The organism is Paenibacillus sp. sgz302191 (assembly GCF_057749925.1).
The window spans coordinates 1-57671 of record NZ_JBYLHY010000020.1 but is presented as its reverse complement, the minus strand read 5'-3'; the positions used below and the strand labels follow the sequence as shown (position 1 = coordinate 57671).

49 protein-coding genes and 2 pseudogenes (1 of these 51 running past the window's edge) are annotated in these 57671 nt (G+C 46.7%); 9 read left to right on the top strand and 42 right to left on the bottom strand.

Annotation, left to right across the window (positions count from 1 at the left end; genetic code table 11):
- The 11 genes from AC3G2T_RS24920 to AC3G2T_RS24870 form a co-directional block, all read right to left on the bottom strand.
- Positions 1 to 479, bottom strand: partial view of an NAD(P)H-binding protein gene (locus tag AC3G2T_RS24920; protein WP_488437274.1) — the 5' portion only. It extends 166 nt beyond the left edge of the window; 479 of the gene's 645 nt are visible here — the first part of the coding sequence; the start codon lies at positions 477 to 479; the stop codon falls past the left edge of the window.
- A gap of 56 nt (positions 480 to 535) precedes the next feature.
- Positions 536 to 1717: an MFS transporter gene (locus tag AC3G2T_RS24915; RefSeq protein ID WP_488437273.1), complete on the bottom strand. Its 1182-nt coding sequence runs from the start codon at positions 1715 to 1717 to the stop codon at positions 536 to 538.
- A 73-nt stretch (positions 1718 to 1790) separates the two neighbouring features.
- The gene (locus AC3G2T_RS24910; RefSeq protein ID WP_488437272.1) at positions 1791 to 2642 is read right to left on the bottom strand and encodes an aldo/keto reductase; all 852 of its coding nucleotides are present in this window, start codon (positions 2640 to 2642) and stop codon (positions 1791 to 1793) included.
- A gap of 275 nt (positions 2643 to 2917) precedes the next feature.
- A complete protein-coding gene (locus tag AC3G2T_RS24905; RefSeq protein WP_474679250.1) occupies positions 2918 to 3121 on the bottom strand; it encodes a fibronectin type III-like domain-contianing protein in 204 nt (67 codons plus the stop codon).
- A gap of 60 nt (positions 3122 to 3181) precedes the next feature.
- The gene (locus tag AC3G2T_RS24900) at positions 3182 to 4390 is read right to left on the bottom strand and encodes an MFS transporter (RefSeq protein WP_488437271.1); all 1209 of its coding nucleotides are present in this window, start codon (positions 4388 to 4390) and stop codon (positions 3182 to 3184) included.
- A 157-nt stretch (positions 4391 to 4547) separates the two neighbouring features.
- Positions 4548 to 7232 (bottom strand): glycosylhydrolase-like jelly roll fold domain-containing protein, encoded by a 2685-nt coding sequence (locus AC3G2T_RS24895; protein WP_488437270.1) that lies wholly within the window; start codon positions 7230 to 7232, stop codon positions 4548 to 4550.
- Between the two features lie 96 nt (positions 7233 to 7328).
- Positions 7329 to 8909, bottom strand: a complete 1581-nt coding sequence (locus tag AC3G2T_RS24890) for a type 2 periplasmic-binding domain-containing protein (RefSeq protein ID WP_488437269.1) — start codon at positions 8907 to 8909, stop codon at positions 7329 to 7331.
- A gap of 68 nt (positions 8910 to 8977) precedes the next feature.
- Positions 8978 to 9847, bottom strand: coding sequence for a carbohydrate ABC transporter permease (locus AC3G2T_RS24885; RefSeq protein ID WP_488437268.1), 870 nt, complete (start codon positions 9845 to 9847; stop codon positions 8978 to 8980).
- A gap of 2 nt (positions 9848 to 9849) precedes the next feature.
- Positions 9850 to 10755, bottom strand: a complete 906-nt coding sequence (locus AC3G2T_RS24880; RefSeq protein WP_488437267.1) for an ABC transporter permease — start codon at positions 10753 to 10755, stop codon at positions 9850 to 9852.
- A 151-nt stretch (positions 10756 to 10906) separates the two neighbouring features.
- Positions 10907 to 12490, bottom strand: coding sequence for a response regulator (locus AC3G2T_RS24875; protein WP_488437266.1), 1584 nt, complete (start codon positions 12488 to 12490; stop codon positions 10907 to 10909).
- Positions 12491 to 12532: 42 nt separating this feature from the next.
- Positions 12533 to 14350 (bottom strand): cache domain-containing sensor histidine kinase, encoded by a 1818-nt coding sequence (locus AC3G2T_RS24870; protein ID WP_488437265.1) that lies wholly within the window; start codon positions 14348 to 14350, stop codon positions 12533 to 12535.
- Between the two features lie 695 nt (positions 14351 to 15045).
- Between AC3G2T_RS24870 and AC3G2T_RS24865 the strand changes: the two genes are divergently transcribed.
- On the top strand, positions 15046 to 15600 hold the full coding sequence (locus AC3G2T_RS24865) for a hypothetical protein (protein WP_488437264.1): 555 nt from the start codon (positions 15046 to 15048) through the stop codon (positions 15598 to 15600).
- A 131-nt stretch (positions 15601 to 15731) separates the two neighbouring features.
- On the opposite strand, the gene AC3G2T_RS24860 is transcribed toward AC3G2T_RS24865, so the two are convergent.
- The 3 genes from AC3G2T_RS24860 to AC3G2T_RS24850 form a co-directional block, all read right to left on the bottom strand.
- Positions 15732 to 18800, bottom strand: coding sequence for a peptidase domain-containing ABC transporter (locus AC3G2T_RS24860; RefSeq protein ID WP_488437263.1), 3069 nt, complete (start codon positions 18798 to 18800; stop codon positions 15732 to 15734).
- A 24-nt stretch (positions 18801 to 18824) separates the two neighbouring features.
- Positions 18825 to 19601 carry a peptidylprolyl isomerase gene (locus AC3G2T_RS24855; protein ID WP_474679258.1) on the bottom strand — a complete coding sequence of 259 codons (777 nt, stop codon included), beginning with the start codon at positions 19599 to 19601 and terminating at the stop codon, positions 18825 to 18827.
- A 90-nt stretch (positions 19602 to 19691) separates the two neighbouring features.
- The gene (locus AC3G2T_RS24850; RefSeq protein WP_474679259.1) at positions 19692 to 20027 is read right to left on the bottom strand and encodes a hypothetical protein; all 336 of its coding nucleotides are present in this window, start codon (positions 20025 to 20027) and stop codon (positions 19692 to 19694) included.
- 483 nt (positions 20028 to 20510) lie between these two features.
- On the opposite strand from AC3G2T_RS24850, the gene AC3G2T_RS24845 reads away from it, so the two are divergent.
- Positions 20511 to 21020 (top strand): hypothetical protein, encoded by a 510-nt coding sequence (locus tag AC3G2T_RS24845; RefSeq protein WP_474679260.1) that lies wholly within the window; start codon positions 20511 to 20513, stop codon positions 21018 to 21020.
- Positions 21021 to 21542: 522 nt separating this feature from the next.
- On the opposite strand, the gene AC3G2T_RS24840 is transcribed toward AC3G2T_RS24845, so the two are convergent.
- The 15 genes and pseudogenes from AC3G2T_RS24840 to AC3G2T_RS24770 all read right to left on the bottom strand — a co-directional run bounded on the left by AC3G2T_RS24840 (position 21543) and on the right by AC3G2T_RS24770 (position 42237).
- The gene (locus tag AC3G2T_RS24840) at positions 21543 to 22706 is read right to left on the bottom strand and encodes a DUF4317 domain-containing protein (RefSeq protein ID WP_474679261.1); all 1164 of its coding nucleotides are present in this window, start codon (positions 22704 to 22706) and stop codon (positions 21543 to 21545) included.
- 631 nt (positions 22707 to 23337) lie between these two features.
- Positions 23338 to 24660, bottom strand: coding sequence for an MATE family efflux transporter (locus AC3G2T_RS24835; protein WP_474679262.1), 1323 nt, complete (start codon positions 24658 to 24660; stop codon positions 23338 to 23340).
- A 484-nt stretch (positions 24661 to 25144) separates the two neighbouring features.
- Positions 25145 to 25468, bottom strand: a pseudogene (locus tag AC3G2T_RS24830) (cupin domain-containing protein); the annotation flags it as partial.
- Entirely contained in the window at positions 25445 to 25690 is a 246-nt protein-coding gene (locus tag AC3G2T_RS24825) for a hypothetical protein (protein ID WP_474679862.1), read from the bottom strand. The pseudogene AC3G2T_RS24830 and the gene AC3G2T_RS24825, both read right to left, overlap by 24 nt.
- A gap of 53 nt (positions 25691 to 25743) precedes the next feature.
- Positions 25744 to 27381 (bottom strand): sulfatase family protein, encoded by a 1638-nt coding sequence (locus AC3G2T_RS24820; protein WP_488437262.1) that lies wholly within the window; start codon positions 27379 to 27381, stop codon positions 25744 to 25746.
- A gap of 16 nt (positions 27382 to 27397) precedes the next feature.
- Positions 27398 to 28945 carry a sulfatase family protein gene (locus AC3G2T_RS24815; RefSeq protein ID WP_488437261.1) on the bottom strand — a complete coding sequence of 516 codons (1548 nt, stop codon included), beginning with the start codon at positions 28943 to 28945 and terminating at the stop codon, positions 27398 to 27400.
- Between the two features lie 170 nt (positions 28946 to 29115).
- The gene (locus tag AC3G2T_RS24810) at positions 29116 to 30636 is read right to left on the bottom strand and encodes an extracellular solute-binding protein (RefSeq protein ID WP_488437260.1); all 1521 of its coding nucleotides are present in this window, start codon (positions 30634 to 30636) and stop codon (positions 29116 to 29118) included.
- Between the two features lie 141 nt (positions 30637 to 30777).
- The gene (locus tag AC3G2T_RS24805) at positions 30778 to 32214 is read right to left on the bottom strand and encodes a sulfatase family protein (protein ID WP_488437259.1); all 1437 of its coding nucleotides are present in this window, start codon (positions 32212 to 32214) and stop codon (positions 30778 to 30780) included.
- 23 nt (positions 32215 to 32237) lie between these two features.
- Positions 32238 to 34511 (bottom strand): glycoside hydrolase family 3 protein, encoded by a 2274-nt coding sequence (locus tag AC3G2T_RS24800; protein ID WP_488437258.1) that lies wholly within the window; start codon positions 34509 to 34511, stop codon positions 32238 to 32240.
- 24 nt (positions 34512 to 34535) lie between these two features.
- On the bottom strand, positions 34536 to 35405 hold the full coding sequence (locus AC3G2T_RS24795; RefSeq protein ID WP_474679268.1) for a carbohydrate ABC transporter permease: 870 nt from the start codon (positions 35403 to 35405) through the stop codon (positions 34536 to 34538).
- A 1-nt stretch (position 35406) separates the two neighbouring features.
- Entirely contained in the window at positions 35407 to 36363 is a 957-nt protein-coding gene (locus AC3G2T_RS24790; protein WP_488437257.1) for an ABC transporter permease, read from the bottom strand.
- A gap of 182 nt (positions 36364 to 36545) precedes the next feature.
- Positions 36546 to 38354: a cache domain-containing sensor histidine kinase gene (locus AC3G2T_RS24785; RefSeq protein WP_488437256.1), complete on the bottom strand. Its 1809-nt coding sequence runs from the start codon at positions 38352 to 38354 to the stop codon at positions 36546 to 36548.
- A gap of 144 nt (positions 38355 to 38498) precedes the next feature.
- Positions 38499 to 39818, bottom strand: a complete 1320-nt coding sequence (locus AC3G2T_RS24780; RefSeq protein WP_488437255.1) for a sulfatase family protein — start codon at positions 39816 to 39818, stop codon at positions 38499 to 38501.
- A 227-nt stretch (positions 39819 to 40045) separates the two neighbouring features.
- Positions 40046 to 41065 (bottom strand): response regulator transcription factor, encoded by a 1020-nt coding sequence (locus AC3G2T_RS24775; RefSeq protein WP_488437254.1) that lies wholly within the window; start codon positions 41063 to 41065, stop codon positions 40046 to 40048.
- A 410-nt stretch (positions 41066 to 41475) separates the two neighbouring features.
- Positions 41476 to 42237, bottom strand: coding sequence for an isochorismatase family protein (locus AC3G2T_RS24770; protein WP_488437253.1), 762 nt, complete (start codon positions 42235 to 42237; stop codon positions 41476 to 41478).
- Between the two features lie 326 nt (positions 42238 to 42563).
- Here AC3G2T_RS24770 and AC3G2T_RS24765 point away from each other — a divergent pair, with 326 nt between their 5' ends.
- Positions 42564 to 42923, top strand: coding sequence for a winged helix-turn-helix transcriptional regulator (locus tag AC3G2T_RS24765; protein WP_474679274.1), 360 nt, complete (start codon positions 42564 to 42566; stop codon positions 42921 to 42923).
- A gap of 141 nt (positions 42924 to 43064) precedes the next feature.
- Here AC3G2T_RS24765 and AC3G2T_RS24760 read toward each other — a convergent pair whose 3' ends face one another.
- Complete coding sequence (locus tag AC3G2T_RS24760; RefSeq protein WP_488437252.1) at positions 43065 to 43283, bottom strand: hypothetical protein; 219 nt, start codon at positions 43281 to 43283, stop codon at positions 43065 to 43067.
- 260 nt (positions 43284 to 43543) lie between these two features.
- On the opposite strand from AC3G2T_RS24760, the gene AC3G2T_RS24755 reads away from it, so the two are divergent.
- Positions 43544 to 43675 (top strand): hypothetical protein, encoded by a 132-nt coding sequence (locus tag AC3G2T_RS24755; protein WP_474679863.1) that lies wholly within the window; start codon positions 43544 to 43546, stop codon positions 43673 to 43675.
- 222 nt (positions 43676 to 43897) lie between these two features.
- Here the strand turns inward: AC3G2T_RS24755 and AC3G2T_RS24750 are convergent, their stop codons facing one another.
- The 4 genes from AC3G2T_RS24750 to AC3G2T_RS24735 are packed head-to-tail and all read right to left on the bottom strand — an operon-like array spanning position 43898 to position 46599.
- Entirely contained in the window at positions 43898 to 44224 is a 327-nt protein-coding gene (locus AC3G2T_RS24750; RefSeq protein ID WP_474679276.1) for a hypothetical protein, read from the bottom strand.
- Positions 44225 to 44244: 20 nt separating this feature from the next.
- Positions 44245 to 44943: a pirin family protein gene (locus AC3G2T_RS24745; protein ID WP_488437251.1), complete on the bottom strand. Its 699-nt coding sequence runs from the start codon at positions 44941 to 44943 to the stop codon at positions 44245 to 44247.
- A gap of 20 nt (positions 44944 to 44963) precedes the next feature.
- On the bottom strand, positions 44964 to 45593 hold the full coding sequence (locus tag AC3G2T_RS24740; protein ID WP_474679826.1) for a nitroreductase family protein: 630 nt from the start codon (positions 45591 to 45593) through the stop codon (positions 44964 to 44966).
- A 49-nt stretch (positions 45594 to 45642) separates the two neighbouring features.
- Positions 45643 to 46599 carry a ring-cleaving dioxygenase gene (locus AC3G2T_RS24735; protein WP_474679278.1) on the bottom strand — a complete coding sequence of 319 codons (957 nt, stop codon included), beginning with the start codon at positions 46597 to 46599 and terminating at the stop codon, positions 45643 to 45645.
- A gap of 294 nt (positions 46600 to 46893) precedes the next feature.
- Here AC3G2T_RS24735 and AC3G2T_RS24730 point away from each other — a divergent pair, with 294 nt between their 5' ends.
- The 3 genes from AC3G2T_RS24730 to katA all read left to right on the top strand — a co-directional run bounded on the left by AC3G2T_RS24730 (position 46894) and on the right by katA (position 50216).
- Positions 46894 to 47304 carry a hypothetical protein gene (locus AC3G2T_RS24730; protein WP_474679279.1) on the top strand — a complete coding sequence of 137 codons (411 nt, stop codon included), beginning with the start codon at positions 46894 to 46896 and terminating at the stop codon, positions 47302 to 47304.
- A gap of 146 nt (positions 47305 to 47450) precedes the next feature.
- Positions 47451 to 48683 (top strand): MFS transporter, encoded by a 1233-nt coding sequence (locus AC3G2T_RS24725; RefSeq protein WP_488437250.1) that lies wholly within the window; start codon positions 47451 to 47453, stop codon positions 48681 to 48683.
- Between the two features lie 75 nt (positions 48684 to 48758).
- The gene (gene katA, locus AC3G2T_RS24720; protein WP_474679281.1) at positions 48759 to 50216 is read left to right on the top strand and encodes a catalase KatA; all 1458 of its coding nucleotides are present in this window, start codon (positions 48759 to 48761) and stop codon (positions 50214 to 50216) included.
- 95 nt (positions 50217 to 50311) lie between these two features.
- On the opposite strand, the gene AC3G2T_RS24715 is transcribed toward katA, so the two are convergent.
- The 5 genes from AC3G2T_RS24715 to AC3G2T_RS24695 form a co-directional block, all read right to left on the bottom strand.
- Complete coding sequence (locus AC3G2T_RS24715; protein WP_474679282.1) at positions 50312 to 50536, bottom strand: DUF896 domain-containing protein; 225 nt, start codon at positions 50534 to 50536, stop codon at positions 50312 to 50314.
- Between the two features lie 131 nt (positions 50537 to 50667).
- The gene (locus AC3G2T_RS24710) at positions 50668 to 51105 is read right to left on the bottom strand and encodes a Dps family protein (protein ID WP_474679283.1); all 438 of its coding nucleotides are present in this window, start codon (positions 51103 to 51105) and stop codon (positions 50668 to 50670) included.
- 87 nt (positions 51106 to 51192) lie between these two features.
- On the bottom strand, positions 51193 to 51387 hold the full coding sequence (locus AC3G2T_RS24705) for a CDGSH iron-sulfur domain-containing protein (protein WP_057305706.1): 195 nt from the start codon (positions 51385 to 51387) through the stop codon (positions 51193 to 51195).
- Between the two features lie 40 nt (positions 51388 to 51427).
- Entirely contained in the window at positions 51428 to 53260 is a 1833-nt protein-coding gene (locus AC3G2T_RS24700) for an amidohydrolase (RefSeq protein WP_488437249.1), read from the bottom strand.
- 31 nt (positions 53261 to 53291) lie between these two features.
- Positions 53292 to 53465, bottom strand: a complete 174-nt coding sequence (locus tag AC3G2T_RS24695) for a DUF1427 family protein (protein WP_488437248.1) — start codon at positions 53463 to 53465, stop codon at positions 53292 to 53294.
- 296 nt (positions 53466 to 53761) lie between these two features.
- Here AC3G2T_RS24695 and AC3G2T_RS24690 point away from each other — a divergent pair, with 296 nt between their 5' ends.
- Together AC3G2T_RS24690 and AC3G2T_RS24685 are read left to right on the top strand one after the other, a co-directional pair.
- Positions 53762 to 54400: a hydrolase gene (locus AC3G2T_RS24690; RefSeq protein WP_474679286.1), complete on the top strand. Its 639-nt coding sequence runs from the start codon at positions 53762 to 53764 to the stop codon at positions 54398 to 54400.
- Between the two features lie 79 nt (positions 54401 to 54479).
- Positions 54480 to 55316, top strand: coding sequence for an alpha/beta fold hydrolase (locus tag AC3G2T_RS24685; RefSeq protein ID WP_474679287.1), 837 nt, complete (start codon positions 54480 to 54482; stop codon positions 55314 to 55316).
- 103 nt (positions 55317 to 55419) lie between these two features.
- Here AC3G2T_RS24685 and AC3G2T_RS24680 read toward each other — a convergent pair.
- From AC3G2T_RS24680 to AC3G2T_RS24670, 3 genes and pseudogenes are all read right to left on the bottom strand, one after another.
- Positions 55420 to 55557: pseudogene (locus AC3G2T_RS24680) on the bottom strand (transposase); the annotation flags it as partial.
- 146 nt (positions 55558 to 55703) lie between these two features.
- On the bottom strand, positions 55704 to 55994 hold the full coding sequence (locus AC3G2T_RS24675) for a GGDEF domain-containing protein (protein WP_488437247.1): 291 nt from the start codon (positions 55992 to 55994) through the stop codon (positions 55704 to 55706).
- 194 nt (positions 55995 to 56188) lie between these two features.
- Positions 56189 to 57671: response regulator (locus AC3G2T_RS24670; RefSeq protein WP_488437246.1), on the bottom strand; the 1483-nt coding region annotated here is incomplete at its 5' end.

Genomic DNA, 57671 nt, shown 5'->3' with positions numbered 1-57671 from the left:
TAATTCGTATTACCCTCTTGGTTGTAAAGCCATGTAAGGCGTAAAAGTGTATAATCTAGATTTGAATTTTCAAGCAACCGTGCGGATTCAGTCTGAGAACGCATTCTACTGCCTCCACCAATCATTTTCTTATTCCATTGGCCAAAAGCTCCAGGCACTTCATCATAAATACCCAAAACGGAAGCAGCGATTACCCTTTTCACTCCAGCAAAATTCATTGCATCAATAATGGTTTTCGTGGATTTTTCATCGCCCATGTCATTAATATAAACGAGGTCGATATCTTGCATAGCCTTGATCAGTTTATCTTTGTCTTTAAAATCACCGTCAAAAATAGTTTCTCGACGATCATCAGTGATAGTTAACCGCTTATGGCCATTTTTTGCATAAAGAATGATGAGATTGTCCGTGTTATTGAGCAATTTATTTGTTAACATACGAGCTATTTGGCCTGCTGCACCTAAAATCAAAATTTTCATAATATCATTCCTCTTTATTAATTAATGCTACATAAATATCAAAATCTGTTTTCCCGTCAGCCTGCATTTCCCTTCAATAACGAACCGACACGGCCGGTAGATACGAACGCGATGCCCGCCGCGATCACGACCGAAACAGCACTGATCCAAGTGATCGATAGGATGGACAAGCTGCCAACGGTAATTCCCCCAATGCCGGCTCCTGCAGCAAAACCCAGTTGTACAAAAGAACTGTTCAGACTAAGGACGATACCGGAAGCTTCCGGAGCAAGCGAGACCAAGTTAAAGTTCTGGGTTGGCCCAAATACCCAGCAAGCGATCTCCCAGATCATGAGTAATAGAATCGTCATTACGACGGAACCGGAGCCGAAGCCGGAAACAGAGGATAGCACGACTAAGGCAAGGATTTGGATAGCCATTGATCCGAAGATCGTGCGGGGTATGCCGATCCGATCTGCCAAGAAGCCGCCAAGTCTGGAGCCGATCAAGCTCCCGACGCCTAATGCCAAGAGAATACCGCTCATATGCCGTTCCATCGTCGGCATGGCGGCGGACAGAAACGGAGTGATATACGTATCGACTATCGAAAAGCCGATAAATACGAAGAACGTTATGCCAAGGGTGAGTGTGATCCTCGGCTGCTTCAAGAAAGCAAGCCGCTTGCCCAATGAGACGGACGCTTCGCCTTCCAAGGCAGGGATCGACCGTACGATGGCAGCAAAAGCCAGCAGGCTCAAAACGCCGATGGCCCAGAAGATCGTCTTCCAATCATAGACCGCAGAGACCATGCGACCGATGGGAACGCCGAATACGAGAGAGGAGCTAAAGCCCATAGCGACAGTGGACATTGCTCCCCCCTGGCGGCCGGGAGAAGCCAGCTTGGACGCTATAGAATAAGCCGTGACGACGAAGACGCCGGTTCCGACTCCAAGCACAATGCGGGAAGCCATCAGAAAGCCGAAGCCCGAAAGGGCCAGCATGGAGACGATACCAAGCAAGATGAGGGAGAGAGCCAGGAGCAGTTGATTGCGTTGATTCATCTTTGCCGCCGCCAGCACGACAAAGGGTGCACCAAGCGCGTTGCCAAGCGCGAATACTGTTATGAGCTGCCCGGCTGTCGATATCGATACACCGACGGAAGCGGCAATTTTGTCCAACATACCAACGATGCCAAATTGTGAAGTGCCAACTAAGAAACAGATCAAAGCAAGCATATAGATTTTCCAAGTATTATTCATGTTATCCTAACCACCTAAATTCCATGTAGTCTTTAAAGAGAGAGATGGACCACTGTTTGCAGTGGCCCTTCAATCAAATATCAAGTTTGCGGGTACCGATCCTTTTCACAATTTCAGGGTCATTATGTGAAAAGAATAAGCTCTTGTTCGTATCCAATGCAGCAATCGTCTCCATATCCTCTTGCTTTAATTCAAAATCAAAGATATTGAAGTTTTCGATCATTCTGTCTTTCCGAACAGACTTTGGAATCACAACGACTTCTCTTTGTGCCAACCAGCGTAAAATCACTTGTGCGACGGATTTATTATACTTTTCGGCGATTGATACCAAAACTTCATTATTGAACATGTTATTTCTTCCTTCACCAAAAGGCGCCCAAGACTCGATCTGCACATTGTTTTCTTTCATGAATGTTGCACTTTCTATTTGCTGGCAAAAAGGATTCGTTTCAACTTGGTTTACTGCCGGAATTACTTCATTATGGATAATCAAATCGATCAGACGGTCCATTTGGAAATTGCTAACTCCAATAGACCGGACCTTTCCCTCTCGATACAGCTCCTCCATCGCACGCCAAGAGCCATAAACATCGCCAAACGGCTGATGAATTAAATATAGATCCAAATAATCCAATTGCAATCTTCTCAGTGATTTTTCAAATGCTTTCTTTGTGGGCTCATACCCAGTGTCTTGAACCCAGAGTTTTGTCGTAATGAACAATTCATCTCTTGAAACGCCGCTTCGTTGGATTGCTCTGCCCACCGCTTCTTCATTTAAATAAGATGCAGCCGTATCAATCAGACGATAACCCGCCGTTATGGCATTATAAACGCTTTGTTCACATTCATTTGCATCTGGAATCTGATAAACCCCAAAGCCGAGTATGGGCATCTTAACACCATTGTTCAAAGTCACAGTTTGCATGACAAAATCCTCCTGTCAATATTTATCGTTATTTTCCTGCTCTTTTTGCAAAATCTGAACCTGCCGGGTACCAATGGCCGCAACCACGCCCATGACCTTATTATGAAACATCCGACAAAAAACAGTTATCTCATTTGTCGCAAATGTTTGCCTAATTCTATCATTTCCATAGAGATCTTAAACAAAGCCCATTGACCAATAAAGTCAATGGGCTTGTTATTGTACGATCTTGGCTGCTTGTTAACCTGCCAGGAGTCCGCACGACGGAGCTTCTCTTACAACAGCTCGAAATCCACTTCTTGCAGATCCCGCGAATTGGAACCGATATACAGTTTGAAGCCGCCCGGTTCCGCTTCGTGCCTCAAATCCGCCGTCCAGAAAGCAAGATCGGAGACTGTGACGGTAAAGCTGACTTCCCGGCTTTCGCCGGCGGCCAGCACCGCCTTGCGAAACCCTTTCAGTTCCTTCACCGGACGCACGACGCTGCCGTGCTTAGAAACAGACTGCCGCGTCGGTCTGTTTTATTATTCGGGGGAGCATCACAATTCTCGGGCGGTTTGTCGGTAGCGGTTTTGCCGAATCGCCAGTACCGCAAAACAGCCCAAGAAAGTGATGCCTGCAACAAGGTACGGAAGGGACAAGGATAGGTCGTACAATGCTCCGGCAGCCGTCGAACCTGCAATCGTCCCGAGACTCGTGAAAGTGGAGTTCAATCCTGCAACATAACCTTGATCGTTGCCGGCCGATTTGGACAAATACGCGCTGGCCGCCGGCCGAAGAAGATCGCAAGCGGCGAAAATAATAATGGTAACGAGCAAGACCGCCCAATAACGATGGGCCAACAAAATGGCCAGAATCGACACGCCTGCCAAAGCGAGGCTTATATATATCACTTTGATTTCGCCAACCTTTTTCACGAGAACGTCCAACAGACCAATCTGAATGACGACTCCGACAATGGCGCCAATCGTCATGATCAAGGCGATATCCCGCGGACCGAATTGATGCTCGGCATCCAAATACAGGCCAAAAACCGTCTCAAAGTTCGAAAGGCCAAACCCGAGAATGAGCAGCACAAGAAGCGCAAAAAAGTAAGGCGCTTTTCTGGAGTTTATCAATTGATAGATCAGGCTTTGTTTGGCAGCGGTGCCGGCTGCCGGATATGCGGTGCCGGTATTCGCCATTTTCAAGGATTCAGGCAGCACCAGTAAGGTTAACACCGCCGAAAATGCAACGACGATAGCGGCTGTATAGAACGGCACGCGTATACCGTATTCCGCCAGGAATCCTCCTAACCCCGGGCCGATAATGAATCCTGTCGACATCGCCGCGGATACAAAGCCCATTCCTTTGGCCCGTTCATCCTCCGTGGTGACGTCGGCCGTAAAGGCCATAATACCCGGAAAAATAAAGGCAACTCCAATTCCGCTTAGCAGCCTGGAGATGAATAACAGGTAAAGGGAAGAAGCAAACCCAAATATGGCCTCGGAAATGGCAAGCAAAGCAAGACCGGCGACGATGACCTTTTTCCTGCCGACAGTATCGCAAAGTCTTCCTGCCAGAGGGGAAAATAGCAACTGCGTAACCGCGAAAGCGGCTGTCAATAAACCTACCGCAGCTCCGGTTAATCCCAACTCTTTCATCAACGTGGGCATAACGGGAACCACAAGCCCGTATGCCGCCATCGCAAGGAAAAGATTGGCCATCAATAAGGTGAGCGCTCCATTGTTTTTCAATAACAAAGACATATCGTTTTCTCTCCTCTGTCAAACTTATATATAGTAATATAGAACGAATGTTCAGTATAAATCAAGTTTTTCGGGGAAAGAGGTTTTCAACAAAACTTCATTCGAAAAAAATAAGAGTTAGATTTAAAAAGTCCGTGCCATAAGGCACGGACTCACATCAATTAAATTCAAACGAAACTGATGCCGGGTACCCAGCTGCCGCCGCAAACCGGACCGGACCGATGAGTCCGCTTGGTTCCTGCTGTGCAAACGATGACAAGAAGTCGCGCTGATCTTTCACTAACGTATTCGTAACTTCAATGACAAGCTTGTTTTTGCCCTTTTTTATCAGACCGTTGATTTCCAAGCTGTAAGGTGGACATATGCGTACCCCCGCTTGTTCGTCATTTAACCATACTTCTGCCGTTTCATAGACCTCACCCAAATCTAACAGAGCTTGTCTCGCGGATTCGTTCCACTCAAATTCCGTTTCATAACGAAAAGTACCGGTAAATCGCGGTAAATAATCAGGCCCGCTCATATTCGCCAATGCCGTCAGTTTTCCCCATTCCTTGAAATGAGGATAATGTTCGGCATCAGCGGTGGAAACAGTCCATTCGCCTTTAAGCTCAAGATCCGCCCCAACAGCATGTCTTGGAAGGGCGGCATAACCTTCAAGATCAGATCCATGGAGCAGAATGATGGATTCATACGGATGAAGGACAAGCTGAACCGCCGTTGTGCCGTTCTCCCTTTCTGCATGTAAACTGATCAACTGATTCCGGAAGGCATCGTAAGCAAATACATCACCTTGGATGGGCAAAACAATCTTCGTATGAATGGTTTGATTCGGGTGTTCGTTAAAGAACATAAAAACATCCAAATTTTGCTGAAGATAGTGATAGTTCCGAAGATACGGTTCGTATTGGCCGGCTCTAATCTCGTAATGTTCGTCTGCAATAAGGTCTTGCGCCAGCTTTTCTAAAGCTGCAAGCTTCACATTCCGGTGATCGGCCAGACAAGACAGTTCGGCAGAAACATCACTGCCCTCGCTCGATCGTAAAGGCAGCCCGTCAATAAAGCGAACGGCTAGTCCTTGTTCGGCAAACTCGGCCAAGTTCCGAATCATCGCCGCCGGAAGCGCTTCTGCATAGGGGACGATCAGGCACTCGTAATCCTCGTGATGTACGTACAGTTTGCTGTCTTGCACGCTCGCCGCTTCCAAAAGAACGTCGACAGGAAGAACGTCGCAGTCGATCTGATGCTGCATCAATTCCTTCACAGGCTTATGAAAATACATCGATGCTCCGGACCATTCGGCTTCAGCATGATAAACGACGGCTGCGGTCGCCACGTGTCTTCCGCCTGTAATCAGGTGACTAATCCGATTCATATATCGATTTAAGTGCTTATAATATCGGTACTGCGGATTTTTCCCGCTCGCATACATATGCGGCGGGCAATCCGGATCCGGAAAAGCTTTTTGAGTAAAGGCATGCGGGACAAAATAGTTAACGCCTCGAACGAGCATATGATCTGTGAGCCACTTCATCAGCTTCAGGCCCTCCGTCCAGCCATATGCCCCATACAATTCACACATCGTACGGCCTTGTTTTTTCGGATCCATGTGTCCAAGCGACACGCCAAGCTTAGCGAGGCCATAGTGGAAGAATTCACTATCCGTTTCCCCCGAAACGCAGCGGAAACTCAATTCATCGAAGCCAGGGACGATCTGCCACAGCACCACATCGAGGCCTGACATATCTTGTCCCCATAGCGCGCGAAAAAAGTGTCCGGCGCCGGATCCGAGCCTTGCATGAACGTTGTTGTCTTCGAGTACATGTCCGATGTATTCTACCCCGTGGGCTCTACACCATACTCCGATTTGGCTGCAGAAGTTTTCGGCGTAGAGCTTACTGACGATATTCATATAATGGTACCGTACAATATTCGACTGTTCTCCTGCATCGTGCCAGAGGAGATGCAGCAGCTTCCGATAGTCGGGCCCCAAAGCTTCCTCCAGCAGGGCCGGCATTTCCCGGCTCCAGGGGAGCGGTACTCCCTGCTTTCCAGGCTTCGAATTGAAATCAAACGTTTTCTCATCATTGTAAAATCCGGGTTCATCTGAAAAGAAGCCAACAAATGTCTTTCCGAAATCCGCTTTATACCGATCGTAAAAAGCCTCGTATACCGTGTCGAGCAAAATGCGAACTGAATCCCGGTCCAGCGGGTTCAAATAATCTGCCTGCTCCTTGCTTCCGCCATCCTTATTTTCTGAAATAATAAATACACGCCAATACCCTTCAGGGATATCCCAGTAAAGGATACCATCTTGTACAAGTTCTGTTATGTCAACCGTGTCACCGGTTAATGATCCGTTAGATGGATTGCGACGGACCGCGACAACTGAAATCAGCTTATTTTTACCGCTCGCGTTTTGGCTGTGCGAGATGGTCGGCCGAAGCCCACGCATCAGCAAAGTATCCAGAAGCAGAGATGTTCCTTGGGCAGGACCGACGGTATCGATATACCGTTCACCCAAAAACATGCGATGAAGCTCTTCCGGAGCCTCTTTCACCTTGCCTGCCGCATGACCCGTCGGAAAATGGTCGTCATCGAGCATCCATACCTTCATGCCGCGCTTTCGAGCTTCATCCATAATGATGTCCATGTCCTTCCACCATTTCGGTCCGAGAAAATCCGGATGCGGCCGCGCCTCCACGCAAACGGCCCCGATTCCGGATTCATGAACACGGGCAATCTCTTCCCGAATCACCTCCTCTTCCTCACCATGCTGCCAGAGAAAAGGAAGGATATAATTATGCTCTTGACCCTCAAGCACTTCCCTAAGACGATTGCTCATAATAGCCCCCTGCTTCAACTTAGTTTCAACCATCCGATGTTCGCAGCTTGGATGGAAATATCCGCCCGCCTTCAAATCGAAGCCGGGCGGATACAATTATTTTTTCACTTTTGCATACCATTCTCTGGCACGCTTCGTAACCTCTTCACCACCCGATTTGTTCCACTTGTCTACGAATTCATCAAATTTGCTGATCGGGTATTGCCCGAGGATAATCTTGGTGGCGTATTCCACGTACAGCGTACGATTGTTAATGTCCGGGAAGCCGTCGTACACACTGGCCGGCATACCGTCGCCGGCAATGATCTTGACATACTTCTGGGCTTCCTGCATATTTCGGTTAACCTGATTAATCGCCCACATTCTGTCTTCTGAAGCTGTACTCTTGTTTAGATTGATCATGAAATCAAGGGTAGATATTTTTGCATATGGATCAAGAATCAGGTTCTCTTGTGTACTCTTGTCATCCGGAAGTCTAGCTGGCTTGCCGTCCTTCATCGCATAGTGCATTCCTTCCACGCCAAGGTACAGAGGGATCCAATTCTTCTTATCGTACATGTTGTTCAGCAGCTTCAAGGTAGCCATCAACTTCTTCTGATCCTTGTTACTCTTGACCACCCAGGCCGGAGGGGTAAATCTCTTCCAAGTGTAGAAGCCCTTATAGCCCGCGACTTCCGGTATGGGGAGTACCGAGAATTCAGCCTTTACACCAGTGTTCTTATATAGATTTTCTAAAGGCAAATAGCCGCTTTCCACCCAATGGAAATAGTTTCCTGCCTTATTCGACTCAATCTTGCCATCCCACTTGGCCTTGTCGTTGAGGAGCGTTTCCTTATCCAATAACCCGTCCTTATACAGCTTGGCGATGAACTCCAAGGCGGCTTTCATATTCGGTGTAACCGCAGAATAAGTCAGTTTGCCGTCGTACAGGTCCCAATCCGGATACCCTTCGAACATGGCCACTCCGTACATGGCGAACAGATGATCCATCCAACGCGCCTCCTGACGGCCACCCGTCGGAAGCTCATCCTTCTGGCCGTTGCCGTTAGGATCTTTGTCCCGGAACGCCTCCAGCACCTTCACGTATTCGTCTTGGGTTTTCGGCATCGACAGGCCCAATTTGTCAAGCCAATCCTTGCGGATCATGCCGGCGTATCTCCCGTAGTCCACCACACCGGGGATATAATAAATTCTCCCCTGACCGGTAGGATCGTTGGCTTTGACCACATCCCACATTTCTTTCGGAATGGCTTCCCATAAATTCGGTGCATACTTGGGCAGCAGCTCAGTCAGGTCGGCAATTGCGCCGTTTTTAGCCAAGCTGTCTTCGATGCCCTGCTGGGGTAAGAACAGGTCCGGCATTTCGTTAGCGGCGATCTTCAGGTTCAATTGATTCAGGTAGTTGGTGCCTCCGTTCCATTCCACATAGGGATGGATGACGCCGACGCCCAGTTTTTCCTTATACAATTCATACAGCTTGCTGCCTTTGGTGATCGGTTTATAGCCGATGTTAGTGCCCCATACTTCAATATCGACTATTTCATCTGCATTGGAGGCCTGGTTCTGGGCAGAAGTTGAAGAACCTTCGGAAGAGTTCGTGTTTCCGCTGCAGCCGGTGACAGCAGTAATCGCAAGGACACCTGCCGCTACTAATAACCCCATCTTTTTGAAATTCATATGGTATTCCCCCTCTGAATCGTAATGATATGTTTAAGGCTGCTTGCCCATAAACCGGAAAGGGTCGTTTACCCTTTTACGGAGCCGATCATGGCTCCTTTGACAAAATATTTCTGCAAGAAAGGATACACCAAAATGATCGGGATGATCGCAAAAATAACTGTCGCTGCCCTTAGAGTCCGCTCATTATAGTTAAGATCAGCCTTTGAAACGGCACCCGCCATAATCACGTTATCGTCGGTAATGAACTGTCGAATCTTGATCTGCAGCGGAAACCAGTCCGGATCTTGCAGAAAAAAGAGCGGATGCTGGAACTGATTCCACAGCATTACACCGTAGAATAAAGCAAGTGTCGCCAATACTGCTTTGGACAGCGGAAGCACGAATTGGAACAGCATCCGGAAATATCCGCAGCCCTCAATGAAGGCGGCTTCCTCCAATTCCTTGGAAAATTGTTTGAAAAAGGTTCTCATGATAATCAGATTGAACGGATTCAGGATATGCGGTATGACCAGGACCAGCGGATTGTTATAAAGGCCGATGCCGCGAACCGTTAGGAAGTAAGGCACGATAGGCGCCTTGAAGATCATCGCAATCACGACGCCGACCATAATGACAGGTCCCCAGCGAAACTCCGGCTTTGACAGCGGGTACGCAAGCAGCGCGGTCACTAGCAGGGCCAAAACCGTGCCAATCACCGTCGAGCTCAAGGTCAAGAAGAACGATTTCCACAGGTCGGGACGGTCGATCATATGTCCCCAGGAGTCTAACGTAAATTGCTTCGGCCATATCGTTACCAGGTTCATATCCACGGCACTTTTGGAGCTAAGCGAGGTGGAGATCACGGACAGGAGCGGTACGAGCGCTATGACGGACAACAGTATGAGAAAGACCGTAATTGTCGTTACGAATACTTTTTCTCCTCTCGATTCAAACATGCCTACCAGAGCCCCCCATCCGAAACTTTCTTCGACAGCCTATTGAATATAAACACCAGTATAAATCCAATCACCGACTGGAATAAACCGACTGCCGTCGCAAAGCTGTACTGCGCTTGCTGAATGCCTGTCCGGAACACGTACGTATCCAGGATGTCTCCTACACTATACGTCATCGGAGTGATCAGATTATACACTTGATCAAAACCGAGATCCAAGAAGTTGCCGATTTCAAGCAGGAACAGCACCAGCACGGTAGGTAAAAGAAGCGGAAACGTAATGTGGCGGATTTGCTTAAACTTGGATGCGCCGTCGATCATCGCCGATTCGTACAGCTGAGGATCGATTGAGCTGATGGCCGCTATATACACCACGGTTCCCCAACCGGCATCTCTCCATATGGATGCGATCACGTAAACAGGCCGAAAGTATACGCTTTCCTGCATAGCCAGCAGGGGTTCAAAACCAAACCACCCGCTTACAATGTTGAACAACCCGCTTAATGAAAAGAAATCGAAGACGATACCGGCAACAATAACCCAAGACAAAAAGTGCGGAATGTACAGAGCGGTCTGGATCCCTTTCTTCAGCGCCGATTTTCGAATCTCGTTAATCATCAGCGCCAGCAGAACGGGCACCGGGAAGACCAGTACAAGCTTGAGAAATCCCAGCATTAGCGTATTCCCAAACACTCGGACGAAGTCAGGATAATGAATCAGGGTCTTAAAATGCTTGAGACCTACCCAAGGACTATCGATGAATCCTTTGAAAACCGAATAGTCCTTGAAGGCGATTACAGAACCGGCCAGCGGAATGTATTTAAATACAATGAGAAAAATAATTCCCGGAATCGCCATCACATACAGCGGCCAAAACACCTTCATTCGATGAAATGCAACTGCTTTCAACTTGTTCCCTCCAGTTTCTAGTTGTTGAATTCGCTTACACAGATACTATACAACTAGTGGAAGCATCGCTCAATCGGGTATTTTTAAGTTTAAACAAGGGTATTTTTAAGAATATATATAGAAACCACTCCTGCCTGGAGTGGCTAAACGTTTAAACGCTCGGCAATTTCTTGCGATAATCCCTGGGTTTGCACCCTGTCAGTTTCTCGAATAACCGCGCAAAATGCTGCGAATCCGAGTATCCTACCATTTGGCAGATCTCGTACACTTTCAAATCTGTCTTCTCCAGTAGCTCTTTCGCTTTGCCGATTCGGATCTGGGTCAAAAAATTCACATAAGTATCCCCCGTCTTTTGTTTGAAAAACTGGCTTAAATAATAGGGACTGATGAAAAAACGGGCAGCCAGATCTGCAAGGGTGATCGGTTCATTGTAATGTGTAGATACGTATTCCTTGACCTCGGAGATAATGTCCTTCTTCTTGGGAATATTATGCTCCAGTTTGAACGCAATAATTGTTCTGATGACTTGAACCATCCATTCCTCCAGACTCTCCAGCGTCCGAAACCGCGAAATGCCCTCTAGCGACAAAATATGACGGCCCAAAAAATCGTTTTGCTGCAGCTGCTGAAAGGACATCTTCCGAACACTCGATAAAAGGATGTTCAAGCACTGCAACTGGAGATCTGCCGGACTCATGCTTGATTCAGCTTGCATCCCTCGAAAGATCTCACGGATAATGCCAACACATTCCATCTCGTCCATGTTGTCCAGACCGGCTTCCAATTTAGCGATCATCGCTTCTGGAACAGGCTGACTCCGTTCTGTCAGATTCATGATCTCAGGAAAAGGGATCACGGCGCCCGCCCTTTTAACGACTTTATAGCTTAATGCGTAACGGGCTTCCTCAAAAGATTGGCTGATTCCGGCGGCCCGTTTTTGAACCGTACCGATGCCGACGGTCATGGACAGCTCCAATTGCCGGTATACCTTTTCTTTAAGACGTTGTACCGAACGAACCAGATCTGCATACCCGATGGAACCGCCATGGGTAACCACCACTGCAACCTGGGCGCCCGAATAACGAAACCGATACACTCCACGGTACTGCCCCAGGCCCAGATCGATTTGACGGAACACCTGCTGAAGACTAAATTCCTTCAAAGCTTCGGCGCCGCCGTCGAATTCAAGCAGGATACAAACGAACCAAGCACCCTCTGTCGGAATTCGCGCAATCCGAAGCAGCTCTTCCATAAGCTCCGTATTTTCGCCGCCGACATCAAGGATATCCCGCAAGGCGCTCTCTTGCATACGGCTATGAACCTCCTGCTTCAATTCGTCCACTTCCTGCAGCTTGGCCGTGTCCGCACGGACCGCCTCTATGACCTGGTAAACGCAGTCGCGCAGTTCCTCTTCCTCAACCGGCTTATTGATGTAGAACTGCACTCCCAGTTGCATGCCTCTTCGAGCGTATTCGAAGTCGGCATATCCGCTTAACAGAATGAATTTTGTCCGACTGCCCGCGTCTTTCAGCATTCTGATCATGTCGAGGCCGTCCGCTTGCGGCATCCGAATATCCGTAATGACGATGTCCGGCTGCAGCTTTTGAATGAATTTGAACCCTTCTAAACCATTATAAGCTGTGCCTATAACCTCACATTCCGGGATATAGCGGCTTATCATTTTTTTGAGACCGTCCACAATGCCTTTCTCGTCATCCACCAAGATCAACCTCATCCCAAAAGCCCCTCTCCTTCTATTCTCGCACCTGACATCCGCCTAAAGCTTAGGGATTAAAAATTCGACTGTCGTTCCATGATCAACTCCAGGGCGAATTGTCAGATAATACCGATCGCCATAATGGAGTTTTATGCGTTCAGCGATATTTTTGAGGCCTAACCCGTTACTCTCCGGTATATCGGTTTCTTCCAGTTTATATTTATCCGATTTGGCATCCTCCAGCAATGCAATCAGTTCCGCTTGTTTCCCCAAAGACATACCGACCCCGTCGTCCGTTATCCGGATTAAAATCCCCCCTTCTTCCGTCCAGACGCCTTCAATCCCGATATTCATGATCCGGCTGTAGTCCTCAAATCCATGGTTGATACTGTTTTCCACTATAGGCTGAAATACTAGAGGGATGATGCTGCAATGCAGTATCTCGTCGGGGATTCTGATATCCAGTCTGAACATATTATCAAACCGAATGTTCTGAAGCTGCAAATAATTGACCGTATACTCCAATTCATGCTTCACCGAATGGTGTCTGCCTTCTTTACCTAACGTTAACCGAAACATACGAGCCAAAATTTTAATCATGCCGGCGGTCTCCTCGTCATCTTTTACCAGCGCCTTCATGCGGATGGATTCCAAGGTATTGTATAGCATGTGCGGGTTGATCTGATTTTGAAGCGCGATGAATTTGGCTTGTCGCTGCTTTATCTCGGCGATATACACGTCTTCAATTAAGGTTCGGATCGTTATAATCATTTTGTTGTAACTGTTTACCAGACTTCCGATCTCGTCATTTGCCTGTTCTTTCTCTATGGGCAGGTATTGGCCTACTTCCGCCTGCTTCATGCTCCTGCGGAGAGCCTTGATAGGTTTGGTGATCGTATAACTTAAACCAAACGAAATGAGCGTGATGATCAGACAGCTTGTCAGGATAACGATTACCGTCATTCCTTTGATCTGATTGATTTTCTGCAGCAGCTTCGAGCGCGGAATCTCGGTTTTGATAAACAAATTCCCTTGCGAGGTGTTTCCCGATAAAATAATCCGGTCATGGCTGTCGTTATCCTTGATGTACTCCGCTCCGGATTCAAGCACCTGCTGCCAGGATAACCGGCCGCTGGCCGCATCGGAATGGTAGACGATTTCTTTTTGTCGATTGCTTATGATGACACTTATGCCGTATTTGTCCCGAGCCAATACGAAATCATGATCAAGCTGCAGCAGTGTAAACGGATCCAGATCGATGAGAAGTATACCTGCGTATGCCCCGTTGGAACTGAACAGCACTCTTCCTACCGTCACTACGGCTCCTGCCCCTTTATCCTCGTAATAGGAACGGTCATGCAACCCGGTAATAAAAAAAGTATCATCCGAACTGCGGAGCCTCTTGAACCACTCCTGCGATAGCAACATGTTCTCATTCACTCTACTTGTCGTAGTCGTATACTGATACACGTTTTTATCGCGGCTGATCAACATCACGGTACTGATCTCCGGTTTGAGCAATGCGACCCGCATCAGCAGCCGCTGGACGGCAACTCTTTGGACAATCAACTCGTCCATGGACATATTTCCCTCTTCACCTAGCTTGTAGATCAGTTCGTTGTCAACCAGCACCGACTTCGTGACCTTGTCATATTCTTTCATGAATTCGTTCAAAGTAGTCCTGATTTGAGACGTATACAGAGCGGCGAATTCCTGAGAGGAATCCTCGAGCGCCGCAGCCGATTGATGAAAGATGATGGCGCTTACACCGAGTAACGGAATGACACAAGCCAGAAGGTAGCCTGCCATTAATTTATTTTGGAATCTCATGTTTCTTATTATGAAAATAGCCCTTCGCATCCAACTTTTGCGCTCCATACCCAGCCCTTCCTTTGTCAAACGTCTTCTCTAACTATTGTACATGCTGTGATGCATCGACGCTACCGAAGTATCTTAGGCAGAAGATGGCGATTTTTACCTCCAAAGTTACAACGTCTTGACACGGCTCCATTTTGTATCCGTTTACAAGGAATATACTTTAAGAATATTCATTTATCAAAGGGGCATTTTTAAGTTTATACAAGGGTATTTTTGTGCTTTTTTAGGACTTGTGCTTGTATATGACCTTAAAAATGACCATGATTAAACTTAAAAATGACCTGTTGAGTAATTTTTTCCCAAATTATATATTATTTTTGTAAGCGGATACAAATTCAGACATGCCTTGGAATTTAAGCTGGTGGGAGGTGAAATGGGATAAGTTAATATTGGATTGATTTGAATTTTGAGCTAAATGTTAATTATTAAGTTGGAGGCGAGCATGATGAAAAATGAGTACAAGGTTCTCGGAACATACGGACCCGGCCATATTTGGACTCATGCCTAGACCCTACGGTATATATACCTTTACGGATATGATGTGGCCGCTGTACACGTATGCGATAACCGGGGTACGCAATTTCAGGGAAGGTAACATCGGTCCCGTATTGATCGACGTTCATCGTTCTATAAACCAAACAGGGTATAAAGGAGTACAGCTCACTACGGATAAGAATTGGGTGTATTGTTCACCGATGTCCTGGCACCCGAACGGCAAACGTGCGATGTGGCTGGAAGTATTTCGAGGCAGCGGCGGTTCGCAAATGCGGATCCAGAAAGTAAACCTGCTTGATTATAAGCCTAAACAAACTGTACCGATTAAACCAACTACAGATAACATCCCGTATGGTATAAAAGGCTTGACCGTACTAAATACCGTTAATCCGAACGTGAATGGGAAAATTGCAGGAAAAACATCCGGATACATCTCCTATATCAGAAATGCTTCCTCCATTTTCTCAGGACAAACGGAAGTACAGTATGTGAACTTTAGCGATGACGGTGTGAAATTCTATAATGGATATGAGAAAATAAATATGAATGCCGGCGGTGAAAGCCGTTATGAAGCTAACGTTCAATTGACCGGTTCAAAGCAGGGTGAAATGAAATTTAGAGCCACTTTTTCCGCACTTGGAGGAGCTGCGCCTGCTAAGCTGTTGTTTGACACAGATGCAGACGGTAAACCCAAAAGTTATGGATATGCAACCTATAACGGTATCACACTAAATATCGAGGATCTTCTAGAATAATAGACAATCCTGCACTTTTCATCAGGCACGCAAAAGCACCCCGAAAATAAGTTCGCGGTGCTTCTTTGCTAATCGCTCTTTTACTAATGGACCACAACACGAACACGACCCACGGTGAAAAGTATTCCGCATTAATCCAACGGTTGACTGACCAGCATGTGGTAAAGACCTTTCGCAGCCATTAACTGCTCATGAGTACCCGACTCTGCAAGTACCCCTTGATCAAGTACGAGAATGCGGTCCGCATGCCGGATGGTGCTCAGTCGATGCGCGATGATGAGGGTCGTTCGATCTTTGAGTATCGTGCTCATATTCCGCTGTATCGTCCTCTCGGATTCATTGTCGAGCGCGCTCGTCGCTTCGTCGAATATCAGAACTCGCGGATTGCCGATCAGTGCCCGCGCAATGGCGATACGCTGGCGCTGCCCTCCGGATAAGCTCGCCCCCCGCTCCCCAACCTGTGTATCGTAGCCATTCGGAAATGTCATAATGAATTCATGCGCTCCCGCAAGCATAGATGCGGCTATCACCTCATCCATCGAAGCATCGGGAATTTGATAAGCTATATTTTCACGAATCGTTCCGCTAAAAAGTCCCGCTTCCTGCTGCACAACTCCAATTTGCTTACGGAGCGTAGCGGCCTGCACCTGCTTCAGGTCGTACCCGTCGATCCGAACTGTCCCACTGCTTGGCGCATATAGCTTAAGCAGCAAATTCGCCAGGGTTGATTTCCCTGACCCGCTTCGACCGACGATGGCCATCGTCTGACCCGCAGCCATGTCGAAGGAAATATTCTGCAGCACATTCTTCCCGTCGGAATGGTAACGAAACGATACGCGTTCGAATTCAATCACTCCCTGCAGCTTCGGCAGCGCTGTCAATCGGGTCGGATCGGATTCCTCCTCCTCCGTCTCGAACACATCGTCGAGCCGTTCCAAAGCAATCCGCACGCCTTGAAACTGGTCCCAGATGCCGATTAGGCCCAGTGCCGCATTTGTAACGAGTGCATACACCGCGCTAAAAGCCATCAGTTCCCCTACGCTCAGCTTCTCCCCGATAATAAACCCGGCCCCTGTATACAGCACGGTTACACTGCTTAAGGTTTGCAGCACTGAGGCGACAGAGCCGGAGAAGAAGCCGATTTTCCAACCCTTCATTTGTACGAGAGTCGATTGACGGAACTTGCCCTCCACTTTTTTCCTTACCTCATCTTCGGCCGCGAGAGCTTTCACGGTACGCATGGAACCAATAGTCTCCACTAATGCATTCTGCAAGTCGACATCGGTTTGGAATTGCTTCCTGCTGTTGCGTTTCATAAGCGGAGTCACAACCAGCGTAAGTACAATAAAGCATGGAATGAACGCCAGCGCGATCCAGGCCAGAGTAACGTTATATGTAAACATAATGCCTATGTATACGACAATCGTCATCACGTTCAGCACCGCATTCATACTGTTCGTTACAAGAAAATGACGGATGACCTGATTTTCCCCGGCGCGCGTCAAGATGTCGCCCACTTTCCGTGTGGCGAAGTAGCGCATAGGCAAGCGAAACACATGTCGATAAAAACTCATGATCATATCGATGTCAATTTTAATGAACGTACCCATAATGACCCATTCCCTGATCGATTGAACGAGCATGGTTAGCAACGAGACGCCTAGCATGACGATCAGCATAAAGTTCAGGTCATCATAATTCCCGCCAACAAGCACCCTGTCAATCACCTGCTGCGTAAACAGCGGCAGCGCCAGGTTAATGACCTGCAATAGAAGTGTCATCCAGATAAGATGGAACAGAGCCTGCTTGTGGGAGGCAAAAAACGCCCAGTAGCGCCTGAATGATGGCTTCGACTCTTCTTGCGAGAAGAAAGCTTCAACAGGCTTCAAAAACACTGTGTTCAGCGTCCACCCTTTCAGAAAATCGTCATGCGAATACGTCAGTAAACCGATACCCGGATCGGCCACGGTCACATATCGTTCGTCCACGTTTACGACCACGACATAATGATTGCCTTTCCAATGGGCAATAGCAGGCAGCGTCTGCTCGGCCAGCCCCTTCAAGCTGCTGCGGACCGCCTCCGCTTGAAAGCCAATCAACTCCGCGGTTTTGCAGAGATCGAACAGCGTGCTTCCTTCCAGGCCTACTTGCGCCAGCTCTCTTAACCGATGGATGCTCAATCGCTTGCCGTAGTGCTGGGCGATCATAGAGAGACAGGTTGGGCCGCAGTCCAACTCGCTTTGCTGGATGCGCACCGGGAACCGGCTCCATAAGCGCCAAGTTCTCCGACCTCCCTCGTGCTGCCGCTGCTCTTGCTCGGCATCTTCCGCAATGCTTTCGGTTGCGTAACTTGCGCTATCCTCCGCGGTAACGTTCGTTTCCGTATTTCGGGGCATATCCGCATTTTGTAAATAAGCAGAAGCAATCCCGATAATCGTCTCCCTGACTTTCGGAAATTTCATAATTAGCTTGTCAAAATCTTCCTTGGTCAGACTGAACACGGAAACCGCTTCGTCTGCTACAACGCTGGCCTTCCGGGGATCCCCCGTCAACAGCGCCAGCTCCCCGAAAAACTCCCCTGCCTTTACCGTATTAAGCTTCCGGCCTCCCTCGCTATCCTTTAGTATGGAAGCACTGCCGGAACGAAGGATATAGAAAGCGTCTCCTGCCTCCCCTTCTCTGACGATCGCTTGGCCGGGGACATACTCCTTCATGACCATAATGTCAAGCAGCGAGCGCAGCTCCTGATGATGCAGCGGGGCAAACAGCGCCGTCCGCTTCAAAAATTTGCGCATCGCATCATCGGCCAACTGCTCAAGCAAGTACCCCCTCAATTCAGGGTGCGCGTCGATCATTTGCATAAACATGGTTCGGGACAATCTTAGCAGCTCCAGCTTCGTCGACGCCCTCAGCGTATGTTCTTGAAATTCTTCATTCAACAGCGCTTCCTGTCCGAAATGCGAGCCTGATTCCATTACACCTAAATTGAGCTCCTTGCCATCCAGATCCTTTCCGATGATGCGCACTTTGCCTGTCAAAATGAGATGGAACGAATCTCCTCGTTCTCCTGCCCGAATAATCGTGTCTCCCATATGGAAAGAAATCTTCTCAAAGGAGGCAAATACCTCCTCTTTCTCCTGTGGCGACAGCACTTGAAAAATAGGGATCGTATCCAAAATCATAGCATGTAAATCCAGCATCCCCGAGCCTCCTGAATGATCAGCCTAATTCCCCGCCAAATAGTCCCATAGTTTAACATCGATATTCGATCTTTTTACAGCTTCGTTCAGCCACTCTTCAAAAAGGAGATCGGCAAGCTTTACCCGAACCTCCGCGGTCAGTACGGCTGGAGACACTTCCCAAACATGGAGCAACCGATAGGAAGTGTCGAATGGAAAAGGCCCCACCGTCTGTCCGGCTTCCGAACCGAAAACGGCCGCTTCCTCTTCACCGCTCAATTCCGCTCGACCGACCCACCCGACGTACCCGCCGTCATACTTGCTGCTGCCGTTCAAACAATAGCTTTGCGCCAGCTTGTAGAACGGCTCACCCTCCTCAAGCTGAAATAGCAGCTCTTGCGCCTGCTCCCTGCTGCCGATAACCAATTGAGAAACATTAGCTTTATCAAAGGAAAGCCGATTTTCCAGAAAATAAGTATCCATACGATCTTGCGATACGATTTGCTTCACCTTCTCCGTTAAAAGACGGGCTTTGGCCGTCTCGAACAGATCGGACGTCGCCAATCCTCGCCTGCGAAGCCACTCCAAAGTTTCAACTGCGCTGTATAACCCCAATTGCTGCCGGATCTCATTGGCTTTCGCTTTCCACTCTTGCTCATCGATCGATATATGGTGCTGTTCCGCAAATTCCAGCGTAACGGCTCTTCGAACGCTATCCTCGACAGCGTTAAAACCGCCCTCCATGCACGCAAGCTTGAGTACATCGCGCAGTCGCCATTCCGTACCGTTCACGCTGAACGTTACAAGTTCCATAGCATCCATATAAAGCCCCCCTTCACGTTGAAATGGAAAAAACCTAACTGTCGTTAGGCTTTTTCCATTTCAACAATTTGTTTTACAAGAATCCATCTATCACGGGTTTCCAAGTTTGTCTCTTAGTTCTTTCGGGACAAAATCAGGAATTTTTCCTGACCCATTACTTTTTGGAGTTGGGAGTATAGGGGTTACGGTTGGTTCTGTGGTTTGAAGTGTTGGTTGGGTATGGATAGCAAAAGATGGAGGTGGTGGTGACGGGCAGGGATTGACAGGGACATGTATTTCCGGCGGTTTTGCAGGCATTTGAGGCGGTTGGAAAAATAGGCCTGGAACGTTATTGCCCCCACCGGTTGTTTCTTTCATTTCCTGCTCCGTCAACGGCTTCTCCAAATCTTCAAGCTCAAAATCTTTTGATGTTTTATCATTGGACATTGCTAATTCCTCCCGTTTATGATGATTGCAGCATTAAAGCTTTAATTTAAGTATAGTTCAGCTCAATAAAAGAATAATGAAAGATTCTGCCTATAAATAGCAAGAAACCGCGCAGTATCAAGCCTTCGCGGTTTTTTAAAAATGACAGACTTTTTTTGACTGAACAGCCTCGATGCTGCCAAATCATTATTTCAAGTCATTCCGCTATCGGAACACTGCTCAAGAAAAGTAAAACAAATGTGATATTCCAGAATTCTTTAGAAAAATTCATGTGTACTTTTTCATAATATTCATTAATATTTAAGTAATATGGAGTTTAATTAAAATGTACACTACTACTCATTGGATAATTCAACATAAACTATCATATGTACTCTGTCCATTACTGGTGACAAGAAGGGGAACTTTGTACTAATGCTCACTTAACAAAACAATGTGGATGCTGGGCTATCGATTTTGTATAATTAGAAATGGAGCTTATTTATGAATAATGAAATCATTAAGATTAATGGTTATCTTGAAGCTTTGAGTAACATGAACACTTTTCTGGGGAATTGTTATGGTCATCGATATAAGTTTGTTGAACTGAATGTAAACATCAAGGAAGCAGTACGTGAGTTTAATAAAAATAGCGATCTTTCAGACCATAAGTACGTTGAGCTTATCGGTTTAGAGGAATTGGAATCATGGGAAGAAAGCTTATTTACTGTAAGCACATATTGGTTTTTTTCAATGTTTAAGATGAGGGACATTTATTTAGGAGAAATATACTATACAGATGATAATGTTGTATCCATGGAAAATGACAAGGAGTATAACAAGGTTTCACAACAACTAATAACAATGCTTAAGGCATTTTTTTTAGGATCAAATGTCAGGGTATATAAACTAACAACGAATCCACCTCAAGGTGAAGATGAATTTGAATGGGCACAGGTTTATTTTGATGTTGGATCTAAAGTTTTTGTTTTAGATTTTTATCAATGGGGATAACTTACCTTAAATTGTCTTTTCTCGTTCAACTAATGGACAAAAGTTCAATAACAACACGATGAGGTTGCTGTGGCTTATGAAACTGTAGCCTTATTACTATCACAAGTCGGAGGAATGGCATGATGGAGGCTACGGTTTTGATTCACTTGAAGGGGTTAAAGACATAAACTTGATTGAAATAGCCGTATCTTGGAAACTTGATGATTTTATGCAGTAAAACGCATAAACAATTGATTCTAACGAATTCTGAAACAATTCTAATTAATTCTGGAATTTCTCAAAAATGTAATATTGCAGAATTAATTAAAAAACGGAGCCCGCAAACCCGCGTGACTCCGTTTTTATTGTTTCAGAATTGATTGGAATTTTAAGTCCGCCGCGGCGGAAAAGCATATTTGCTGCTGAATTCATTAGAAAAAATATGTTAGCCTTTCAACTGCACTTGCATGAATATACATTCATTTCAAACGAATTTAGTATTACATATTGTTTGAGAAACCATCTGTGTGAACTTTCCCTACTCTACAATGTCTCCGTACTGAGCGTAAATCCTTCGATCACGACGTCTTCGTCGACCTCGATCAAGATACATCGTTTTCCTTGATAATTCACCTGTCTCACGTACTTTAAATCTTGCGGACTGACCGAAATCGTGGCTATCTTCGTATCAATTTTAATCGATTTCGAAGTGAACTTCGGAATGACGCTGCTTGCTTTGATTTCATAGTTTTTGTCATCGATGACCGTTTGGAACGCTCTTTCCACCTTTTCCATCGTCACGTTCTCTACGCCGCTCACCGTTAGCATGCGTTCCACATCTTTATAGTCCAACTTCGGAGGTTCCTCCTCCTCGTTAGTCTCGATGACCCGATGAATTTCCTCGTACACGTGAGCGATCGTTGAAGCGTCGAGCTGATCTCCCGCCACTTCCTTCACGATTTCCTCAAAAATGGCTCTCTCTTCTTGCGCCGTGACGGTCTTCTCGGCATTCAAAACTTGCTCGATGAAATGCACATTCGGTTCATTAGCTTTCCCCGTGCAGTACAGAATGCGATTCATGTCGGAATAGTTGTCCGTCACACTAGGGTAGAAAAAACCTTGCTCCGGCGAGTTCAATTTAATGATCGGATCTACGAAGACAATATACTTGAATTCCCGCTCGACGTAATCAAACATGAGGGTTTTCCGCTGTTGCTCTGTGGAATTCACACTACACAGAATGAACGGATTCGCGAACATCTCGTCCTTTTCGCTCTCCTCGGCTTCTTCATTCCTGATTTTGGTAGGCTTAAAATATTGTCCATGTACGAAAGTAATGACCGTATCCCGTTCATATTTGGTATCCGCCAACATTTTATCCACCAACAGGAGCATCAGATCTTGCCATTCTTCCGGATTACCGGTCACTAAACCTTGATGGAGAAGCACCTGTGAAGGCGTCTCCGCTTCCTCCTGAAACTTTAACTCGAACATCTTCTGATCCAATTCGCCGGTGAGCAATTTTTTGAAATTGGCCATATATAGTTCCTGCTTCTCCCTGTCCAATAGGGCAAACGGCTGACGCTCATAATGATAGATCTCGTTACTTTCCTTCATGATATATACGTTAAGAATATTGAAAATTTCAAGCATGTGGTGATCCAACTTAAACTGCTTTCGAATATGTGCAAGTTCTTTCTTTATCATGGTACCTCAGACGCTCCTATGAAGTGAAATGGCCTTACCAGTAGTAACGATTGAATTAGAAATTTGTAACGGATGATCTGCCTTCCTAAGCGTTCACATCAAAACAAAAGCCCTTCATGAGAAGGGCATCCACGGCTACTTCCCTTTATTTTCGTTCTAAATTAAGAGTGAACATCACACTTTCTTATCACTTGGATAAACTACTTCCTGTATGTTAATGCATAATTAAAGATTTCTCAACAATATTGAGAATCTATCCTCACTAATAATGACACACCTCATTATCGTCATTCATATAATGCTGTCAGTCCCCAATAAATAATATTTTTCCAAGTATATCGATCTGCTCGTTCAATACGTAAAATAATTTCAGGAGAGTTACAGGAAATCTTGAGATGGCAGATTTTTCGCCAATGCCTTCCAAGAAGGCTTCTTCTCTAAAGTCAAAAAGGTTTAAGTAAATCAGGGATTAATGGTATGTCGATGACTTTATTTGTTTTAGTTGCCCAAGTCCTTAACCAGGAAGCTAGTGTGTATTCAGCATCAACGTTTGTATCTAAAGATTCTTTTATAATTCAAGTCCGCCCCATTAAACGTCTCCATTAGCGGATCACGAATCTTAAGAAACTCGTTAGTTACGCAACACTATACCTTGCCTTTTTCGGTACCTTGCAAACAAAACAGCCCTCAGCGTGTTATCGGCCGCAATGCTGGCCCAGACGGCAGGTAATCCCCATCCCATGTTCCAAGCAAAAACATATACACCGAGCGTTCGGATCCCCCAAATGCCGATTGTTGTCACAATCATCGGATATTTGCTGTTCCCGCCTGCTTGGATTGCAGAGGTATCCACGAGCGTGGAGGCCAGAAACGGCTGTGAGACGGTGTCGATGGCCAGCACGATGAGCAACAATTGAATAACCTGTTGGTTATCCGTAAACAGCAGCCCGATCCAAGGCGCGAGGATGCAAATGAGCGCGGTGATGACGGTCATCGAGGCAGCCGACAGAATATAGCTCCATCGTCGATACGACTGCACGGCAGCCAGGTCCTTGCTGCCGATGGCCTGCCCGATAGTAACGCTTGCGGCCGTGGCAAACCCCGCCCCGACGGTCGAGGCAAATACTGTGAGCGTTCCAGCGATCGTATGTGCCGCATAGACGTTAATTCCCATTCGCACGATAAGACCAAAGTAGATGACCTGCCCAAGCCGCATGGAAAGCCGCTCAGCTGCAGCGGGTACGGCAAATTTAATCATTTCGGTCAAAAGCGGCAGCCGCCATGTAAAATCCTCTTTTTGCAGGCGGATCGCTTCCACACCTCTGGACTTCCACCACAATCGAAGCAGCGCGTACAGCCGTGATATGACCATGGCCCACGCCGCTCCACCCAAGCCGAATCCTTGGACTGATCCGATGCCAAAGATTAGAACATAATCTAGTACGACGTGAAACACGTTCATTTCAAGAGCCACTTTGAGAGGTGTTTTGGTATCCCCCGTAGCACGAAACGCCGCTGCTTGAGCGGTAAACAATGCGATGAGCGGGAAGATGCCGAGCACAACTTGAAAGTAAGGCAAAGCGGCTTCTTCAAGCTCTCCGTACGCCCCCATGATGTGAAGCAAGGGCGATGCAAGAAAGACGGAAACGGCCGAGAGGATGAACCCTAGCGCCAAGGCGACCACATAGCCGTGCCAAACGGCAGAACGTCCTCGTTTGAAATCCCTGGCCCCTACGGCCCGCGAGAGAAACACGGACAAAGCAGTGGAAACCGCAGTGAAAACACCGATGTATGTAAGACTGTAAATATTTGCCACGCCGACCGCGTTCACGGCGACAAGTCCGATACTAGCGATAAACCAGGCGTCAACAACGCCGAGCAGGCTCTGTAAGTAGGCTTCGCAGATTGCAGGAATGGCGATAGATGCGACGCGATTTGCGGGGGCAGGTAACATATATGATGCACTCTCCTCATTAACTACTTCCTATCTTACGCCTTGTTCATTACTTTGAAAATAAGTAACGCTAATGCGACATTACTGCCATTTAGCTCAAAAAGGCTTCCAATCCAGCCGCGGCATCGTTCGTGCCGATTTGTCCTTCTTAGCGTTGAATTGAGTGGATTCCTATTGCCGTCTCCGCGGGTCTTTTACAGTCATCATCCAGTATGACTTCATGTAACGTCAGTCGGTCTCCATGGGCGATTTAGGAAACATTGCGTCACCACACAAACTATCGAATTGAAATCCTGCCTTTTTCGATGTCTGCCCGAATGGTATAAAGTTCCTCTCACTGAAGTTTTGACAATAACTTTGTCCAATAAAACAAGAAAGCCGCGATTTACGCGGCAATTGTTCTTGACATCCGACATGAGTCGTCTATTTTTAAGTTGATGCATATAATTAACCACACACTTTGGGAATCGCGCACGTCGCGAATTTAAGGCAGTAACGGTTTAAATTCTTCCGTTATGGTTTGATGCCCTTCGTTAGCCTCATAACCCTCTTCACGTTGAAGCTCGAACTTCTCCATAATCGGCAGGTCGCTTGCAGAGAACAGGTATGCCTCTTCAGCCGCAACATGCTCATGCCATGCCCAGTTCGGCACTACAAAGAAATCGCCTTGTGACCAATCATATCGAACTCCATTTATAATGGAATACCCGCTTCCTTTAAACACCTGATAAATGGTCGAGCTGGTATGGCGGTGCGCCTTCGAATGGAATCCTGCCGGAAGCTTCTACATCCAAGCGGCAATATTCGGTACGCTATGGAACACCTTATATTTCACGGCATCTCCATGCTTTTGGACATAGTCTATCGCCTTCTTGACCAATTCTATGCTTTGCTCGCCGCCCTGCAGGAACTCCAACATATTTGCCGGAACGAAGGCTTCAGCGACTTGTACCGAGCGAATGACCCCCTCTGCCTCCAGCATCGAGCGATATGCATAGTTCAGGTCTATTACTTGCTCCCCGCTAATCATGCCGATCCGAGTGTTACCTTCGTAACTAAAGCTTGCCTATTGTTTGGTGCAGTCTAAACTCTCTTAAATGTTGCCGCCGCTTCCTCACTATCTTTGTAGCCGATACGAACCGCCTTAGCGCGAATATTCATCGTGCCTTCCGTGAGGATTAACGGTTTGGTATACAGCTTCCAAGACGGATTGTCTCCGTCTTCTATTGTGTAAGCAATGGATGCTCCTTGCGTAGCCGAATGCAGCAGGAACGCAGTCGTTTCCCCATACTCGCCGCGGGTCACGGCTTCCCTTCCGGGCAGCATGCTGTTTAGGGGGATGAAAATCAGTGCGGCGGTTTGCGGCTGTACCCCGCCGGGCCACATTTGCGCTACCATCTGCTCCTCCGGCACGTCACCCCACACATCGTATTTGCTGCGCCAATCATCGACGACCGAACGAAACCTCCCCAGCTCCTTACTATAGGCCGGATCGGCCGCCAGATTCCTGATTTCGTAAGGATCCTCCAAGCAGTCATATAGCTCCTCAGCGGGACGCTTGTGCTGCATCAATAACCGCTGGTCTCCTTCCAACTGGCCGGAAAGCTCCAGTCTCCACAGCTCCTGAAACGCCGGATGCTGATGGCTGAACTGAACCCATTGCAGATAAGGCTTTTCCGGATAATAATTCCGGATATATTTATACCGCTTATCCCGTGCAGCGCGGATCATGTCATAAGACTCATCGTACCGGTCACGAGTCGCGAACACATAGTCCCTCGGCTTTGCCTTGCTCCCCAGAAAAGGCTGACCTTGCATATGGTTAGGCACGGTTACCCCGGCTAACGACAGCACGGTAGGACCGAGATCAATCAAGCTGACGAGGGTATCGTTCACTTGTCCCGGCTCCATCATGCCTGGCCAGCGGACGATCAGAGGTACCCGGATTCCTGCGTCGTATGGCCAACGTTTGGCACGGGGCAGGCCTTCGCCATGGTCGCTCCATAGAAACACAATCGTGTTCTCCGCGAGACCGTCTTCCTCCAATTGCTGCAATTGGGAACCGACGAACTCGTCCGCTTCGGCAAGCAGATCGTAATACCTGGCGATAGATTCACGGGTTTTAGGAGTATCCGGCAAGTATGGCGGTACCTTCACCTGATTCGGATCGGTAACTAGCGGCCGATCCATATTATGATCAGGATAATAATTTCCGCGGATCATATTTCCCCACATGCTGCTCTCATGCGTCAGAATGTGGTTAAATACCGCAAAGAACGGTTGATCCGAGTCCCGTTTGCGCCAATGCGCGTCCCGGCTATCTTCATCCCACGCGGTCAATGGCGAAGCGAACTGATAGTCCGTTTTCCAGTTGTTCGTACAATAGTAGCCCTCTGCCCGCAAATATTCTGTAAACGTCTTAACATAAGCCGGAGGAACTGCAAAATAAGGCGTCGGAAGCTCCGGCATAAACCTGTTAACATGCTCCGTACGCATGTGGTGAGCACCTATTGCAGTTGGATACATGCTCGTAATGATTGCAGAACGGCTCGGGGAGCAGACGCCTGCCGTTGCAAACGCGTTAGGGTACATCGTACCCGCAGCCGCTAGCTCATCGATATGAGGAGTCCGCGCCAGCGCATCACCGTAACAGCCGAACCTCGGACTCGTATCCTCTAATGAAATCCACAGGATATTCGGTCTCGTAGTCTTGGCACTCATTTCTCTCATCCCCTTCTTATTTGCCCGCCATTTTTGAGCTTATCTTCGCCTGAAAGCCTGCTAGGATGCTGCTTCGTTCCTGTGGAAACTCTGCAGGGTGTCTCCGCTTGAGCTTATCTGCAAGGTGCGCTCTTCCCGTTTCCTGCAACCGCTCCATGTAATTTCTTAGATAGCCCTTGGCATGGAACGGTCCGCCTTCCTTCATCACGGTCCATAAAGGATCGACATCATCGCTGTTGCGCCGCATCATATCGTCATGCCACTGGTTTAAATAATAAACAGCTTCGTAACAGAGCTCTCGATGCTCAGCTGCAACGTTAAACTGCTCCTTCGGGTCCTCGGCCAAATTGTACAGCATATCTTCATCAAACAAATGGAGACCGTCATGATAGGTACGAATATAAATCCAGTCCCTGAAGCGAACCGCACGCTGGGCTACATGAGCGCATTGGGAGACAACCAAGTAGTCACGCCCGCACTCAGCACCTTCCTTGAGTGCCGGAGCGAAGCTCTGTCCGTGCCAATCCGGGATTGGCTGGCTGCCCAGCATCTCCGCCAAGGTCGGCAGCAAATCGAGGTGATAATGCAGTCCGTCATCCACGATTCCCTGCTTCATTTCCGGCCAGCGGATAATCATTGGAATGCGGCATGTCCCTTGATCTGCGGTGGCATGCTCTCCATAGATACCGAGCTGCCCCATGTTCTCGCCATGGTCGGCAGAGATAATAATGATCAACTCTTCCATGACGCCTTGCTCTTCCAGAGCTTTGAATAATGTGCCTAGATGGTCATCCATATAACGGATCCCACAATCGTAGCCGTCTATCATCTTCCGCATATCATCCATGTTCAGAATCTCACCCGGGTGACGCGGGAATTGAGGGCTCGTTTCGTTGGTATATTTCTTATTTCGGAAATCAATGTTCAGCTCATGCACACAGTGGGAGCCGACCATTTCCTTATGCCGCTCCAAAACCTCTTCGGTAATCCACTCTGGCAGAGGCTCATGTTCGAACGGATTGCCGAACTCTCGAGGTGCACGGTATGGCGTATGCGGATCCCAGTAGTTAATGTACAGGAACCAGTTATCTTTACTCCCATTGCGCTGAATCCAATCCAACGCCACCGGCGTCACATGCTCGGCCGATTCGTTGCCATATCTTCCTGTGTTCAAGATTTCATTAAAACCGGCATAAAACTGAAAGGTCGAGTGTCTTTGAGCAAATGGACTAATCAAAGCCGTATTCATATCGGCCGCCAGTCCAAGATACGAAGGAAGCGAGCCTCCCCGCGTCAGCTTCCCCATCAACTCCCGCTCCGTTCCCTCAAGCTTCATATCGCCTGCAGTTCCGCCATGTCCGACAAGGCCGTTGACGATCCCAAATTTGCCGCTCATCAGCGCTGTGCGAGACGGAGCACAAGGGGCGTCCGATGTATAGTAGTTAGTAAAGCGAACACCTTCCGTAGCAATGCGGTCGATATTCGGCGAAGTATTCCGTTGATACCCATAACATCCTAGGTGATCCGGACTTGTCGAATCCAAATCCAAAAACAAAATTCTCATATTGATCAGCTCCATTCCTTTAAGCTAGCGTGTGGCACACTTTTATCATAAACACTCGCCCACGATAAGTCGTTATCCGATTCTCTGAATAGTGATACTCTCAAGCTACAAAAAAATCCCTGAGAGGCCTCATACTTTCGTAAGTGACTCCTCAGGGATCGTACCAACCGTTATTCCTTATATGAAGCGTTCAGTTCTTCAATGATTTTGTTGCCACCGCCTGCCAGCCAGTCAGCCGATGCTTTCTCGATAGCGGATACCGGCTCGCGGCCCATGATGATTTTGGAGACTGTCTCCCACCATTTCAGGTTCAAGTTCGCCCCGGACTTCGTCAACGTCTCGGATTCGAGTCCAGCGGCTTTATTTTTCCAAGTATACTTTTCATTCTGGGTAAACATGTCTTTTATCACCTGGTGATAGGTAGGATCCTCCCATTTGTACATCTGAATACTCGGATCGAATGGACGGAACACCCAGTTGTTAAACAGATTTTGACGGTCTTTGTCCGCTGCTTCCAATTTCTCGAATTTGCCTTCGGCTACCTTCTTGTAATGTACGCCTTCAATCCCGTTTTTGATAAAATCAGAGCCTTCCGGAGACAGGAAGTAGTCGAGGATTTTCAGGATCCGCTGCTGCTTCTTAGGATCAATCTTGGCGTTGATGACGTTCTTATCCAGCATATTAATGTTAGAGGTTCCTGTTTTGCCTGTAGGTCCTTTAGGCGGATCCAACGGTTTAATAACCGCGTCCGGGACAAGCTTGGTGATGGCAGCCTGGTGATTCTTCCAATCGTTCGGATTCAGATAGGCAAACCCGACCTTGTTCGATTCGAACTTCTCTACAGTGGATCTGATTTTATTGACGGCAAAGTCCTTATCGAGAACACCTTCATTATAGGCTTTATTTAGGAAGGTCAAGAGATTTTTCCACTCAGCCACCTGCGTTTGATAAGGAACCAGCTTTCCGTTAACATCTGCCCATTGGTTATAAAGCCCAAAACTGGCCATAATGAATTCGATATCGCGGATCGAATTGCTCGTTGTGTCATAATACAGTGAGAATCCGGTCGTATCCTGCTTTCCGTTGCCGTCTGGGTCTTTCAATGCGAACGCTTTCGCTACTTCATAAAATTCGTCGATGGTCTTCGGAGCGGACATGCCCAACTTCCTCAGCCAGTCTTCACGTACGCTTAATGTATCTCTATTTTCCGTAATATAAAAAGGAAGACCGAGGAGTTTGCCTTTGGGATTAAGAACGTACAAAGGCTCCTTAGGAATCTTGGCCAAGTTCGGATATTGGTTCATCGCAGGCTGAAGATCTTGAAATAGTCCCTGTTTCTTCCACTTGTTGAACTCCGGATTAAGCACCAGGAAAATATCCGGGAAATCGTTGGAAGCGGCAAGCACGTTCAGCTTTTCTTTATAGTTTGCTGCCGGCACCCACTGCATCTTTATATCGACGTTGAACTTTTTGTTTAACGCTTGAATCATAGGGTTATCATCCGGCCAGCCGCCGCCTTGGAACGAACGCGCCATCCAAGTGATCGTCATTTTTTCGCTTAAATCGTCTGCAACCGCCTTATTATCTCCAGTCTGCTGGGATGCTTTGCCTGTGGCATTAGGCTTGGAGCAGGCTACAACACTGCCGAAGGATAACGTAAGTGCGCAAAAAACCAATAAAATCTTTTTCATTGTATTCCCCTCTCTCTTCATCTAAATCCGTCTTGAGTTACATCCTTATCATAGGGGACTAGCATAAAATATGCGTTACACAATTATCTGATTTATTATCTTAAATCCGGCGAACTCATTTTACTATTTGAAAAGTTTTCCTTACTCCACAACCGGAAGGGCAGTAGCCTCGACCGGCACCGGCCATCTTTCAAGCTCCGGAACATCGGTAGCCTTGCCCCATTTGGCCAACAGCTGATGATGCTCCGCTTTCTCCAGATGCTTCTCGATAATCGCGGCCGTATTCCAGGTCTGTTTCAAAATGACCTCAAAATGTCCGACAACGTCGCTTCTTTCTTGAGCCAGATTGTGAAGTTCCTGCGGATCCTTACTCAAGTCGAACAGCTGGTTGTACTGCTCATGGAAGGCGTAGGCGACATACTTCCAGTTGCCCTGCCTTAGCATGCGCCCTGGAACCGGACCGCTGTCCAGCGTTGCTATACACTCGCTAATGATGTACCGCTCCGGATCCTCAGCGCCGTTCTCCAGCAAGGATTTCAGGCTGATGCCGTCCTGTCTTGGCGGAGTCTCAGCTCCGGCATAGTCACACAGCGTCGGCCCTAAATCCATAATGCTTACCGGCTGCTCAACTCGACGACCGGCTGATACTCCGGTTCCTTCCACGATCATGGGGATTTTTGCCGAGCCTTCATAGAAGGTGTTCTTCCCGATCAACCCATGCTCACCGGCCTGCTCGCCGTGGTCGGACATATAGATGAACACTCCTTGCCGACCGCTGCGTTCCAAATAACGGTTCCATGCACCACGCACTTCTCCGACCTGGCTATCTATCGTTTCGATCATCCCCATGTAGGCGGCACGCAGCTTGATAACATTGTCCTCCGTCAGCTTGTTCCCGGTTCGCATCTTCTGCAGGACAGGATGACCCTCATCGAGCCGGAACGACTCCGGAATGTCTACCCTTTCCTTGTAATACGTATACCGCTCAGGAGGAGCTACGAATGTATGATGCGGACCATACGTACCGACAAAGATGCACTGCGGGTTCTCATGGTCTTGATTCAAATAGTCCAAGGCGGCCTTGATCACAGCCTTGTCGTACTCAAGCACAGGAGACGTTCCGCCTCCGATAATTTTCAAGCTTTGATTGGCCATTGTGCCGACATAGGGTCCCAGATCCGAACGGGCCGCACCGTATCGCCCCCAAAATAACGGAGTCATCTCACCCATAATGCGTTTGGTGAACCCATGCCGCTGGTCCTCGCCCATAAAATGCATCCGTCCGCACAGCACAGTCTCGTAACCTTCCGCAGCGATGCCATGAAGAAAAGTTGCCTGATCGCTGCCGATCGCACCGTTATTTGTATAGACGCCAGTTTTCTCCGGCAGCTGTCCGGTCAGCATCGATACTCTAGAAGGAACGCATAGCGGTGACGACGTGTAAGCCGCACACATGACGGTCCCTTCCTGAGCCAGTAGGTCCAGATGAGGCGTGCAAACCGTCGCATGCCCTGCATAGCCTGAGTAACGCGCATGATGCTGATCGCTCAAGAACACCAATAGATCCGGTTTCCTCATACGTAATTCCTCCAATCATCTCACTATTTCATGCTTGATAGCCGTTTTCCATATTTAGCTGTTCTGTCATCCTCCATGACACCGCTCCAATTGAGTCCGTACGCGAAGTCGTAAGCATGGCCGGCAGAATCGACATATACTCTCATATCATGAGGAACGTCCTCATGCTGCTCCTCGACGGTTCGCATATCGGCCGGCATTTGGAAAGGCAGCAAGCCGCTCGGTTCCGCAGCTCCGGTAATCACATCCATAATGGACTTCTCCACAGCTCCGAAGTTGGCCAAGATCGCACTGGCTGCACCCTCGAATTCCGCGACGACCATTGGATTATTCAAGGTCAGAGACACAATGACCGGCTTGTCCTTCATCCGCTGCTTCGTCTCCAGCACCATGTCAAGGTCCCCTGCATTGGTCACGGTGACCATCTTCCCGTTATAAGCCCGGTTCAGCACATTTCGCGGATCTCCTGCGATGCTGACATCCCGACCATGCTCTGCGGTATAAGGTCCATATTGCAGGCTGATCGGGACATACCCCGAACCGCCGGCAGCCACGTCCGCCTTGCTGTAGCCCATCGTAGAGTGCGGGCTTTCGATGAAGACGAGGGCGAAGTCCGCTTCATCAGGCTCCTCCGTCACTTCGAAGTAGCGTCTGATCTCATCAAGGTTGACGGGATAGCCATCGCTTGCCGGAACCAGCCGTCCAATCCAGTTGCTGCGGACCGGGAGCTTCCTCTTCGGAATATATACCTTCTTATTTGATTTCATAGGGAGGACCTGGTTCTCGTTCTTCAGCAGGACGAACGCTTTCAGCTGAGCCTCGTAGCCGGCTTGTGTGAACGCCTCGCAGCCTACCGTCTCCACGGTTTTCTCGACATCGACGTATGGATTTTCGAACAGACCCAGTCTGAATATGTTTTTCAACAGCCTAACGGCCGATTGCTCGAACCGCTTCCGCATATAAGCTTCACCATGCTCCCGAACGCCGATCTGGTACGCCTCAATGATCGGGCCTGCTTCGTTGTTACCGCCGAACTGGTCCACTCCTGCCATGAGCAGCTTATAGTGGCGCTCCGCTACGGTGTACCCCTCTTCAACTCCCCAGCATCTTCCACCGGGATTCAGCCTCGTCATATCCTCCGGCTCGTCGGCAGTGATGCTCCAGTCCGTGCATACGACACCGTCGTAGCCGACCTGCTCGCGGAGCAAATCATTAATGAGGTAGGAACTGTAGGAGTTGCCGACGTTTTCCCCGTTCTTTTTGTCCTGCTCCCAGGAGATCGTATAGTAAGGCATAACCGCGGACGCCTGCCCCGTCTTGCCGTTCAGGCAAAACGCTCCTTCGGTAAAAGGAATCAGGTGCTGCTCGAAGTTATTGCCCGGGTATACGGCATATTTGCCGTAGCCGAAGTGCGCGTCACGCCCCGCTTCACCAGAGCCGCCGCCGGGCCAGTGCTTCACCATCGCATTTACACTGTTATAGCCCCAGCCGTCCACGATTTCCGCTTCGCCCTCCGACGTTTGGAAGCCGTCTATATAAGCGCGGGCCATATCGGCAGTCAAATGCGGATCCTCGCCGAACGTCATGCCGAACCGGAACCAGCGCGGATCAGTGCCGATATCGACCTGCGGAGACAGAGCAGTCGACAAGCCGAGGGCCCGATATTCCTTGGCCGCAATCTCCCCGAACTTGCGGGCGAGCTCGGGGTCGAACGTTGCCGCAAGGCCCATCGATTCCGGCCAGATCGATATTTGGCTGCCTCCGCCGACCTTGAATTCGGTGGAAGCATCCAGGCCGTGACGCGGATCAGAGCTGTTATTAGCCGGAATGCCAAGAGGCTCGCTTTCGGCAACCTGCTGCAGCAGGTTATTCCATCTCGCAGCGTACTCCGGACTCTCCACGCTCGTCACAAGCACGTGGCGGATATGGTCTTTGGCCAGAAACTGCCGCTGCTGATCCGTTAAAGCGTATGGCTCCAAGGCGCTCTCCTCATAGGACTTGCCGCCGTAAGTCGCCGGATTGAAGCCCTTACTCCCAGGAATCGCTTGATGTTTGCTGTACAGCATCAAACCGGCGATTTGGTCGACGGACATTTTAGACGCAAGATCCTTCGCCCTCTCCTCTGGTGATAAGCGCCAATCCTCATAAGGATCCAGCTTGCCGTCTTTGTTCAAATCCTTGAATGACAGGCCGTCCTGACGGATTATATTTACTCCCGTTCCCTCGGTATAACCGAGTGTAGGGCCTTTTTCATTTTGCACATACCGTATAACTTGATCGTTCTGACGCTGCTCCACTGGATTTCCCTCGCTTCTAATAAATTAGCCTTTCACCGAACCCATCAGCATTCCCTTGTTAAAATATTTCTGCATGAAAGGATACACGACCAACAGCGGAAACGCTGTTATTAGGACAGCAGCCATTTTAACGGCAGGCGTGTAAGAGAAGCCGCCCGAACCTTCTGCCATACTGGAATCGGACTCGATCAGCATTTGGCGCAAAAACACTTGAAGCGGCATATCATGCGAGTTATTCAAGAACAGGATCGCGTAGAAATAGGTGTTCCAGTTGTGTACTGCGTAAAACAAAGTGAAGGTAACAACCGCCGGCATGGATAGCGGCATGACGATTTGCCAGAACAAACGCATCTCGGAGCAGCCATCGATTTTTGCTGATTCTTCCAATTCGGAAGGGATGTTCTGAAAGAAGCTCCGCATAACAATCAGGTTAAATGGGGCTATCGCGCCGGTCAGGTAAAGTGCCCAGTAGCTGTTAAGCAGGCCCAGTTCCTTGACCACAAGATAGGTAGGAATCATCCCCCCGGCAAAAATCATCGTGAACAGAACCATAAAGTTCATCGTCCGACGACCTTTCAGCCAGTTCTTCGATAAGCCGTATGCCATAAGGCTCGTCAGCAAAATGTTGATGGCCGTACCCGTCACTGTAATCGTCACGGCATTTTGGAACGATCTCATAAAGTTATCGTTGCTGAGCAGGTAGCCATAAGCTTGGATGGTCAACTCATGAGGAATGATAAAGAAGCTGCGGGACACAAATTCCTGTTCAGTCGCTAACGAGCTGGCCACAACATAAAGAAAAGGGGCCAAAATAGCCAGAAGGGTAAGGACCAGCAACCCATAAATCGTTCCGGTGAAGAGCGGATCTTTTCCACGCGAGTCAAATGCATTCATGTTAGTAAACCCCCTCTTCGCCTGCTTTTTTGGAAAACTTGTTTGCCAGCATAATCAAGACAAGGCCGACCAGCGATTTGAACAGTCCTACGGCCGTCGTAAAGCTGAATTCACCTTGCAGAACACCGGACCGGTACACATACGTATCAAATACATCGGAAACCGATAAGTTCAGCGAATTTTGCATCAAATAAATGTGCTCGAAGCCTATATCCATGACATGTCCCAATCGCAGAATAAATAATATAATAATCGTTCCTTTAAGCGCCGGAAGCGTAATATACCACATCTGCTTCCAACGATTCGCGCCATCGACGACAGCCGCTTCATACAAGGTAGGATCTACAGCTGCCAGCGCCGCAAGGAAAATAACCGCATTCCAGCCCGCTTCTTTCCAGATGCTCTGGAACACATACACCCATCGGAAATAATTAGGGTCTGTCATCAGCTCAATTCGCTCGAAGCCCGCACTGGCAAGCCCTTTGTTAATCGCGCCTTCCTGTGTAGCAAACAGGATGACGGTAATGCCCACTACTACGACCCACGATATAAAGTGCGGCATATAAATGGCTGTTTGAACAAATTTCTTAAACCAACGTACACGAACCTCGTTAAGAACAACAGCGATCACAACCGGGGCAGGGAAAAATAAGAACAAGTTAAGCGCGCTCAAGACTAACGTGTTTCTTAACAGGATTAAGAAATCCGCTTCTCCGAACAAACGCTCGAAATGCGCCAAACCTACCCATTCGCTGCCGCCGAAACCTGCAAACGGACTGTACTCCTGAAAAGCAATAATGATCCCGCCCATCGGCAAGTAGCGGAAGATTAAGAAATACAACAAACCGGGTAAAATCATCAGATATAACGGAAGACCCCTCTTCCATTCCCTTAACGCCGACTTTCTGCGCGATTGCGGTTTCGCCTGCGCCAATTTAATAGCGGATTGACTCTGCACGTGCGTTCCCTCCTGAGTAAAACTTTGATGTGGATCGAGTTATAGCTACATCATAGCCGCTCAACGGGCATAAGTCGTTATACGATTATCTGATTTCCAAACCAACACAAACATGCATAACAAAAACAGACCGCCACCGGTTATAATCCGGTCGAACGGCCTTGTCCAATGCTGGCATTCTCCTATACTTCTTTATATTTCAGCGGGATGCGAACGGAAATGACGGTGCCTCTATTAGGAAAAGAAGAAAGAGCAAGCCCATAACCCTCTCCATACTTCAAAAACAATCGTGTGTGCACATTCCTAATACCTAAAGATTCCGTTTGGATGAACTCCTGATCGTTAACGTGCCGGGAGATGTCATTAAGTCCTTGCCTAAGCTCATCCAACTTCGATTCCGGAATACCCGGTCCGTTGTCCGCAATTTCAATTACCAGGTCGTCCTTGTCGTCATACGTACTGACCAATATAGCAGCATTACCCGCCCTTGGCTCGACCACGTATTTCACCGCATTTTCCACCAAAGGCTGAGCAGTCAGCTTCACGAGCAAACAGCCGTAAAATTTCGGGTTAACCGTAATCCGGCTCTGAAAATTCTTCGGAAATCGGATGTGCGTTATCTCAAGATATTTCTCCAGAATCGTGAGCTCTTCCCGTAAAGTGACCTCATGGTCTGAAAATTTCGCGGTATATCGGTATACGTCTGCCAAATTAGTAGCCATACTTACGACAAGCTCGTCATTGTTAATATAGCCGATACTTTTAATCACATCCAAAGAATTATAGAGCAGATGAGGATTAATTTGATTTTGAAGCGCCTGGATATAAGCTTCCTTCTGCCTCAGCCGCATGTGTACCTCTTGGAGCTTCAGCTCCGATATGGTATGGATCTGCTCGTCCAGCCGCTCGACCATTTTGTTAAAGCTGTGGTTCAATATCTGAAACTCGTTCTTTCCGTTCCGGAATTCCGCTCTGGTATTATAATCGCCCTGGAACACCGGGTTCATATTCTGCCTCAAGTGAAGCACGGGCTTCACAAACAAATTGGACACAAGCGGAACAAGAAATATAACCAGTATCGCAATAAGCCCAAACGCAACAATAGTAGTGTTCCGTGCCGAGTAAAGCCCGCTCGCCATTTCGTCAAATGGAACGACAGCCACGACCCTCCAGCCGAGCACCTTGGAGCTGCTTGTTGAGATCAGCATACTTTTTCCGTCAACCGTTTGGATACTGACCCCGCCTTCGGCCGGTATCTCGATTTGATTGCCCATTGGCGTTTCGGCAAGCTTGTGTCCGCGCCACTCTTTAACGCGGTGGTAAACAATCGTATCGTCCGGGGAGAGCAACATAAACTGCCCTGATTGCCCGAGCTTCGACCTTTCGAACGTTTCCTCTATTTCGGACAGCGACAAATCCATCACGATATAACCGACCTGATCTAACGTAGTGCTGCTGTAAACCGGATTTAAGATAGAGATTACGGAAAGGCCGTTATGTTGCGGATATTTAATCGTATGAGTCGGGATAAGGACACGCTGCCCCGAAATCGGGACGTCATACCACGGCTCTGAGAGGAAGCTTTCAACCTCTGAACTGTAGTTCCGCATGGCAAGAACACGCTTGTCCGTAGACATGAGGAATATTCCGGCTATCTCGTTATAATTCAACGCGACGTTACGTCTCAGCATCGCTTCAATGTCTTCTGCATCATATACCGAGATGCTTCCGCCGTCCTCAAACCAACGTTGGAGAAGCTCTTCTTTAACGACTGTTTTCGTGGTCTTAGACAACTGCTCGAAATAAAATTCAATATGGTAATGCAATCGTTTGGTCGCTTCATCCGTCACAGTGTGAAAGTCTTTCTTTACCGTGTTGCTATAGTTCAAATGCGAGAAAAAGCCCACCAGAATCATAGATAGAAAGCTGATTCCAAGAAACAGGAAAACCATGCTCACCTTAATGGGGAATCGATCCCAAAATTGTCTCATTCCGAACCATGCCTTTACGTTTGTATGAATTCGAGGCTAAACATCCCTTAGATGTTCTTTATCGATTTAGTATATCTTTTTTTCCTATATAAAGAAACAAAAGAAGGATGTCATCCGTAAAGATAACATCCTCTTTAGCCTCCCCTATTCTTTACCCCATTTGTTTACGGTATCTAGAATTACAGGACGTGATAAGCCGCCTGTTGCGTCCCACCAATGATCCACAGCACTGCGAAGAGACTGCCTTGCCGTTTCCGCTTCCGGTCTCCCTGCTATATTGACCAGTTCATCGGGATCCTTCTGTAGGTCGTACATCTCTTCCATGTCTTCCTCGTAGTAGTATACATATTTCCACTCCGGCGTCTGGGCGGCACGGAAAGGATGATAGCCCCAATAAGCCTTGTAATGCTCGAAGAAGACGAGTTGATCCGCAGGAGGCTCAGTGAGCCGAAGATGCGGCAGCAGCGAGCCGCCTTCGCATTCGGACGGCACCTGGATGCCTGCGACGTCGAGCAGCGTACCGGTTACAGCCGCGCTGGAAACGAGGTCCGGAATGACGTTACGAGCCGGATTCTCTCCCGGTGCATACAGAATGACAGGCACGTTATATAGCTCCTTATAAGGGAGAACGCCCTTCAGGCGCATTTTATGAGCCCCCTGCATGTCACCATGATCTGTCGTAAACAGGATAATAGTATTTTCCAGCATCCCTTTGGCTTCGAGCTTGCTCATTAGGCGCCCCAGGTTGTCATCCATGAGCTTCAGCATGGAACGGTAGTGCTGGGCATCTCTGCGGACAATTTCTTCCGTCATGGCGGATTCGCCCGTCTGGGACCGTATCAGCTGAAATTCCGGCTTAGTCGACAGGTCGTCCTTGTAATAGCTGCTCGTAATAGGCATTTCAGACTTCGGGAACTGCTCTGCATACTGCTTGATGAGCTCGAAGGGAGGGTCCACCGGCGCATTTGGATGCGGCATAAACCAATTTACTGCCATAAAGAACAGCTTGCTCCCCTCATAGTCGTCCAAATAATTGAGGGCTTTCGTCGTTGTCAGCGCATCCCTGTGGCTATGAAACCGCGGATCGGGATTGGCTACGCCCAGTTCGAAGCCGTCGGTCCGATAATCGGTAATTTGGAATTCATGGTCGGCTGGAGATAATCCTAAATGCCATTTTCCTAAATATACAGTTTCATATCCGGCGCGGTTAAATTCCTTGGCAATGCCCCACTCTTGCGGATCCAACACATGGCCGATATTGTTGACGCCTACCTGATGAGGGAATTTCCCTGTCATCCAGCTAGCCCTGGAAGGTGAGCATTGGGCGGACGTCGAGATCACGCCGGTAAACCGTACGCCTCGTTCCACCAGCTTATCCAGGTTCGGGGTGTGATAGCTGGAATTGACACAGCCCATCGCATCTACTTTTTGTTGATCGGTTGTAATCATAATGACGTTTTTCATGGCGATTGCCTCCTATTAAATAGATGCCACCCATATGCTTTGTTGATCTGATTCGGATAGCCTTTCCTTCCGTCTGATACGTTGACATTAATCTATGGCTTCATCATAATGAAACTGTCCCGGGAAGTCTTTACACAATTTTCTGATTTCCGATACAAGCGGGAGATGACAAAAAGGCCGTCCACCGGCAATTTGCCAGTTGAACAGCCTGTTATAGCTTTGAAGCTTCAGATGCCCATCCCTTTCCGATATTCGTTCGGGGATAGTCCGGTTACATTTTTGAAAACACGATTAAAATACGGCATTGAGGAAAAACCCACCATATCGGCAATCTGATATATTTTCAAATCGGGCTCCAGCAGCAGCTGCTTCGCTTTGTCGATGCGGATTTTATTCAGGTAATTGACGAAGGAGTCGCCCAAGTGTTGCTTGAAGAGCGCGCTGAAATGGGAGACGCTAAGGCCGACATAGTCTGAGATTTGCGATAAGCTGATCTCCTGCATATAGTTTTTTTCGGCAAAGTCGCATGCTTTCTTGATCACAAGTCTGAAGGACCGCTTGTTATGCTGCTGCTGACCAAACTGGCACCAGCTTTCGATCAAGGCTTGAATCAGCTTTTTGAGCGATTCTTCCGTCATCTCCAGAGGTGAAGCTGTTTTCACATATTCCGGATACGTATATTCGAGGAGATCGTTCAACTTACCGGCAAAAATCCGAAGCAGTCCTAGCCTGGAGCTTGGATGGCTGTTTTTGTCTTTGACAATGGATTGCACCAGCTGGACTTGCTCCGTCATAAGCTGCTGTACATCCATCGCCGGCATGCGCTCCAAAAAGTTGTGAATGTTCATCAACTGATCGTGAGCAGGATTAAGCCTCTCGAGCCTTTGCAAAGACCGCTCCAACGCTTCCTTCAGCACGTCCTCTCTCACCGGCTTGAGCAAATACTCGGACACCCCGTACCGAATCCCCTGCTGAGCATAAGAGAAGTTATCATATCCGCTAATGACAATGCTGACAAGTGGAAATTTGATCTCATCTATCTTCTTGATTAAGGAAAGCCCGTCCATCTTGGGCATCATAATATCCGTGATCAGTACAGTCGGACACAGCTCCTGAATCAAATTCCAGGCTTCTTCTCCATCGCCGGCTTCACCCGTTACCTTGAATCCTCCGCCGATCCGGTCCACCATCTCCACTATACCGCTGCGAATCCAATGCTCATCTTCCGCTACAAGTACATGGTACATTAAAAGCCCCCCTAGAGGTAATTCCTATAAGTATAACCCTTTAGGCGAAGTAAATAAAGCATACTGCCCTACCATCAGGGCATCTACCGGTGTTCAAGCGGAGCGAGCTTTGAATCGATTAGTAGGGCTGGCACGTTTGGTATTTGCCCCCTGTATATTTTAATATGTTCTATGAAGGTTCTGTCAAAATCCCAATGATCTTAGCCGGAAACGGTATTTCCAAGGGGCAAAGGATTTCACAACCGGTTAGTATCATGGAACCATGACACAGCATGGTCGGACAGTTTCATTTCGCCCGTCCCGTCCAACGTAGACGAATATAATGCTTTGTCCTTGTCTTTTACATAGTAAAGATAAAGGAGGAGTCTCCTAGGACTCCTCCTTATTGAATTGAAGAATTGATTAAAAACTTATTTAGTCACTGCTTTCTGACCTGCTCCATACGCTTCTTGATAGCTCTCAGTAAGCAAACCATAGTTAGGAACCCGCTCTGCATAAATAGCAGCGAACTTGTCCGCATCCGAACGATTCCATGTTCTCTGTACTTCAGCTACTAAAGAAACAGTATCAACGGGAACCGCCCCAGCTTGTACGATTCGAGTTAATGTAATATCCGATGACATCTTACTGTATGTTCCAGATGCGTCTATGACACTATATACTTTATAGCCGGCTTTCAGTGCGCTTAATGTAGGAAAAGTCATACAAACACTGGACCATGTACCCGCGATGATGAGTGTTTTCTTACCGGTAGCTTCTACTGCCTTTACAAAGTCAGGATCGTCCCATGCATTGATTTCTCCGTGACGCGGTACAAATGTTGCATGAGGTAGATCTTTGACTTCAGGAATTAGAGGCCCATTCGGACCATCCGGAACAGAAGCAGTCGTGATTACAGGGATGTTTGCCAGCTCAGCCATTTTGGCAAGTGTTTTAACGTTTCCACGAACTGTAGGAACATCAAGATCCTTGACGGTTTGGAACAAGCCGCTTTGAGGATCTACAAGAAGCAAAGCTGTATCATTTGGATCAATGAGTGCTGATTGCTGTTGATTTTGTGCATTATCATTTGACTTTGCACTGACTGTCGATACTGCGTTAGATCCAAGAACAATACCCGCTCCGATAGTTAAAACAAGGGCTGTCGCCATCAATTTTTTCATGTGTTTCATAAATAACCTCTCCCTTAAATTGTAATTTATAAGTTCTAACAAACGAATACTAAAAAGATAAAATCTTCGGAACTTATCGCACTTATGAAATTGAAAATATATAGAATTCCCTTGCCTGATTAAATTTTCATCATGGTCACCCCTTATTCATTATTTTTAGTAAGTCGCTATATTTAAATTATAAACTTTATCTCGTTTCTGTAAAGAACGCACATTAATGTGCCATAGTAATCAAAATGTTACTGTGGTTCAAATGTGGAATTTAGTAAGGTACTATAATATAATAAGTTTATTGTATAACAAGTTAATATGGGAGGTTTAACGGTATGAAAGTTAATCCGATAGATTGCAAAATGTCCGTTGCCTTGGATATAATCGTAGGTAAATGGAAGCCAATTATTATTCAGCATCTTATTCATAGTGAAACACTCCGGTTTAATGAAATTAAAAATTTGATACCTGATATTTCCCAGAGGATTCTTACGTTGCAATTACGCGAATTAGAAGAGCAAGACATCATTCAACGAGTGATCTATCCTCAAGTTCCACCAAAAGTAGAATACTCACTTACAGCGCACGGTAAAAAACTGGACGCGTTAATGGATAGCTTACATTATTGGGGGCTTTCACATTTAAAGCACATGGAAGAAAAAGAGAAGAACGTTATAATAGGTAACCAACCATAATTAGAAATAAAAGAAAGAGGCAATGAAAAGCTGCTGATTTCATAAATAAATTCATTTGGTTTAGCAGCATAATCAATCTTCCCGACCTCGGTAGATTGACACTGTATTGGAACAAGAAATAGTAACGAAACGTGTGTACCATCAGACGATGGGGTGAGTGGCGTAAAGTAAAACTTTCTTCAGCTCTGCGTCTGCGAGCAACCAGTAGAGTTCCTGCTCTGTGCTGCAGATTACAATGCGCCCAGCTACATCGACGAACATATCATTCACCTGCTCGGGTTCCAGCGTAACGACCTGCCCGCTGTTCTTATGAATTGCATGGTACATACTGACTCGCCCCCATAAGGGTATTACTACCATTGTACTAATTTCCTGACGGTGGTGAACCCGCGGGATTGTGGAAATGTATCCACAATGTGGGTATAACCATTTGCTCAAATTCGGCATCCTCATGAATGAAGTCGCAAACTTCGCAGAGCGAAATTGGTCTTAAACCCTTGATAAATAAAGCTGTACTAGGATAATGATTTATCTCTTGCAAAAATAGAAAAACACCGCTTCCGTTTGGTATAGTGATTGTGTCGAGCAACCCACTACCACACAGAAGAGGTGTCCATTATATGATAGAGCAAAAAGAGCCCTGCAATCAACTACCAAAAGAAATTAAACCAGCTTTTAAAGAGCTTCAAGTGCTTAAGCATTTAAAAGACGCGAAAATCAACAAGAATCTACAAGATAAGCCGCTACTTTAGCTAATCGTGAAGCGTAACCCCATTCGTTATCGTACCATGTTGCAACGGATAGGAGTTCTCCCTGTACTTGCGTCAGAGGAAGGTCAATGATGGAGAAATGGGAATCACCTACGATACGGGAAGAGGCCCATTCACCTTCTAAAACATCCAAGACTCCCTCCAGCGTTTATAGTTAGTATCCACTTCGAAAAGAGCGGCAAGCGTCGCTTAGCCATCCATAATTTAAATGCCAAATTCATCCGGAATATACTCGATCCGAGACTCGGCGAAAATAGTAATCTGCTTGAGCTGATCGTCGTACGTGACAGAACCTTCTTTAACATAAAACCAAATTTTTTTCGCAGATTGATCATCATATTCCCGAAATAGAAACACATTCAATTCCTGTTTCCAACGGAGAATCTCATGAATATCCACGTCCTGTGTAATGATTAAAGCAATTCTCCAGCCCTGACCCATACGTATCACCGAATATTCCATGGGTTGTTGTTCGGTATGAATAAATGTCCTACCTCCAACCGAATGCCTAACCACAAGTACCTCTTTCATACAAACCCTCCTATTCATTCTTATGGAAGGTCAATCAGCATTAGAAATGCATCTTCCTCCGCTATAATGCTCAACTGAGCCAAAGATTCGATTCGAGCCGTATCCCCTTCACCTAACCGAGTATCATTTACAGTGAGTCGTCCCTCAATGACGAAAAGGAATATCCGGCGTCCATCTTCCTGCCGAAAAGTAATATCTTTATCTTTATCCAATCTGCATAAATAGAGAGTTAGGTCTTGATGGATTTTAACAATCTGCTCTGATCCCTGCGGATCAACGATGGGGAGCAAGGCATTCTTTAACTTCTCTGAATTGTACCTACGGGTTTCATAGGAAGGATCTAATCCCCGTACATTTGGCATGAACCAAATTTGAAGAATTCTCATCGGTTCAGTCTGCGAAGCGTTGTATTCGGCATGGACGACTCCGGACCCCGCGCTCATTCGCTGTACTTCCCCAGTTGTTGTTACTTCCATATTACCCAAGTTATCTTCATGACGGACGGACCCTGAAAGTACGATTGTCAATATCTCCATATCACTGTGCGGGTGGGCACCAAATCCTTTGCCAGGATCTACGTCATCGTCATTGCATACTCGCAAAACCCCAAACCCGGTGTTATCGGGGTCATAGTAATTGCCGAACGAGAAGCTTAGACGGCTGCGCAGCCATCCCTGATCTACGTTAAACCGGGAATCGGCCGGGAATACTTGGATCATTTTAGAACTCCCCTTATCAGCTATTTAAATTGATTAAAACTAACAAACTCACGAACGGGTTTACGATAACCTCGAGGCCGCTGTTTGGATGTATCCTCCTTACCTATTGCAACCAATAGGACAGGCACATATCGATCAGGAATGTGGAGTGCTGACCGCATCAATTCAGGATCAAAACCGATCATTGGACATGTATCCCAACCTTTTTCCTTTGCGGCGAGCATAAATAACTGTGCGGATAAGGAAGCGTTACGAATCGCCTCATCCCGCATAAAGCTTTCCCCTCTATCTTCATAAAATTTTGTAACCGATTCGATAGTCATATTGTATTCTTGTTTATTAATGACTCCTAGATTAAGAAATCCTTCATTTATTCTTGCTGCATCCTTATAAGCATCCATGGTGCCAAGCACTAGAATTGCTGCCGATGCCGATTGGACCTTATACTGTTTAAATGCAGCTTGATATACGTCTTCTTTGACATCGGGGTCATTCACCACTACATAATGAGTATGCTGTAAATTAAATGCCGAAGGTCCAAATTTTACAACATTAAAAATCTCGTCAAGATCTCGTTCAGATATTTCTTTTCCTGGGATAAATTTATTTGCAGATCTTCGCTCTTTAACCACTGAAATAAAATCGGTCAATTGAACACGCTCCTTCCCTTTATATATTTTGAATTCTTCATTAAATTCTTCATTCATTCCTTTTTTCTGAATCCATCACACGTACTTGGATAGGTGATAAACCTTTTTCGATTTCTGCACGGTTAGCCTCAAACCATTCCGGAAGCATCAGTTTTTCACCTAATACATCTGGCTGCTCATCAACTGCAAATCCGGGTGGATCCGTGGCGATTTCAAACAGTATGCCGCCTTCTTCACGAAAGTAAATCGCATTGAAATATTGCCGGTCGGTAATGGGTGTAGGATGAAGACCGTGTTGCTCAACATGAGTTCTCCATGAAGCATGATCTTCATTATCCTTTGCGCGCCATGCAATATGATGAACCGTACCGGCTCCACTTATGCCCCACCCCATTACCGCGATGTTTACGTCAATAACATTACCAATACTTCCCTTCGATTTATAGCGAATAAAGTCTTCTTCTTGTTCCACCTTTTGAAGACCTAAGACCTGCTCTAGTACATTCATCGTTTTTTCAGGAGCGGTACTATAAAGGACAGCGCCGCCAAAACCTTTGATAGCTTTATCTATTGAAACACCACCGAACGACCAATGACTCAAATCCCCTTCCTCGCGCTCCACAATCTCTAGCTGTAAACCATCCTGATCTGAAAATGTTAAGTAATTCTCACCAAACCTCGTCGTTATAGAATAAGGAACATTAAAGCTTTCTAAGCGCTCTTTCCAAAAATCGAGTGCACCTAAAGGAACGACATATGTCGTTATACCGACCTGTCCTCCACCAATGCGCCCTTTACGACCAAGTTCACATGGAAAGAATGTGATTATGGTACCTGGACTACCTGCTTCATTACCGAAATACAAATGGTAAACGTCCGGGGCGTCGAAGTTGATCGTTTTTTTTACAAGTCTCAGACCTAGTACCCCTGCATAAAAGTCTACATTTTTTTGCGCATTCTTTACAAAAGCCGTTATATGGTGTATCCCTTCTGTTTGTTTTTCCATTTTGCAAACACTCCTTTTATTACTTTTAATTGTTTATGTCCTATCATATTGAAATTATTCGTCATGAACAATTCCATTATTTCTATAGCATGTATAGCCAAAAACTATATCTTCAAGGGCGAAGCTGATATAAGCAATATCTATACGATTTATAGACAGAATCATATTGATAGTTACTTATCACAGCTTATAAAATAAAGTTAAATAAACTTCCATTTGAAAGAAGTTTAAGTAATTAGGATAATTCCCGGCCGGATGAATTGTTCTTTCTATCATTAACAAGGAGGAAATTCTATGGGAGTACGTTTTTTGAAAATGGCAGTCGTTTATATTTTGCTTGGTATTTGCATCGGTATTTACATGGGAACAACGCTTAACTTTGCATTAACGAGCGTTCACGCCCATACAAATCTTTTCGGGTGGGCAACATTAGCACTTTGCGGATTCACGTATCTTCGTTTTCCCAAAGCAGCAGAATCTCCTCTAGCGAAGTGGCACTTCTGGTTGCAAGGCATCGGCCTCCCCATCATGCTTATTACTCTCACCTTAATGGCCCATGGCTACGCTCCGAATTGGGTTACAACGTTAAAACGTATTGGTGAAGCAGTAGCAGGAACGGGTATCTTGGTTTTTGCTATCAATGTTTTTACAAACGTGAAAGCAATGGATGTTCAAAATAACCAAAAGCATGATGTTTCCTTGTAATACTCAGATACGTTCTTAGTAAGGCGGGGGGTGAGGCGGTATGCCTGCAGGAATCCTTAAGGATGATGATGCTCAAAAAGTAGCGACTTGGTTAGCAGAACATAAATAAACAAATGGAAAAAAGCAGAAGATCAAGGGGTGGTATTTTGGTTAACGAACCGTTGTCCAAATCGTCAAATTTCTCATTCATTACCGGTATCATTTTCTGGTGTGCATTAGTTGTAGTGTCGTGTACGTATTTAACGATTCCATTAATAACGATTATTTCAGATGCATTCAAGGTGTCGTCTTCTCAAGCTGCTTGGGCCGGCAGTGCTTTTTCGTTTGCCTTTGCAGGTGGAGGTCTGTTCTTTGGAGTTTTATCCGATCGTTTTGGACGAAAAAAAATGATGTTGTCAGGGTTAATATTGCTCACTGTAATAACGCCTCTAATCGGAAGTGTCAGCAGCTTTTCTTGGCTCGTTGCCCTTCGAGCCTTCCAAGGTCTGGCGGCGTCCATGCTCCCTCCGTCTGTCTTGGCCTACGCAATGGAAATGTTTCCGATTAAAAGAAGAATAACCATTATTGGGTTCATTAGTACGGCGTTTTTAATGGCCACTATCGTTGGACAAATATATAGCAGCTATATTGTTTTATACTTGAGTTGGTCTTATGTTTTCTATATTCTTTTTGCGGTGTATTTAATTTCCTCTATCTTGATTGCCTTTATTCCAAAGGATAAAACACAACAACCAGATGGTAGCTTCTTTTCTGCCTTTTTGCGAATAGGCTATATTTTCAAAAGGAAGGGTTTGCCTCTTTGCTATATCATTTCTGCTACGCTCTTTATTTCGCTTGTCGGTTTTTTTACGACACTTGGAAGTTATTTAAACAGTTCACTCTTCGGATTAAGTCACCAAGATATTCTCTGGGTCCGTGCGGTTGGTATTATCGGAATGCTAGTAGCACCGTTTGATGGAAGATTGGTCGCGAAAATGGGAGTCAAAAACGTTTTATGGTGTGGATTGATCTTTGCTGGAATCGGCTTGGGCTTGTTAGGCCTCTGGCCTAACCTCATTTTTTTAGTTTCGATGAGCGTCGTGTTTATTATTGGAATTGCTATGGCTCTTCCTGCATTGATCTCACTAATTGGTCACATTGCGGGGGAGATCCGGGCGATCGCGGTTTCGTTCCACATGTTTATGGTGTTCATAGGTGCATCACTTGGGCCGATTCTTTCAATTTATCTGATCAATCAACGAGGCTATTTATTCTCTTTTGAAGTATTAGCTGGATTGTTGTGTTTGAGCTTGATTGTCCCCTTTTTTATTCGTTTAGAAGAACCACGCAGTTACTCAGCATCATCCCAAAACGAGACCTATGCGAACTCGGCGAAATGATTCGGGATCGTACCCGGTAAATCCGATTCACCATGGCTCGTCGTTATACTCATTTATTACTTTGGAGGTTTGTACATGGAAACCAAAAATGGCCATTTAACTACAAGTTGGGGCGCTCCCGTTGGAGATAACCAGAACTCCATGACTGCCGGCTCACGCGGTCCAACCCTTATTCAAGACGTCCACCTTCTGGAAAAGCTTGCTCATTTCAACCGGGAACGCATCCCCGAACGTGTTGTTCATGCCAAAGGTGCCGGAGCACACGGATATTTTGAAGTAACCAACGATATTTCCGCCTATACAAAGGCCCGCTTTTTGTCTGAGGTTGGCAAACGTACACCGGTATTTATACGCTTCTCCACGGTAGCAGGTGAACTGGGATCTGCAGATACCGTACGTGACCCACGCGGCTTTGCTGTAAAGTTCTATACAGAAGAAGGAAACTATGATTTGGTGGGCAATAACACGCCTGTTTTCTTCATTCGGGATGCCATTAAATTTCCGGATTTCATTCATACCCAGAAACGCCACCCTCAAACTCATCTAAAAAACCCCAATGCTGTTTGGGATTTCTGGTCCTTGTCTCCCGAATCCTTGCATCAAGTCACTATCTTGATGTCCGATCGTGGTATTCCTGCGACTCTCCGTCATATGCATGGCTTCGGAAGCCATACGTTTAAGTGGGTCAATGCGGACGGACAAGGCATTTGGGTCAAATATCATTTTAAAACGGAACAAGGCGTGAAGAACCTGGATGTCGAGCTGGCCGCCAAGCTGGCCGGTGAAAACCCAGATTATCATACCGAGGATTTGTTTAATGCCATAGACAAAGGTGACTTTCCCGCATGGAAGCTGTATGTACAAATGATGCCGCTGGAGGATGCAAAGACGTACCGTTTCGATCCTTTCGATGTAACGAAAGTGTGGTCGCAGAAGGATTACCCTCTTATCGAGGTTGGACGCATGGTTCTCAACCTAAACCCGGACAATTATTTTACCGAAGTTGAGCAAGCAACCTTCTCCCCTGGGGCGTTCGTACCTGGTATTGAGGCTTCGCCGGATAAAATGCTGCAAGGCCGTCTATTCGCCTATGCCGATGCTCATCGCTATCGGGTCGGCACGAACCATAATACACTGCCTATCAATAAACCTATCTTCGAAGTGAATAACAACCAACGTGACGGACAGATGCGTTCCGATCGTAATGGGGGAAACTCGATATACTATGAACCAAACAGTTATGGCGGAGCTGCCGAATCGGAAACGTACAAGACAGCCCCGTTTGAAATAACCGGTTCAGCCGATAGCGTCCCATATGACCAGGATGATCATTACACTCAAGCCGGCGACCTGTATCGATTGCTTAGTGTAGAAGAACGCGGACGATTAGTATATAACATAGTAAATGCTATGAAGCCGGTGGAGAAAGATGAAATCAAACTCCTTCAAATCTCTCACTTCTATCAAGCAGATCCCGAATGGGGACAAGCGATCGCCGAGGGGCTTGGTTTGAGAGTTCCACAACTGACTTAATACGATCCGTCAAAAAGAGAGCAGTTCACACAGCAAATGATAGCTGGGGAACTGTTCTTTTTTTTGTTGAAGGAACTCTCCATTGCACTAGCCAGTTAAATTTTTGGCTCTTCTTTCTCGTGCACCAGCTTTAACGGAGTTACGTCATTACCTTCAGGGTCGACAACGGATACGCTTAACATGGTAGACAAAACTTGGCCTCTAATAAGCCGCAAATACTCTTGACGCAATGCTGCTTGTTCAGCTTTCTCCTCTTCCGTCAAACCATTTATTCGTTGTTTCCTGCTCAGCTGGTTAATACGCCCAAGAATAGGGATCATTTTCATCACCTCAATGACAATAGTTCAAACTTATACTTTCTCACATTATAAGGAGAAGACCTTCAAGAAAGGTAGCTTTTTAAGGCTGCTCTCTTTCAGGTCTTCCAGCAATCCATTATTTTTTTGGGAAATTATCCTAAGTACGATTTCAACATCCATACATGCTTTTCCAGGGAGCTATGAATTACCAAAAGCATATCCCCAGTTGTCTCATCGCCTTCACGGTCAGCAATACTCATACCCTCTTTAAGCTCACTCACAATGATCCCAAAATCAGCAACAAGCGTACGGACCATCTCATTTGCATTCTCATTGCCTGCTGCATCTTTTAATGTAGCTTTTTCGATAATTTCATGAAGTGTCGCTACCGGACTACCGCCTAATGCCAGCAGACGCTCGGCAAGATTGTCCACATGAAGTGCAGCTTCCGTATAAAGTTCTTCGAACTTCAAATGCAAAGTGAAGAACTGCCCCCCTCTAACATACCAGTGATAGTTATGAAGTTTGGTGAACAACAGACTCCAGTTAGCGATCTGGGTGTTAAGCACTTCCGTTAGTTTTTCTGTCATCAAAAAGCTCCTTTCGAATTTAGCAACATTTCCAACTATAAGCTTAGGCTATACGAAATATAGTCAGATCGATATTGATCTTTTAATCTAAGCTCGAGGAGCGCTTTCAAACTTACCTTTATGAGTCAAGTCGCAGAACGGTTTCTGACTGGATAAACCGCACCGGCAAAGAATAAAACTTTCCTTGGTTTCAAAACGGTTGCCCACCGCATCCACCATTTCTACTTTGCCTGTAATACGCAATGGCCCATTATCGTTTACTTTGATCGTAACTTCAGACATGATGATCTCGCCCCTATTGGATTATTTTGGTGAAACATACTTAGAAAACGAAGCAATCCAGGTCACAGAAGCCACTGCCATGGTGATGGTTGCATCCATGATGATGGTGCGCCTTTTGAGGTGCCTGAACTCCCGCTCCGCCGCCTCCGTAATTTGTTCCATTGTAGTAGCCTCCAAAGATATTATGCGGAGACCAGTCTGGACTTGCTTGGGGAGCTGGCGGCGACAATGACTGAAATTCGTTAGTACCATAGACAATCTTGCCTCCTACAACAGTGAAGACAGATTCAATTTTTTTAATAGCTTCTTCGGAGACAAGAAAGAAGTTATCAGAAAGAATCGATAAATCAGCATATTGACCCGCTTTGATTTGCCCTTTCACATTTTCTTCCTTGGAAAACCATGCATTTCCTGATGTATACATGCGAAGCGCTTCATGCCTCTCTACACGATTGGAAGCAGGGTACAAGATTAGCCCGCCAAGTGTCTTCCCCGTCACTAACCAGTATAAGGCAACCCAAGGATTATAACTGGCTACTCTGGTAGCATCTGTCCCTACCCCAACACGCAATCCCGATTTAATCATCTTGGTAATCGGAGGCGCATTTTCTGCTGCTTCGGCCCCGTATCGATCGACGAAATATTCACCTTGAAAAGCCATTCGGCTTTGAACGGCGATCGAACCGCCTAATGCAACAACTCGCTCCAAATCCTTCTCCTGGATTGTTTCGGCATGATCCAAAATCCAGCGCAAGTCTTTGAAGGGAACCTCTTTGTTCACGCGTTCAAATACATCGAGAAAACGTGTGATGGATTCTCCATAAGTGGCATGAAGACGAAATGGCCAACGTTGCTCTACGAGATGCTGGGTAACTCCGAAAAGCTCATCTTCCAGTACAGCTGGAAGTTCTGGACGAGGTTCTACAAAATCTTCAAAGTCTGCTGCGCTATAAACAAGCATTTCACCTGCTCCGTTATGACGATAGTAGGAGCTGCCCGTATACGGCTGCGTTGTAGCAGTCCATGCTTTAAAATCACTCAGTTCATTCTTGGGATGCTGGGTGAATAAATTATACGCCGTACGAACTGTAATCTCTCCACGCTTATCAAGCTCATCAAAAACCTGATAATCATCGGGATAGTTCTGAAAGCCCCCGCCAGCGTCAATCACGCTTGTGACTCCGAATCGATTCAATTCCCTCATGAACAATCGGGTTGAATTTATTTGATCCTCGTATGAAAGCTTCGGTCCTTTCGCTAAGGTCGCATACAAAATAGTAGCATTAGGTCTAGCGATGAGCATTCCTGTTGGATTCCCTTGGCTATCCCTTTGGATTTCTCCACCTGGCGGATTCGGCGTATCTTTCGTATATCCGATGACTCGCAAGGCCGCTTTATTCAAAAAAGCCTGACGGTAAAGATTGAGGATAAATACCGGTGTATGCGGAGCAATTCGATTGATTTCATCCAAAGTTGGCATTCGGCGTTCCACGAATTGGAATTCTGTCCAGCCGCCAACAACACGAACCCAGTGAGGTGCTGGCGTACGATCCACCTGCTTTTTCAGCATCCGCAAGGCATCCGCTACGGATGGCACTCCATCCCATCGAAGCTCGAGATTATAATTGAGACCGCCTCGAATAAGATGAATATGAGAATCGTTCAAACCTGGAATTAACATTCGTTTGTTGGCGTTTACAACTTGCGTGGAAGGTCCAACATATTTCATGATTTCGGCATCGTCCCCCACCGCCAGGAAATGGTCGCCTTTAACTGCAACTGCTGTGGCTGCTGGATTAGCATCGTCCATCGTCACGATGTGGGCATTATGAATGACTAGACTTGCTTCAACAATCGTCGGTTTCTCAGACATGATTTTGTTCTCCTTTGTCATTTATTAGGTGTTATTTACGGCTTAACCAAAGTTGTATCCAAGGCATCAACCGTTGTCCTGAAAACATTCCTAAGAGACCAAGTAATCCCAAAAAGGGCGGCGCCGGAGAGGGGATCTTCAGCAATTGAAAAATAACGCCAATGACGATACCTGTAGCTAAAGCGAGAAGCAGTGAACCCCACAAACTAACTTTCCTCCTTCAATCCAGTCATTAATGATGTTCTTTGTTCAATCATTTACCTTCTATTTAAGTTTATAAGTCAGGATTCTTTCTATCAATAAGGCTTTCTCTATAACAACCATAGGAATCACTTATACATTATTTTTATTTTATAATCTATAGTTTTTACCTATGGGCTATATAGAAAAATGAAGATTGTTCATCCGTTTGCATTTCAATAGACTTGTTATATGCAGCAGGTTCAGGTTCTCATATTTGTGGATCTGTTGTAATCATAAATAGAAAGTAGGGATTTTTATATGTTTAACGACAAGTCCGATTTACTAACTGCTGAGAACTCCGCTATTATTCTAGTTGACCATCAGCCTCAAATGCTTTTTGGCGTACAAAGCGCAGATCGCCAAACGATTATTAACAATACGGTTGGGCTGGCTAAAACAGCTAAAGTTTTCAATGCTCCAATTATTCTTACAACGGTTGCTGCTGAATCGTTTTCTGGCCCTATTCATCCGCACATTCAGGCTGTATTTCCTGATCAAAAGCCGATTGACCGAACAACAATGAACTCCTGGGAAGACAAAAACTTCGTGGAAGCAGTGAAGAAAACAGGGCGCAAGAAGCTGATTATGGCAGCACTGTGGACAGAAGTTTGCCTTGCTTTCCCTACAGTTTCAGCCATTAATGATGGATATGAAGTATACATCGTAACGGATGCTTCAGGCGGGACGACGACGGAAGCGCATAACATGTCCGTTCAACGCATGATTCAAGCAGGAGCCATTCCCGTGACTTGGCTATCTGTTCTTCTTGAGTATCAGCGCGATTGGGCGCGTCAAGAAACGTATGATGCCGTTCTGGAGATTGCTATGCAACACAGTGGCGCCTACGGTGCGGGTATTTTTTATGCTCAAACAATGTTTGGGGGCCACGGAGGGTAACCTATTCATCCAAAAAAGATAGTCAATTTATTTTGACTGTCTCAGCTTAACCAAAACCAATTCGAAAGGAAATATGAAAATGGCTAAATTAACAGTAGGAACAGAAAACGGGCAACCCATTGAATTATATTTTGAAGATCTTGGCGCAGGCAAACCTGTCGTTTTGATCCATGGCTGGCCACTGAGCGGGCGCTCGTGGGAGAGTCAAGTTCCAGCACTCATCGATGCAGGTTACCGCGTGATTACATATGACCGCCGTGGATTCGGACAATCCTCCCAACCGTGGAACGGTTACGACTATGATACGTTTGCGGCGGACCTTCATAAGCTAATCGAATATCTGGACCTTAAGGACGTGACACTGGTCGGATTTTCGATGGGTGGCGGAGAGGTCGCTCGTTACGTTGGTACATATGGAACAAGTCGTGTCAAAAAAGCCGTGTTGGCTGCTGCAATTCCGCCGTTCTTCTACAAATCCGATGAGCATCCGGAAGGTGGTCTGGATGAAGGCACCATTCAGGGCTTCCAAGACGGTTTGAAAAAAGACCGCATCGCCTTCCTTGACGGCTTCACTCACAATTTCTTTAAAGCGGGGGATAGAACCGATCTGGTCAGTGAGTCCTTCCGTGTTTACAACCTTGATATTGCTTCTTACGCTTCACCAAAAGGGACGCTGGATTGCGTTGATGCCTTCGGCCGTACGGATTTTCGTGGCGATTTGGCTAAATTTGATATTCCATTGCTTGTTATCCATGGCGATTCCGATGCGATTGTGCCGCTTGAAGTAAGCGGTAAACTTTCCAACGAAGCTGTTGCAGGTAGTCAACTCGTCGTAATTGAAGGTGGACCGCATGGCTTGAACGCGACTCACCCTGAACAATTCAATATCGCTTTGATTAACTTCCTTAAAAACTAAATTGTATGAAGAGGCTATCCTAAAAGTAACAATTATAGAAGGTTCGGGGCAGATCTCATCGTAAAAAAGTGAATATTTGAAATGAAAAAGGGAGCTAAGCGGCCTATTTGCTCTTAGCTCTTTCGTTTTTGGCATCCACTACTGCTTTCTTCAGCAGATTGTGGGAAAGCGAAAGCCACCCGACCTCCAGACTTACTTTGGGTAAGCCTCGAAACAGAAACCTTTTGAATCCACGGTTACTAGGATAATGATTTATCTCTTGCAAAAATAGAAAAACACCGCTTCCGTTTGGTATAGTGATTGTGTCGAGCAACTCACTACCACACAGAAGAGGTGTCCTTTATATGATAGAGCAAAAAGAGCCCTGCAATCAACTACCAAAGGAATTTATCGATTGGCGAGCGCCTCACCTTCAGCTGCGGTGCAGCTCTTTCGCGCAAATATGAATTCCTCCCCGCCGTATCGGGCAAACAGCTCTCCGGCCTGCAGTTGCGTTTGGCAAGCCCGGACCACATGTACAAGCAGTTGGTCCCCTGCGAAATGACCGTAGGTGTCATTGACTTTTTTAAAATAATCGACGTCCATTATAATAACCGTGAATGCCTCGCCGTCCCGCCTTGCTTCAGCAAACATTTGATTTTGGTGCCGCTTGGCAAATACATAAAAGCAAAGATACAAGTTCAATACGCCTGACGTACAAGGCTGCCCGTTTATTGAAAAAGGGCAGCTGACCGTTCTGGCCAGCTGCCTTAAACTTTGCTTGAGTTATCGTTTTCCGTCGTTATCTGGAAGTCTTTAACTGGTTTAGGATTCGAATATCGTTTTTCTACCTGTTTTAGGTGTAATCGCATGATTTGAGGGTTCTGTTAAGTTCAGAGCAATCTAAGCTCATCTTGGGTTTCAAACAACCTTCGCTGGCTTCGGTATTCCAGCGCTGTGATACCTTCGGTTTCCTTGAATATTCTCGTAAAATGCTTCACATTTTCGAATCCAACCTGATCACTGATTTCGTACACCTTCAAATCGGAGTGCACCAGCAGCTCCTTCGCCTTGTTCAGCCTTAACCGGCGAACATAGTTCGAGAAACTCTCACCGCTATATTCTTGGAAGGCTTGGCTGAAATACGAGTAATTGAGTGAGAAATGGTTGGACACGACCGCCATGTTCAAACGGTCGGCATAATGCGTCTGCAAGTAGGCGAGAACTTTTTGCATCGTATTTTGATCCGTAGGCGCTTGCTCTCTCCAATCTTGGATGAACCGGTCCAGACTATCGAGAAGCTGCTCAACAGCTGCATAATAATGTTCAAATCGATCGAAATTCGCAATATGTCCAACATGGGCGTACGGCCTTAATAGGCCAAGCACTCTATTTCCGTAGATGCGGAACACCTTGTCGAACACCTCTTCATTGAGCAGCTGGCTGATCCGTTCCAGGTAGCCGATTTCACAGCAGCTAATGATACGAACATCTAGAACTTGATCGAGAAGCTGCTTCATTTCGTTCCCGCGTCCCATTCCCATCAGATTCGATAATCGCCCAATCAACTCAACAGGAACGACATGCCGCTCATTGCGCTCACTTATGCTGGTGTAGTCCAGCACATCGAGTTCTGGAAGCACAATACTGTATTTCAAGGTTTGCTTCACTTGGCTGTATGCCCACCTTACCTGCTCTATCCCTTGAACAGACTCGCTAACCGCGATTCGCAGCTGCGACTCATATACACTCAACCTCCACCGTTCCGCCAACTGGTAGAACATAACCGGATCGCGTGCGAGCATAATCGTTCCGCCTTCTCCATCACGCGTGAGCATCCAATCCATTCGCCCTTGTAACAGTTCTTCGATTTGTTTCTTGAAAGAGGCAGCATCCGTGCTGCTAGGCTGTGATCCTCCACCGCGACGCGTAAGCAAGCCCAGCGTATATCCTGTATCCAACCAGCAAAAGTCGGCCTGCTTCAGCTTGTTCTCTGTTACCGCGTCATCCACATCCTTCTGGGTCAAATGCTGAGTAACTAGCTCGGCAGCAACAAGTCTGGCATCTTCACGCGACTTGTCTGCTCGTTCTTCTCTCATCCTTATGTCCTGCCTTAATCGCTCCAGGACGGCAAACAACTCCTCCCGCCTCACAGGCTTCAAGAGATAATCCTTCACAGCACAGCGAATCGCTTTCTGCGCATATACGAACTCATTATAGCCAGACAGCAATACAATCTCGGGTTTAACCGGGTGGCCTTGCAGCTGATCGAGCAGTTCGAACCCATCCATAATTGGCATTCGGATATCTGTGATCATAATATCCGCAGGCTCATGGCGAAGCAGCTCCAGCGCCTCTTGTCCATTCTCGGCAAAT

What these genes read in the sequence shown, in the direction of transcription:
- katA (WP_474679281.1), top strand. Translation starts at nt 48,759, where the DNA reads ATGGAAACCAAAAATGGCCATTTAACTACAAGTTGGGGCGCTCCCGTT.
- AC3G2T_RS24865 (WP_488437264.1), top strand. Translation starts at nt 15,046, where the DNA reads ATGTCCTGGCACCCGAACGGCAAACGTGCGATGTGGCTGGAAGTATTT.
- AC3G2T_RS24820 (WP_488437262.1), bottom strand. Translation starts at nt 27,381, where the DNA reads ATGAGTGCCAAGACTACGAGACCGAATATCCTGTGGATTTCATTAGAG.
- AC3G2T_RS24745 (WP_488437251.1), bottom strand. Translation starts at nt 44,943, where the DNA reads ATGATCCAAGTATTCCCGGCCGATTCCCGGTTTAACGTAGATCAGGGA.
- AC3G2T_RS24750 (WP_474679276.1), bottom strand. Translation starts at nt 44,224, where the DNA reads ATGAAAGAGGTACTTGTGGTTAGGCATTCGGTTGGAGGTAGGACATTT.
- AC3G2T_RS24900 (WP_488437271.1), bottom strand. Translation starts at nt 4,390, where the DNA reads ATGTCTTTGTTATTGAAAAACAATGGAGCGCTCACCTTATTGATGGCC.
- AC3G2T_RS24805 (WP_488437259.1), bottom strand. Translation starts at nt 32,214, where the DNA reads ATGAGGAAACCGGATCTATTGGTGTTCTTGAGCGATCAGCATCATGCG.
- AC3G2T_RS24685 (WP_474679287.1), top strand. Translation starts at nt 54,480, where the DNA reads ATGGCTAAATTAACAGTAGGAACAGAAAACGGGCAACCCATTGAATTA.
- AC3G2T_RS24835 (WP_474679262.1), bottom strand. Translation starts at nt 24,660, where the DNA reads ATGTTACCTGCCCCCGCAAATCGCGTCGCATCTATCGCCATTCCTGCA.
- AC3G2T_RS24810 (WP_488437260.1), bottom strand. Translation starts at nt 30,636, where the DNA reads ATGAAAAAGATTTTATTGGTTTTTTGCGCACTTACGTTATCCTTCGGC.
- AC3G2T_RS24735 (WP_474679278.1), bottom strand. Translation starts at nt 46,599, where the DNA reads ATGGAAAAACAAACAGAAGGGATACACCATATAACGGCTTTTGTAAAG.
- AC3G2T_RS24895 (WP_488437270.1), bottom strand. Translation starts at nt 7,232, where the DNA reads ATGAGCAATCGTCTTAGGGAAGTGCTTGAGGGTCAAGAGCATAATTAT.
- AC3G2T_RS24860 (WP_488437263.1), bottom strand. Translation starts at nt 18,800, where the DNA reads ATGCTGGATTTACATGCTATGATTTTGGATACGATCCCTATTTTTCAA.
- AC3G2T_RS24765 (WP_474679274.1), top strand. Translation starts at nt 42,564, where the DNA reads ATGAAAGTTAATCCGATAGATTGCAAAATGTCCGTTGCCTTGGATATA.
- AC3G2T_RS24700 (WP_488437249.1), bottom strand. Translation starts at nt 53,260, where the DNA reads ATGTCTGAGAAACCGACGATTGTTGAAGCAAGTCTAGTCATTCATAAT.
- AC3G2T_RS24760 (WP_488437252.1), bottom strand. Translation starts at nt 43,283, where the DNA reads ATGGTAGTAATACCCTTATGGGGGCGAGTCAGTATGTACCATGCAATT.
- AC3G2T_RS24850 (WP_474679259.1), bottom strand. Translation starts at nt 20,027, where the DNA reads ATGTCCAATGATAAAACATCAAAAGATTTTGAGCTTGAAGATTTGGAG.
- AC3G2T_RS24780 (WP_488437255.1), bottom strand. Translation starts at nt 39,818, where the DNA reads ATGAAAAACGTCATTATGATTACAACCGATCAACAAAAAGTAGATGCG.
- AC3G2T_RS24770 (WP_488437253.1), bottom strand. Translation starts at nt 42,237, where the DNA reads ATGAAACACATGAAAAAATTGATGGCGACAGCCCTTGTTTTAACTATC.
- AC3G2T_RS24855 (WP_474679258.1), bottom strand. Translation starts at nt 19,601, where the DNA reads ATGGATGCTATGGAACTTGTAACGTTCAGCGTGAACGGTACGGAATGG.
- AC3G2T_RS24840 (WP_474679261.1), bottom strand. Translation starts at nt 22,706, where the DNA reads ATGATAAAGAAAGAACTTGCACATATTCGAAAGCAGTTTAAGTTGGAT.
- AC3G2T_RS24710 (WP_474679283.1), bottom strand. Translation starts at nt 51,105, where the DNA reads ATGACAGAAAAACTAACGGAAGTGCTTAACACCCAGATCGCTAACTGG.
- AC3G2T_RS24910 (WP_488437272.1), bottom strand. Translation starts at nt 2,642, where the DNA reads ATGCAAACTGTGACTTTGAACAATGGTGTTAAGATGCCCATACTCGGC.
- AC3G2T_RS24825 (WP_474679862.1), bottom strand. Translation starts at nt 25,690, where the DNA reads ATGATTAGCGGGGAGCAAGTAATAGACCTGAACTATGCATATCGCTCG.
- AC3G2T_RS24690 (WP_474679286.1), top strand. Translation starts at nt 53,762, where the DNA reads ATGTTTAACGACAAGTCCGATTTACTAACTGCTGAGAACTCCGCTATT.
- AC3G2T_RS24785 (WP_488437256.1), bottom strand. Translation starts at nt 38,354, where the DNA reads ATGAGACAATTTTGGGATCGATTCCCCATTAAGGTGAGCATGGTTTTC.
- AC3G2T_RS24755 (WP_474679863.1), top strand. Translation starts at nt 43,544, where the DNA reads ATGATAGAGCAAAAAGAGCCCTGCAATCAACTACCAAAAGAAATTAAA.
- AC3G2T_RS24715 (WP_474679282.1), bottom strand. Translation starts at nt 50,536, where the DNA reads ATGATCCCTATTCTTGGGCGTATTAACCAGCTGAGCAGGAAACAACGA.
- AC3G2T_RS24705 (WP_057305706.1), bottom strand. Translation starts at nt 51,387, where the DNA reads ATGTCTGAAGTTACGATCAAAGTAAACGATAATGGGCCATTGCGTATT.
- AC3G2T_RS24885 (WP_488437268.1), bottom strand. Translation starts at nt 9,847, where the DNA reads ATGTTTGAATCGAGAGGAGAAAAAGTATTCGTAACGACAATTACGGTC.
- AC3G2T_RS24915 (WP_488437273.1), bottom strand. Translation starts at nt 1,717, where the DNA reads ATGAATAATACTTGGAAAATCTATATGCTTGCTTTGATCTGTTTCTTA.
- AC3G2T_RS24815 (WP_488437261.1), bottom strand. Translation starts at nt 28,945, where the DNA reads ATGAGAATTTTGTTTTTGGATTTGGATTCGACAAGTCCGGATCACCTA.
- AC3G2T_RS24795 (WP_474679268.1), bottom strand. Translation starts at nt 35,405, where the DNA reads ATGAATGCATTTGACTCGCGTGGAAAAGATCCGCTCTTCACCGGAACG.
- AC3G2T_RS24845 (WP_474679260.1), top strand. Translation starts at nt 20,511, where the DNA reads ATGAATAATGAAATCATTAAGATTAATGGTTATCTTGAAGCTTTGAGT.
- AC3G2T_RS24730 (WP_474679279.1), top strand. Translation starts at nt 46,894, where the DNA reads ATGGGAGTACGTTTTTTGAAAATGGCAGTCGTTTATATTTTGCTTGGT.
- AC3G2T_RS24775 (WP_488437254.1), bottom strand. Translation starts at nt 41,065, where the DNA reads ATGTACCATGTACTTGTAGCGGAAGATGAGCATTGGATTCGCAGCGGT.
- AC3G2T_RS24890 (WP_488437269.1), bottom strand. Translation starts at nt 8,909, where the DNA reads ATGAATTTCAAAAAGATGGGGTTATTAGTAGCGGCAGGTGTCCTTGCG.
- AC3G2T_RS24875 (WP_488437266.1), bottom strand. Translation starts at nt 12,490, where the DNA reads ATGAGGTTGATCTTGGTGGATGACGAGAAAGGCATTGTGGACGGTCTC.
- AC3G2T_RS24870 (WP_488437265.1), bottom strand. Translation starts at nt 14,350, where the DNA reads ATGGAGCGCAAAAGTTGGATGCGAAGGGCTATTTTCATAATAAGAAAC.